Below are 57,671 nucleotides of genomic sequence, written 5' to 3' on the forward strand. Positions count from 1 at the left end.
GGGGTCCGGGTGGCGAAAACGTAAGAAATACTCGTCGAATTGATTGTTTTTTGATCATTTGGCGAGTTTAAAAGTTGCGCTAGGTGGTATGCCGGGGAAATACATGGCTACTTCAGACCATCCCTAGGGCCTTGCAGCTTATATCCCATACCGTGAACAGTATGCAGCAAGGGAATATCAAACGACTTATCGATAATTTTGCGCAGCAGGTAAATATTGGTCCGCAAACTATCGGAGTCCGGGGTGCTGTCGCCCCAAATGGCCTGTTCAAACTCTTTGCGCTTCACCACAGCAGGACTTCTGCGCATCAACAACTCAAGAAAAACCATGTTGGTCGGGTTAAGTTTGAGCAATGAGCCGGCCCGACTGACTTCAAGGGAGTCCAGATCGTAGGTCAAGTCATGGATCTGCAGCACGCGCTTTTTGACGCCCCTGAAACGCCGCGCAACCGCTTCGACCCGGGCAAGCAGCTCGGAAAGTGCGAAAGGTTTGACGATGTAGTCATCGGCACCAACATTAAATCCTGATATGCGATCGCTCAACTCATCACGTGCTGTTAGCATTAGAATCGGTGTTTGATGCTTCGTGTTTTCTCGCAGGTTTTTGCATACAAGCATGCCATCCATGCCTGGCAACATAAGGTCCAGAATAATGGCGTCGTAATTACCGGTGACCGCATGATGCAATCCGCTCAGCCCATCGAGGGCTCCAGTCACTTCACAGCCTTTGAGCGTGAAGTACTCGGTAATGTTAGCGAGAATATTTTTATGGTCTTCTATAACAAGAATACGCATTACGTGATCCTTTTCTTATAACTGCAAGTCGCTGCTAGGTAGCCTAGAGACTCAAGGGCGACTTGAAATGGATGCGCGCGGGGTCTGCTCAAGTGATCCATTCTCATGACACATCTTTCAATGGAGACTAAACATTCTCGCTCGCATTGTCGCCCAATAGCTTGGTCTTCGCGATCTTCCAGAACACAGGTTGCGCCAATTGTCGCCACCCATAAAAGGCCAGCGCGGTAAGCAGGGTGCTGAGCCAGACAATGACCCCCGCCCAAAATGTGTGCGACATGAAGTGCCAGCCCTGAAAAATCCGTGTGGTGCCGTAAATCACTCCCAGTACCAGCGCTGCATACAGGGTCGCTTTCGCATACCGCCATCGATAACGGCGTGCCACAAAGTACAGGGCGAGCATGGTAAAGCCGCCAGAGGCATGCCCTCCGGGCCAGCAACGGCCGGCACCTGCTTCATGGAACAGGTTGAAGTTCTCAAACCATTCCTTCTTTTCCTGGATGCCGCCGTAAAGCGTGGTTTCTACTGGACAGTAGATACTGGTGTGGCTCTTGAAAAAGTGAATCATGCCGGTCGTGATTGCAAAGGCAACAACGACGAACAGAAAATCACGCCGATGTAGGGAAGTGAAACGTAGTAGCGGGGCGATACGCAACACTTCCAGCCTGCGTATCAACCCCCCATCACGCTCAGGCTTGATCAGTGGCCAGACGAACGAGAGTACAGAGCCGATGAGCGCGGCTTCGCCGGTCCAGTCTGGGATAACACGTGGCCAGCGGTGAGTGAGGTTTTCGAAGAAGCGATCATGGGCAAATGGAAACGTGGATTCGGGATAGTACAGCCAGTTGCTGATCACTTCGTCCAGTGGGGTGAGATCAAAAATCATAAAAATTGCCAGACCGATTACCAGTGGCAAACCCAGGTTCCAGGCAAAAAATCTCGTTTTTCCCGATTCCACTCGACACCTCCCTAACAGTCATCGCCAAAAGATTCCGACCAAGCTGGCCGAGATTATGACGTTACCTGAACAAAGTTCAATTTGAGGTGAAATCGTTGTTAAAACGCTCACAATCCAGCGCATCGACTCCGTGTATCAAATAGTTAGCCGGCTGTCTATTGTCGGTGCTTCCGGGTCAGGCCAGGCCCATGTTCTGGATATCAGGCCGCTCGCCGTAAAAAGGTGAGCAACGGCCTCTACATCATTTTGACAACTCATTCACCTCTCCCTGACACCGTAATGCTTAGCCTGTGGGTCTAGCTATTGGAGATCCCCCATGAGCAACCCTGTAAAACTCAAGTTTTCCGAAAAGTACGACGAAGACCACGCCAAACAGTATTTCCTGAAACACCAGGATGGTGTGTCCCGCAAGTTGTCCCATTACCGGGATGAACAGATGGCACGGGACGCACTGCAGAAGGCCGGCGATCCTGGGCTGGTACTGGATTTACCCTGTGGTGCTGGTCGTTTTTGGCCTTTGCTGGCTGAAAAGCCCAATCGAATTATTATTAGTGCGGATAACTCGCCCGACATGATCAAGACCGCCATTGATCATCAGTCCCCGAACGTCGTCAGTCGGGTAAAGCCATTGCATACCTCTGCCTTTGACATTGATCTTCCGGATAACGCCGTCGACTGTATTTTCAGCATGCGCCTGATTCACCACATTGGTGAGCCTGCCCATCGCTTGACGATGTTGCGAGAATTCCACCGCGTTACCCGTGAGACAGTGATCCTGTCGATGTGGGTCGATGGCAACTTCAAGTCCTGGAGGCGCCATCGTCACGAGGAGCGTCGAAAGGCTCAAGGCAAGCAGGGCGACTACCAGAACAGATTTGTCATACCACGCGCCGTGGCTGAGGCAGAGTTCGAACAGGCCGGGTTTGAAATCGAGAGCAAGTCAGATTTTATTCCGCTCTATGCCATGTGGCGCGTTTACGTGTTGCGCAAAATATAAAAATGGCTGATCTCCATATCGTGAACTACGGTGGGTAAGGCGTTCGCGTAAAAAATCTGTCCGCTCAATGAGTTGAGCGAGGCCTTTGGAGTACTCGGTTCTTACCGAGCAAAAGGAATTGACCATAATGAGAGTTCTCTCATCCGCGCCCCTGCGGTATCTGTATCTTCTTTGTACAAGCTGGCTTGTTGTATTTTTGACCACCCGTTGTGTTTTATGGCTGACTCATCTGGACGAAGCGGGCAGCGCAAGCCTGTCTGTATTCGCCATTGGCCTGCTTTATGACCTGGCATTTCTGGTTTATGCGATTTTGCCGTTGGGCATCTATTTGCTGGTTTGTCCGCCCGCACTCTGGCGCACCCGAGGCCATCGCTGGCTGTTGCAGGGGATCATGACGGTCAGTCTGTTCGTCATGCTCTTCGTGGCTATTGCCGAGTGGTTGTTCTGGGACGAATTTGGCGTGCGTTTCAATTTTATCGCCGTGGACTATCTGGTCTATTCCGATGAAGTGTTGAACAACATTCTTGAATCTTACCCGGTCGGCAAGTTGTTAAGCGCCCTGGCTGTGATTGCCCTTGTCCTGAGTATTGCCCTGTTCAAACCGGTCAAATCGGCGCTGCAGGCAGGACTGCCTTCATGGCGTCAACGGCTAGCGACAATCGCTGCGCTGTTGGTCATGGCGGGAATCAGTCTGCAACTGGTGGACCAGCAAACCCCCCGGGGTCAGGGAGGCAATGCTTACCAACATGAACTGGCCAGCAACGGTCCTTACCAGTTCTTCGCAGCCTTCAGAAACAATGAGCTGGATTACCAGCAGTTCTACAGCACCTTGCCTAAAGCGGAATCGGCACAGCTTATGCGCGCCGAGCTGAATGAACCCAATGCTCAATTTACCGGCACCGATCCGCTGGATATTCGACGCGCTATCACCAGCCCCGGCGCGGTGCGCACACCCAATATCGTGCTGGTCACTATAGAAAGCCTGAGCGCTAAATATCTGGGCAGCAACGGCGATACGCGCGGGCTTACTCCGTATTTGGATGAGCTGCGAAAACAGAGCCTGTATTTCAATAATTTCTATGCCACCGGTACCCGTACTGACCGAGGCCTTGAAGCTATTACCCTGTCGATGCCGCCAACTCCGGGACGCTCAATCGTCAAGCGAGTAGGCCGCGAAAGTGGTTTTGCCAGCCTGGGGCAGCAGTTAGCTGCTGTTGGGTACGACGCTGTATTTGTCTATGGCGGTCGCGGTTATTTTGACAACATGAACGCTTTTTTCAGCGGCAATGGCTATCGAGTCGTAGATCAGACCAGCGTTGATGAGTCACAGATTCACTTCAAGAATGCCTGGGGTATGGCAGACGAGGATCTTTACAATCAGGCCATGAATCTGGCCGACAATGACTTTGCAAAAAAACAGCCGTTTCTTCTGCAGTTGATGACCACCTCTAATCATCGTCCTTACACCTATCCCGAAGGCCGAATTGATATTAAATCCGGCAATGGCCGTGACGGCGCAGTGAAGTACACCGATTACGCCATCGGCAAGTTTCTAGAGAAGGCCAGAACCAAACCCTGGTTCGACAACACTATTTTCGTATTTGTCGCGGACCACACGGCGGGCAGCGCTGGCAGAGAGGATTTGCCCATTGAGAATTACCAGATCCCGCTTTTCATCTACGCACCGAAGATGATCGATGCCCGTGAGTCTGCGGATTTGGCCAGTCAGATTGATCTGGCGCCGACATTGCTGGGGTTGCTGAACCTTGATTATCAGTCCACATTTTTCGGCCGCAATCTGTTACAGGAAAACCAATTGCCACCCCGGGTCCTGGTTGGCAACTACCAGCATCTGGGCATGTTCGATGGCAAGGATCTGGCAATTCTCAGTCCACGTCAGGGCCTGAGACGCCATGATCAGGCACTGGGTGAAAGCTTGGAGTCAAAGTCCAGCACTGCCGATCCTTTGGTGGCCCGGACGATCAGCTACTACCAGAACGCCAGTTACGGATTCAAGGAAAACCTGTTGAAGTGGATACCGCCCGTTGCGTCCAAGTGACAGCAGGATGCTGGCAGCTTAGGGATTTGGGATTTCATCTCGGGTTATTTTGGGGCCTGTTTCGGAGCTTTAGAGAACTTGTAAAACAGATTGGGTTCGCTGACTACGTAGAGGTTGCCGTCGCGATCCATGGTCATCCCCTCAGGCTGCGGTGCGCTGCGGCGAAGATCTGAGAAGTCGCCCAGCAATGAGCGAACACTGACGAAGCGGCCCTCTCTGTCCAGTTCGGTAATGGACCGCGACTGGTCACTGAGCACCAGTAAATGCCCTGTGCGCGAGTCATAGTAGCCGTCCGACAAGTCACGGGCGGCTATGCTCTGCGTCACCCAGTCCTGCCTGTCTGTCACCTTGATCTGCAACCTGCCCTGATCGATCGAACGCAAGACCCCGGACACTTCGAACAATTGTCGTGGGTCACGCTCTTTGATCGCAAACAGCCGGTCGCCCTCCGGGTCGTAGGTCACACCCTCGAAACCCTTGTTGCTTGTGGTGGGGTTGATCATCAGCGCGATGTACTGGGCCTCTTCGACCTGGATGGGCCTAACCTCGGTGGGCAACGTGATGATGTCCAGTTGCTGCAGTTCTTCGTCGCTTAGCGCAATACGACCGTTGCCCAGATACGCCACACCTTCGGTGTCATCGAAACCGATCAACGGATAGCGCGCAAGGATGTTGCCGTCTTTGTCCAGGCTGAGCAGTTGCATCGGCCCCTTGTTAGTCACAGCAAGCAGTCGATCATTATCGTAGTCGTAGGTGATGCCGGAGAGGTTATCCAGTGTCGGGTCGATGGGCTTTGCGTCGATTACCACACGGTAGTCCGGCAGCCAGATATTTGCCTCGGGAGCCTGATTGCCATGCAGCCAGATACTTCCATATTGGTAGAGCTGTTGATGGATCTGAAAATGGTTGGATACGGCGCTGCCAAGAGCCAATAGACCCAGCACCCCGATACCCATCAGAACTCGAGTGCGTGATATCGGCCGGCGTTGCGGGATCATGACCTCAGGTACAGGCTGACGGGATGGACGACTGAAACCCGGGTCAATTCGCATTTTGTTTCCAACTGAAGTGATAGACATCGGCATGCGTCTGCGGGCGGCATTTGCCGTTATCGGCGCTGGCATCTACCACGAACCAGTCGGCCCGGGATGTCGGACCCAGCGGGTGGGCTTTTTCCGGGATGAAACAATTGGCCAGTTGCGAATCGGGAACCAGCGCAAAAGTGCCGGGATGCTCGCGCAGCCAGCTGGCGGCCTGCTCGATTGCCAGAGCGTCGGCGAAGCCGAAATGCACAATCGGCTGGCGCGCAAAAAGCCAATGGCCTTCGCGCCAGCTGACCAGCACCAGGTCGGCCCCCTGGGTGACTTCGGCGGCTTGTTCCATCACAAGCTTGTGAGGGTTTTCGCCGTCCAGGACAGGCTCGATGAAGCCGCGAGCAAACCAAAGACAGAACCAGCCAACGACGACAGCGGGAAATACTTTTCGAGCCCAAGCGCGTTCATGGAACCAGCGCCGCAATAGCCACGGCAGCAGAGGCGCGGCAATCAGCACCAGACCTGGCAGGGCCGGGTAGATGTAGAGCTTGCGTTTGCCGCTAGAGAGACTGAAGAACAGCAGCACCAATACCACCCAGCCGAGCAGCACCAGGACTCTGCCGTCGTGCTTGCTCAACTGTCGGCGCCAAGCCGGAATCAACCACGGCAACACCAGTACCAGCGGCAACCAGTATTGAGGGATGACGTTGACGAAGAAGTACCAGAATGGCTCGCGATGATCCCAGGCGGCCGCGTAGCGGTTGGCGGTCTGATGCAGGAGGATCTCGCGGATATAGGCAAAACCTTCCGGACCGCCGTCGCGCACTACCGAGATAACCATCGGTACCAGCCAGAGGCCGCACGCCAGCAAGACCACCAACAGGCCGAGCGCCCAGCGGCCTGCCTGACCGGGCATCGCGACCACACCGTGCCATCCTTTACGGACGGCATAGGCATAGGGAATAAGCATCAACGCCGGGACAAAACCAACTCCTTTACTGATGATGCCCAGACCCATGGCCGCGCAGCCGATATAAAACCAGCGCCAGGCGGGGCCGAGCAGCAAGTGGCGAACAAGTCCGTAGAAGCCCAGGGCGGTCCACAAACACAGAAAGCTATCGATCTGCCCGGTACGGAGGATGCTGTAAGTCTGATAGGTAGCCAGGAACAGAAGGGCGGCGTAGCGTCCGATGCGACGATTCCATAGACGCCTGCCCAGATCGTAAAGCGCCGCGGTGGCCACGCTCCCCGAGAGCAGTCCCGGCAGGTAAAGTGCGATATTCGGGCTGCCCGTCAACCAGATGAAAAATGCTACGGCCCACATGAACAGCGGCGGCTTATCACCGTAGATTTCCGCCGCCCGGTGGGGTACGAACCAGGAGCCGCTCTGGAGCATTTCCAGAGCAACCCCCAGAAAGCGTTCTTCGTCCACGTTCTGCGCCTGGCGCAGGCCAAGTCCGGCCCCAATCAGCACAACGGCGAGCGCGACCAACAACCATCCTTCCAGACGTGGTGAGAGCTTGTTTAGCACCGTTATTCTTCCTTGACTGCTTTAGCCTGCTGGCTGATCAATTGAAGATTGCGCAGGTAAACCACGAACCCGAAGGACTGGCCCGCGATGAAGACCGGGTCCTGCCGATAGATGGCGTAAGCGAGCAGCAGCGCGCTGCCGGCCATGCTCAGATACCAGAAGCCAACCGGGATAAGGCTGCGCTTGTGTATTTCGCTATAGAGCCACTGCAGGACAAAGCGCCCGGTAAACACGGCCTGCCCCGCAAAGCCCACCACCAGCCAGAGCGTTTCGTTATCTAGCTTCATAGATGCAGCTCCCGTGGCTGGCTGTTCAGCCGTGTCCGACGGATCAGCCACCAGACGCCGAACAGATCAAGAATTCCCACCAGCGCACGATCGAGGTTGCCGTACTTGGATATGCCGGCCTGACGATGACGATGGTTGACTGGGTGGACCAGCATGCGGCCGTTCTGGCGCTGGATCAGCGCCGGAATGAAGCGGTGCATATGATCGAAATACGGCAGGCGCAGAAATGCGTCACGTTCGATCAGTTTCAGGCCGCAACCGGTATCGGGCGTCGAGTCCTTGAGCAGGCGGCTGCGTAACCCATTGGCAAATCGCGAGGCCCAGCGTTTGCTCGCGGTATCGCGGCGGTTCACCCGATGCCCGGCAACCAACTGGATGGCATCGGAACCGCCTTGGCGAGCACGCACCAGAGCCAACATGCCGGGGATGTCCGCGGGATCGTTCTGGCCATCGCCATCCAGCGTGGCCAGCCACTGGCCTTGTGCGGCCTGCGCAGCGTTGTAGACCGAAGTGCTCTGACCCAGTGACCGCTCGTGTTGCAGAATCCGCAGCTGCGAGAATCCGCCGTTCTTCAAGTCGCGCAGCACTTGCAGGGTGTCATCGGTGCTGCCGTCGTCCACCACCAGCACCTCGTAACGCTCTTCGGAAACCGCCGCGCGGACCTCCTGGAGTAGTGCGGGCAGATTACCGGCTTCGTTTTTGGCGGGAATTATCACGGAAAGGAAAATAGGCGCAGTCATTAACGTCTCGGTGCTGAAGAGGATGGGCAGATCCGGGGCTGGTAGTGCTCCCGATACCAGTCGACGAAGGCTTGAACGCCGGTGTCGACCGACACCTGCGGTTGGAAGTCAATCCAGCGCGTCAGCGCCGTGACGTCTGCCCAGGTTTGCGGCACGTCCCCGGCCTGCATGGGCAGATAGCGACGTTCGGCACGCAGACCGAGAGCGGCCTCCAGGCAGTCGACGAACTCCAGCAACTTCACCGGCTGGCCCCGGCCGATGTTGAAGATTTGGTGAGCAGGCTCGCTGTCGACCGCTTCGGGTGGGCGCAGGCGCAAGCGCAGAATGCTTTCGACAATGTCGTCGATGTAGGTGAAATCCCGGGCCATCTCGCCATGGTTGTAAATGTCCACGGGCTCCCCGGCGAGCATGGCCCTGGTGAACTTGAACAGCGCCATGTCCGGGCGACCCCACGGGCCATACACCGTGAAAAATCGCAATCCGCTCGCACGCAGACCGTACAGGTGGGAATAGCTGTATGCGCTCAGCTCATTGGCGCGTTTGGTCGCGGCATACAGGGAAAGGGGCCTGTCGACGGCGTCCTCGACCCTGAACGGCATGCATGTATTGGCACCGTAAACGGAGCTGCTTGACGCGTAGATCAGATGGGCCGGCCGATGATGCCGACAGGCCTCAAGGATATTAACGAAGCCGACCAAGTTGGACTGAGCGTAGGCGCCCGGCTCTTCCAGGGAGTAGCGCACACCGGCCTGAGCGGCCAGGTGAATGACTTGCTCGAAGTCATGGCGCTCAAACAGAGTGGACAGCCCCTTGGCGTCAGTGATGTCCAGACGGTGGAAGGTGAAGCTGGGCAGTTCCTTAAGCTGCGCCAGTCGTGCCTGCTTGAGTTCGACGCTGTAGTAGGCATTGAGGTTGTCGATACCGACCACCTCAATGCCTTGTTCACACAGCCGTCTGGCCACGTGAAAGCCAATGAATCCGGCTACTCCTGTTACGAGTACGGTCATGGCAGAACCGCCTGACCACGGCCAATGCCGTAGTAAGTAAACCCGGCTTCACGCAGTTGCAGCGGGTCGAACAAGTTGCGACCGTCAAATACCACGCGATCCCGAAGCTGCTCCCCGAGCTTCTCCAGATTGAGCACCCGGTAATCTTGCCATTCGGTGACCACGACCAATGCATCTGCACCCTCAAGTGCAGCTTCCTTGGTGGGCATCAGTTTGAGGTCATCACGCTCGCCATAGCGAGACTTGATTGCCCCCATCGCTTGGGGGTCGTGGGCCTGGACGGTGGCACCGGCCTCCCAGAGCGCTTCAAGCAGCGCATGACTCGACGCTTCGCGGATATCGTCGGTATTGGGTTTGAACGCCAGCCCCCAAACAGCGAACACTTTGCCCCTTATTGCATCTTGGTAATGCGTACTAACCTTCTCAAAAAGGCGGTGCTTCTGGCGACGGTTTACCTCTTCCACGGCGCTGAGCAGAGACGTCTCCATGCCGTGCTCGTGGGCGGCGCTGATTAGTGCCTGAAGGTCCTTGGGAAAGCATGAGCCGCCGAAGCCACAGCCTGGATAGATAAAGTCATAGCCAATGCGTGGATCGGAGCCGATACCCAGCCGCACCTGCTCGATGTCGGCATCAAACCGTTCGGCCAAGTTGGCCATTTCATTGATGAACGAAATTTTCGTCGCCAGCAGGCAGTTGGCCGCGTACTTGGTCAGTTCCGCGCTGCGTGCGTCCATGACTACAAATTTCTCGCGGTTGCGGCTGAAGGGTTGGTACAGCTCACGCAACCGCTCCAGCGCCGCCTGGCTCGCGCCGCCGATGATAATGCGATCCGGACGCAGGCAATCACTGACGGCTGAGCCCTCCTTGAAAAACTCAGGGTTGCTGATTACCTCGAAGCCTTCATCCCGTCTTGGGCTGGCGGCGATTTCAGCGAACATCTGGTCGACAGTCCCGACCGGCGAGGTGGACTTGTTGATGATGATCCGCGCTCCGTTGGCATGCTGCAGCAGGGAGCGAAGCACCGCGAACACCTGACTCAGGTCCGCCTTGCCATCCGCTTGGGGCGGTGTGCCTACAGCTATGAATACGACCTCTGCAAATCGGCTGGCTTCGACTTCGTCTGTGGTGAATTGCAATCGCTTGCTGTTCAGCCCGTTGCGCAGCAACTCTCCAAGGCCCGGTTCGAAAATCGGGCAAATCCCGTCGCGCAGCGCATCGATACGTTGGCTGTCGACATCCATGCAGCATACGGTGTGGCCCACCTCCGCTAGACAGGCGGCCTGGGTCAAGCCGACATAACCGGTGCCGAAGACTGTGACTTTCATGCGCTGCTCCCTTTGCTCCATGTACCGAAGAGCGATTATTCCAAGTGCCGAACGGCATCAAAAAAGGCTGTGCAAGATAAATGTCATAAATGTGTTAACAAAAGATGACTGCGCCTGTAATAGACGCAGCTTTAAAAGGGTTCAGGAGATGCGCGCGTGGTGACGGATCACTTTTCAGACAGCATGCTGTTATCCAGAGCGGTCCTGCACCCTGAAAACATATCTAGTGCAGGGTCGTACACCACCGTGTTTACCTGTAGTAAACCCAGCATCGAATGAAACAGATTGTCCTGGCTCAAGGGTTTATTGACGCTTTTCCCAAGGCAGTCGGTACTGAGATTGAATGATTGTTTATAGTTGTCCGAAAACCAGGTCAGCATAGGTACGTGCTTCTGCTGATCAGGGGCGAGCATGTAGGGTGTGCCATGGAGGAACAAATTGTACTCACCCAATGATTCGCCGTGATCGGACAGATAAATCATGGCGGTATCCACGTTATCCTGATTTCCTCGCAAGATATCAATCAGGCTAGCCAATACATGGTCGGTATACAGCAGGGTGTTGTCGTAACCGTTGATTATGCTTTCTTTAGTGCAGTTGTCGAGCGCATTACTTTCACAAACCGGAGTAAACTTTTCGAATTCTTTTGGATAACGTTTGAAGTACTCCGGACCGTGACTGCCCATCTGATGTAACACCAGCACGGTATCTTTTTCCAGATGATCAATATAGTTCTGCAGGCCTTTCAGGAGGATTTCGTCTCTACATTCGTTGTTTGCACAGAGTTTCGAGTCGATTGAGTTGCTGACATCGTCCAGAGTAACCCGGTCGCAGGTTCCCTTACAGCCGGACTGATTATCCCGCCAGACGACGTCCAGGCCTGCGCGTTTTAGGATATCCAGCATGCCTTCTTGGGTTTTTGCGGTAGAGGCGTTGTAGTCCTTGCGGGCCATATTGGAAAACATGCAGGGCACTGAGACTGCCGTTTCAGTGCCGCAGGAGTGGACATCCGTAAAGGCAATTAACCCTTGTTCTTTCTGCAATTGCGGTGTGGTGTTGCGGGTGTAGCCCAAAATGCCAAAGTTCTCGGCCCGCGCGCTTTCCCCCACCACCAAGACGGTCAGAGATTTACGAGTCCGTTGAGCCCATTGGCTGCTCAGAACGGCATCCTCGCCGATCTTCTTGAAAGGCTTCTGCGCGGTGACAAACTGTTCACGCAGGTAGCTGGCAGAGGCGCCGATATAGTTGCTGGGTACTACCATCAGTCGTAATTCGTGGTGGTTGCGAAACAGTGAGGACAATCCTTGATAGTTGAAGAGCGCAACACCACCGATCACCAGGCCACAGCCAATACAGATAACGGCTTTACTGATTAACTCCCGATGCCATCGCCGATAGTAGACTGGGGTTAACCATAGCAGCAGCGACGGCGCTAAACCCAGCAGCACAATGTATAAAAACAGCTTAAGAGATAGCAGATCCCACACTTCGGTAGCATTGGTTTCGGCGAAGTTACGCAACATTCCTGTGTCTATCAATACGCCGTAGCGGCTCATAAAGTAAGCCACTCCAGCACTGATCATGAACAAAATGATGAGTACGGGTTTCAATACTTTTTTAAAGGCGAGTAGGCTTAAAGCTATATTGAACAGGCAAAATATTATAATGCCGAACGCCACGAGCAGCAGTAAGCTCGATTCATTGCCGTCGATGATTTTAAAGAGGTGCTGCCACAGGATAGAATTGAATCCAAGCAGCAAGAAAGCGCTGGCGATTAAGGTTACAAATTCCGATCGAACGGCCTTTATTTTTAACATCAAATTACATTCCCTGGATTGAGGCACGTCGTGCGGCGGAGTCAGCAGGACGTCGATAAAGCGAACTCTAGGGGCGGATTGATCAATTTTTCGTGAAAGCCATGCCAAGAAAAGGTCGGTTAGTGGGATGCCCATTCAACGCCAACGTTTAGGACTGCGCCTTCAGTTCACGAATGTCCTCAACTATTTTTTGACATTTCATTCACCAAGTAACCACAGCTCCCCCCTTACCTTGCGATTAAGAGGTGCTGATGCCCTCACAGTTATCTTGGTTTTACCTTTTCTAGTTACGGAGCGATACTGTGGCTCACGCACCATATCCTGTGTTGGTTTCAACGAGTAAAGCGCCGCGTACGCTGCGTTTCAACAGGACTTTCCTTAGCAGGTTAGTGTTATGTGGCTTGTTACTGGCCCTGTCGATCGTCCTTGCCTGGCTATTGACCGCCACTCATGTGACCGATTTGGGCGCGGCTGACACTACCACCCAGTCGAAACTTTATGCTGAATGGGCACGTGGAAACGTAGTGTTGATGATCAGGCATGCTGAACGCTGCGATCGTTCTGGCAATCCATGCCTGGGCAGTCCTGATGGCATCACTCTTAATGGCAGTCAAGCGGCTGCAGCCGTCGGTGTCGGTTTGCAGCATCTGGGCCTGCAGAAGGCCCACCTAATTGCCAGTCCATTAACTCGTACTCGCCAGACCGCAGATTTTATCTCGGGCCAAGTGGTACCTACTGAAAGCTGGGTGGAGGACTGCGACATTAATTTCAAAGATGCCGTTCTGGCCCATAAGAAATCACAGGAAAATCTGGTTCTGATCACCCACAGCGGTTGTATCGATCACTTCGAACGCAAGATGGGTGTGCGCGCAGGGCAACGTGACAGCGCCTACACCCAAGCGTTTTTCGTTCAAGTCGACGGCAAACAAGCGCCCCGTATTATCGGTTCGCTGGACGCGGAGGACTGGGCGAAACTGCCTGGCCTACAGTCACGCTGACTGCTGCGCTCAAGGCGAGGCATCAGTGTGACAAACCATCACAAAGGGCAATGTACATCCAGCAGCACAGAGAACAAGACAAATGAATCGTCAGATAAGCATTACAAGCCGCAAAGCCCGGATGGTCCTCACACTGTTCTTACCGCTAGCGCTGCTCGCCGGCTGCCAGAGCACCAAAGATCAATTGCTCGCTCAAGGGTATCCTCCGGTATTCGCCAGTGGATTTGATGATGGTTGCGTCAGCGGTCGCCAAGCCACAGGCACCGTTGGCGAGTTTCGTAAGAACGTGCCAGCGTATTTGCAGGATCGCCAGTACGCTGCTGGCTGGGATGATGGCTTTCGCCAATGCCAGGTCAGTTCAGGCAGCAACTTCGACCACCCGCTTAACGTTGACAGTAAGGCCGACCGTGACTGGAAACACAGCAAGGATCAGAGCTGGAGCAAAGCCCTCAGCAAGTCCGCAAATAGACCATAGGCCTCTGGATATGACGCACCTGGAGGTTTTTTTGATGAACTCCTTCTCAGACAAATGATTGCCGATCAGGATGTGGTTGTCCGCGGCTGCCTTGATTGTAAGGGCTCGATAGCTGGGCGCCCACCAGCGTCTACGGAGTGCTTGCCAATCTGCATCTTGGTATTAAGTTAACACCCGTCAGTGTGCGGGAAGTGCTCCAGCGACTAGCAACGAAAGCAACATCCTGAACTTCGTCAAAAATTTTCGTTTTAACCTCAGAATTTAGGCAAAACTTTCCCAGTACATTGGCGGATAACTTTCTTCTGTAAGCCGCGACGCGACCCCGTATCTAGGTGGTTCCGAAAATAGCATCCAGTTAGCATATTTTTCATTTATGGCTGACAAATTTTCAACATATGGATTGTGATCATGTGCCAGCTTCGGCGCCATCACGGCCAATCGAACTTCCCATGCGATCCTCCAGGTGAATTAAATGAACAAACTGCCGCAGATAACGCTTGCGTTCTGGATCATGAAAGTATGCGTCCGGGCATCACCCCTTGCGTAACTAAACCGGCTGCCACCTATGCGGCAGCAACTCCTCAATTTCACTCGCCCGCTGCGTCGGCAGACGCGTGAGGACGTCCTTCAAGTAGGCATACGGATCATGCCCATTCAGTCGCGCCGACTGGATGAGGCTCATGATGGCTGCCGCCCGTTTTCCACTTCGCAACGAGCCTGCAAAGAGCCAGTTCTTGCGCCCAAGAGCCCATGGCCGGATCTGGTTCTCACACCAATTGTTGTCTATGGGCACAGCCCCGTTATCAAGATAACGCGACAACGCCGTCCAGCGTTTGAGGCTGTAATCGAGCGCCTTGCTGATGGCCGAGCCGTTGGGCACAAGGTCGCGCTGGGCGATCATCCAGGTGTGTAACGTAGCCATCACCGGAGCTGCTTTTTCTTGCCGTATTCGGCGGCGTAAGTCCGGCTCCAGGTCACGGACTTCATTTTCGATTTCGTACAACAACTGGATATAGCGCAAGCCTTGTTCAGCGATATGGCTCTTGTTGGTCGCGTGCAGCTCGAAGAACTTTCTCCGGGCATGGGCCATGCAGCCGATCTCGGTTACACCGAGTTCGAAGCTGGCCTTGTAGCCACCGAAATCATCACAGACCAGTTGGCCTTTCCAGTCTTGCAGGAAGTTTCGGGCATGCTCTCCGGCGCGGCTGAGGCTGAAGTCGTAGACCACCGCCGCCGTTTCGCAGAACTGGCTGGTGGCATAGGCCCAGACATATGAGCGATGGGTTTTATTCAGACCCGGCATGAGCATTTGTACCGGCGTTTCATCGACATGAACGACCGGGTGTGCGAGTACAACATCGCGCAGTGCATCAACCAATGGCTGCAATTGCACACCGCAGGCCCCCACCCATTGAGCCAGCGTCGAGCGCGGGATCGCCAAGCCGGCACGGCCAAAAATCGATTCCTGGCGGTAAAGGGGCAAATGATCGGCAAACTTGGCGATCATGACATGAGCCAACAACCCAGCGGCCGGGATGCCTTTGTCGATGATCTGTGCCGGTACCGGTGCCTGGATCAGTGTTTCGCAGTCATCGCAGACCCACTTGCCACGCACATGGCGCTCGACGGTAAACACGCCAGGCGTGTAGTCCAGTTTTTCGCTGACGTCTTCGCCGATACGTTTAAGTGCGCAGCCGCATGGGCAGTGAGTGTTGTCCGGTTCGTGATGGATCAGCGTGCGCGGAAACTCCGCTGGTAATGCAGTGCGCTTGGGCTTCTGTTTGGTCTCGGTCGGTGCCGGGGCGAGTTGTAACGTTTGAAGCTCAGCCTCGATCGCCGCGATATCGGTGTCGATCAAGTCATCGAGCAAGCTGGCCTGCTCCGGGTGCATCTGCTCGCTGCGCTTGGCGTACTTGAACCGCTTGAGCTGCGCGATCTCGTGGGTCAGCTTCTCGATGAGGGTTTTGTCGTGATGGATTTTCTTGCCCATCGTCTCGACCGTTTTGCCGAGGGTATCGACTGTCTTGCCCAGCGTATCCACCTCTTGATCGAGGGTGCCGACACGCTGCATTAACTGCGCGGCCAGTGCGCGCAGTTGTTCGGGTGTCAGGTGGTCAAGATCGGGGAGCGAAGTCATGCCGCTGATTGTGCCAGAGCCGGCACTCAGCGGCGATCAGCCTATAGGTGAATGGCGGGTATCAGAGCATCGTGATTGCAGCGTTTGAACCGACCCGCTGCCACGGCAGACCCAGTACCAGAGCCTGAAGTTGTTCAGTATCGAGTTCGGCTTGCGGGCCATGGCGTATGCCCGGCCAATGAAACTTGCCTTGATGCAGCCGACGCGCTGCAAGCCAAACACCCACACCGTCATGGACCAGCACTTTCATGCGAGTGGCGCGGCGATTGGCGAACAGATAAGCGCAGTGCGGCTTCGCCGCACCGAACACGTCAATCACCCGGGCCAATGCAGTCTCGGTGCCGGCACGCATGTCCATAGGCTCGGTGGCGAGCCAGATAGCATCGATGCGAATCATCGCAGCAGGTCTCGCAGAAAGGTCGCACAGGCAGCGGCGTTCTCGGTCGGCCAGTTCACTTTGACGGTGCCACGCGGGTGTGGGATTTCCAGACAGATAGCCGATGCCGCGGCTTGCGAAGTTGCTCCGGCTGGTGGCACGGGCAGCGGAATGAAAGCAGGTTGCAGTGCGGTGGTTTTCTGCGCTTGCACTCGAATCCATTTATGGACGAGGTTCGCGTTGAGACGGTGGCTCAGTGCGACATTGGCAATCGAGGCTCCGGGCTGGGCACATTCGTGAATGACCTGGGCCTTGAAGGATTTGGAGTAGGAGCGGCGTTGTGGCTGCATGAAAAGACCCGCTTAAAAGGCTAGAAAGGGTGTCCACTTAAATTAGGTGGACACCATCGCCTTTGGCGCCGGGGACAGGAAGGGGGGTTGGCCGGACGCATACCGCTGTCCGACATGCAAGGCAACCTCAAGACAACAGTGCAACAGATTGCCGACGCGTCCAACCAACTCGCCTCAGCAGCAGAAGAACTGACTGCAGTGACGGAAGACAGCACACGTGGACTTGTTCGCCAAAATGATGAAATCCAGCAAGCTGCAACTGCCGTCAATCAAATGACCGCCGCGGTCGAGGAGGTAGCGCGAAACGCCGTCAGCACTTCCCAAGTTTCGAGCGAAACCGCAGCAGAAGCCAGCAAAGGACAACGCCAGGTGCAGCAGGCTGTCAGCGCCATGAATACCATGGCCTCGGACATCACCCACTCGACACAGCGAGTTGAAACCCTGGCCGGTCAGATCCGCGACATAACCAAGGTGTTGGACGTAATTCGCAGTATCGCAGAACAGACTAATTTGCTGGCGCTTAACGCGGCTATCGAAGCTGCGCGTGCTGGTGAGCAGGGTCGAGGCTTCGCGGTGGTCGCAGATGAAGTGCGGGCATTGGCTCACCGTACCCAAGCGTCTACTGGCGAGATCGATACGATGATCAAGCTGGTGCGCGCAGGCGCTGACGAAGCTGTTGAGTCGATGATGAAGAGTCAGGAAATGGCCCTTAGTACCCAGACACTGGCTACCGAAGCCGGGCTGGCATTGGAGCGCATCAGCGAAGGTGTCAGCCAGATTAACGAGCGCAACTTGGTCATCGCCAGCGCTGCCGAAGAACAGGCTCAAGTTGCTCGCGAGGTGGATCGAAACCTGGTGAACATCCAAGACCTGTCAACTCAGACCGCCGCAGGCGCGAATCAAACCAATGCCTCTAGCCAAGAGTTGTCACGTCTTGCGATCTCGTTCAACACGTTGGTAGGTAAGTTCAAGCTGTGATCAGTGGTTCTCCGAGCCCGCGAAACGTTGGAGATCTTGGCGTTTCCGCGCTATTTGTGCACAGTTTGGGAGTTTCAAACCCCGGCGCCGATGTCATCGTCGGTTCAAAACACGGATGTGAACTGACCAGCACTGTGGCTCCCCGCTTCGCAGTGACCCTGCGAAGAGCCAGGTCTTGCGTTTTGGAGCCCATGGGCTGATCTGGTTATCAGCCCAATCATCGTCATCGTGTAGCCGAGTGTCCCGGAACCCAGTAATCAATCGTCTCAAGCTTTACATTGAAGCCCTCTTTACCAAGCACTGTAAAAGGGACGTACACCAATTTCTTTTTGTTCACTCGGCGCACACCATGGAAGTGCATCAGCGCTATTTTGATCCAGGTGCGTTCAAATGCCTTCCCATCCCCGCCGCTAGCGATCATCGCGCTCAACTCGTTCTCTAGCCTCTGCGTTCTAGCATGCGCCTTAGCCCGATCGCTTACCGTTAATTCGAGACCCAAATTATGAGTTCGATTCAGGTAGCTCACGAATCCCTGCGCCGCCGCTTTTTGGCCCGGCACCAGTGTCATATATCTCGTGAAAGTTTTTTGTGTTGGAACTGCATCAAAGGTTGCAGATGCAGTTTCAAGCACTCCTTTGGCTGCTCGGAGCGCGAGTCGAATTGATCGGAAAGTCGTGCTGCCTTCACCTTGCTTTGATAGCAGATAAGACCGGTAGCCCAGCAGCATTTTTGACGCGGTGCCGTCAGGCAGCGAATTAATCAACTCATCAATCCTCCGCTTTTCAGAATGCTCTTCTCGTAGCGCGTCATCGGCCACAACCCCATAACGCTCTTCTAGCCAGAGCATGGGCGTTTGCATCCGACGCAAGCCGTCAGCTTGGAAGTGGCCGAGTAGAGAGACATAGGGAGGAATCCCAGTGCTTTGGGTTTTCAGAAATCTGAAGAATGGGAGATAGCTTTTTAGCTTTAGGAAGGCTTTGTGCGCGCCCATATGCTGGTTGAGCCATATGCAAAACTTGTCGAATAAGTTTCGCGTGTGTGCTTGATCTAACAGCTCTCTACACACCCTAGCTCGGCGATGAAAAGCGGCTTTCCAGGCACATGATTCACAATCCTTCTTTCGACCTGCAGGCATTGATTCGCCACAGGAAGCACAACTGATACTTCCTTGCTCTACGCAGGCTTTGCAACGCATATGACCATCAGGTCCACATAGAAGCTTTCGGTGACGTCGGCAGCAGGGACAGGTCGCTGAACTTTTTCTCACACATTTGGGGCAGCATCGGGCACTCGCGTCGATGCTAAGCACACGTGTCAGCCGGGTAGAAAGTGTTCCGCATTTGTCGCATGGTTCAGGCGCCCGAAAGTGGTGAGCGCAACTGTTACATGCCGACCCATCGGGCGTGATCATACCCACGGGCCGTCCGGTCCGATTACAACGTACGCAGGCTACGGATAGCTCACATTGACGGCATTTGGCGCTTTCATTGAACACCGGCAATCTTGCGAAATTACCACAACCTGAACAAAGTAAGCGCTTGAATAGTTTCGGGTAGCAGGTCCCACAAAAACGTCGTCCACCATGAGTCCTTTTGGCTTTGGCCATGGGCCTCTGGCATTCATCACACCGCATCGGTGTCGGCTGGGCGACCGTCATCGTTGTAGCTTCCTAAGCAATCTGTGCCATCTCATCATTACATTCTTGTGGGATCGTGGCGCGTCGTCCTGATGCCGCTCTTTCTCCACAGGCTGTCGACTTCTAAGAGCAGTCTCCAGGTCCGCGAGAGGCCCTGGAGACTCCTCCCAAGGCGATAGCAGTAATGACGGGGCAACAGAATTGTGAGCTGCCGCCTCTACAAACCGTTCCGGCCCTGCTTGTAATATAAGCCAGACACTGGATAGGAGGTGAGCACGTTCTTTCGGAGTCAGGTATTCAAATGGAAGTCCTGTGGCAGGAGCGGTGAAGTCATCAAGATTTATGCCCAAGCAGTTGAAGAACCTTTTTGTACCAGAACTACGTGCTCTTGCGGCCGAGCGCAGTGCTCTCAGCATCCATTTGCTGAGGTGGAACCAGTCGGATATTGAAAGGACATCATGCCCGTAATATTGAGGTTTTCCCGCGAACAATCCGTCAGCGGCGTTTTGAAAGACCAGAGCGTCACAAACAGACGCTTCACTCGATGCCAGTTTGAGTTCAAATCTGCAGCGATGACATCGGGCGAGATCAATCTCTGGCGGCATGATCAAGTGGGGGCATAGCGGAGCGCCACAACATTCGCAACGATCAACCAATGTCGTGTGGTGAATCGTACACGCTGTGTGCCACGCCAGTCGGCTTTCTATTGGGTAGTAGGGAACACTGTCTGAAAAGCATTTTGGGCAGTACTGCAAACCTCCACACCGCCGTCGGCTACGATTTCCCAGGCAGAGGATCCATGGCGCAATCGTCTTGGGAAAACCTTGGGCGCCACTCAACGCGCTATAAATTGGACTAAGAGTAGATTCTTCGAGTTGGCGGGCAGATAGGCCTGATGACATCGCTAAAAGCGTCAGCTCCTCGTTGTTCAACGTCCTGTCGAGGTCGCGACACCATGGCCGCTTGCCAGGCCATAATTCATTGGTAAGCGTAGTTGGATCACATCCCAAAACCAGCGCGCTCCTCACTAACCAGGATGAGATTATCTCATCCTGCAGGAGTGGCGGTACGATAGGCCAAGCGGGCGCTAGAGGACTCGCACTCGGGTGCCATCTGTGCCTGTTGGGCGCATCCATTGGTTTTTCTCGAGCAGGCGCCGATCAATTACTTCAGAGCCTGACTGGATAGCTTCTTTTGCGCACTCTCGTAGCAAATACTCAATGTTGCCAGTTATGCCGTCGGAGATTGCGCATATTAAAGTCGTCAGCTCTGGCGAATATAGCTTCGAAGGATGTTTTAGAGGTAGTGCGGACTCAAAGCTCTTCAAAAAGCCTTGAAACTCTGCGTTCGCTGTCCAGTTAGGGAGCGACACGACTTCAAACCTGCTCGCATACTGGGGGTCAAGTGTCAGCAAGCTCAATGCATTCCGTGTGCCTACGAGAACCAAGGGTATCCGAAGTGTATTTGCGAGCATCTTCAACTCGTTCATCAAATCCATTCGCCTTGCATTCGACCCGTTATTCACCGTGTGGATCTCGTCGATGATGAGCATTCGCGTGCGCGCATCGCGGATCAGGTGCATGGCTTGATGTCGAAGCTTGGCAAGCGGGGCACCAGGGTTATGAGGCGCCCAAAACTGAGTCAGGATAGCGTTGTAGAGCTCTCTTTCATCAGGCTTATGTACTTCAGCGCAGAGGATCGGGCGAATGCTTATACCCTCATCGCTAACGTAAGACTCTCCTGCTATGTCTTTGAAACGAGTTATAACCGTGGTCTTTCCCGAGTTAGACGCGCCTACCACCATTAGATTTGGCATTCTCGGACGCTCCGGTTTTCTCATAAGACCACCGAGAATATCCATGAGCTTGCTGGCTGCCCTATAGTCAACCCAGCGTGGTTCGTCCAAGAATTCGATACGCTGGAGATCTGTCATTTTCATGACATCTCTGAATGCCGGCGCTACATGAGTATAGTCAGTCACCAGACATCTCCGAATGTACCAACGTCATCGATGGACAATAGCCCTGAGGGAGCAGGAATTGCGGGCGAATTTGGTTTTGGAGTAGCTCTAGGCTCAGGCCTGGCTGGCGTCGTCTGTTTCGAGTTGTTCTTACGTTTCTGAACGCTCCTGCGTGCCGATTTCGTACTCGCAGCAGCCTGGATTTCCTGTTGCCTGTTTTCATCCATAAGCCGTTCGATCACCGCCTCGTTTACAGCGTCTAACCCCTCTTTCCTAGCTTTCCTTTTGGCGTTCACGTATTCAGCAACAGTTGCGCCCAGGTAGTGGGCACGAATAATTGGTACTTCGAAATATTCCTTCAGCGATGGGTCATAAAACCAAATTCTATTGATGTCTCGGGGATCCCGACGGAATAAGAATTTGCGGGCCTTTCCAGTCTTCTGATCTTTAGCGCCCACCCATGGACGCAGAGCTTCGGCAAAATACATAGCGTCCATCTCTACCCCATATGGATTTATGGTCCGGCGCGACGCTGGGAGGAAGTCGAGCTGGAACGTCCAGGGGTTTGCGACCCGCGGCGGGAGAGGCAGGATCGCCGTCGATTCGCGATCGCCAAAGAACGCTAAATTCCACTTTCTGATTGGCGCCATACCAATCTCTTGGTGGTATTCATTGTTGTATTTGATGATATTTCTAACAAGTCGGGTTTCATACTCGTCAAATGTGTAGATAGCCTTTTTCTCGGAGTCGTACCCCTGCCGCTCAGTCGTATTGCTAAACGTTGTGCCTTTGTCCAGTTTGTTTATGCCCGAAAACGTGCCCATTAAGCGCTCGATTTTTGCCCCCCAGTGAGGAGTCTTGCGAGGGCGAAACTCACGCTTGATATCATGATTAGAGCAAGACTGAATAAGGTTGTGCGCTTTGAAATCAGAGCCATTGTCGGTGTGCACAGTCACAGGCTTCCCCCAGACAGGCCATTCGGTATCCACGCCATGAAGGGCGAGCCAGTTTTCCTTTGGCAGTATGGAGTGCACCAAGCACATTGCGACTGACACGGCCGAAGGCGCGCTCATCGACAGGAAGTATCCAGTGATCATTCTTGAGTAGACGCAGATAGCAAGGGTCAGCCAAGGTCTGCCTATGGGTCTCCTGTGAACGTCATCCACGATGATCATATCTGCGGGTGTATGGTCGATCTGCACGATCTCGAGTGGATACTCGGTGTGAAGTCCGCCGGGGCGGGGATCATATTTGTTCCCAGCGAGCTCTTTGTATCCTCGTGCTCGTAAGACTTCACTATCCGGTAGTTTCTTGATTCTTGCGCGAACGGTGTCGCTGTTGGGAGGGGCCAGCTTCTTAGCTTTACACAGCCTCTTAATCTCTTTAACCGTAGCCGCCACTGAATAGCGCTGATCGGTTAAGTAAAATGTATCGATCCCTTCTTTCATGACTTCTTCGACATCGTCAGAAATTCGCTGACGCCCCTTTGCCCATCCGCGTTTGAAGGGGATAAGCGCAGTGACTTCGCCATACTCCTTGTACCTGTTCAGCCACCTGTAAACGGTCACAAAGTTGACGCCAGCCTCTTTCGCTCTTTGCTCGACAGCCGCTTTGGTTTGGCCGTTGAGCGTTAGAAGCGGAGATATTATCGAAAAACGCTTTTGGGCCTCGGCCCACTCTTCGGTGCCTATATCCTCTAGGTCGTGATTTATGTAGAGCCCTTTCACCTTTTCAGCGAGTACTGGTTTGAGTTCAGCAATGCGTAAAACCTTCGCCCGCCCACTCTCCACGTTTATCCCCAAGACCGTCTGATAGTCGAGCACTTGGGTGATCCGATAAATTTCCTTTTGGTAGCAAACCATCTCCCCCACCGCGAGGTGGATGAATGAGCGATCTACCTTGATGCCCATCGGGATTTCATCAGTAGCGTCCATTAGAGAGTCACCGACACTTCAAGAAAATCATCAATCTTACTGCTTATGTCACAGTCGAGCTGGCGGTTGGCGATGAGGTGAAAAATGTGCGACGTGCCCAGCGCCTCAGATCCTGTGAAATGCAACGCCACGAGATAGTGGATCGGTGCTGCTCCCATGAACTCGACCGTTTGAATCACTGCGTCCAAATCCTCTTTGGCGTAATCCGCACGCTTGAAGCGTTCAAGGAACTGTATGTTCTTCAGCGACTGCCCTCTGATTCTAGACTCGTCGTAGATATGAAAACTCCACCCTTGTGCCCTGGCATAGCTCCACGCGGCTTTCCACTTAGGCAAGTACTCGCGCCAGCTTTCCCGCCAGTTTTCTTCCGGTTTGACCTCCACCAACATGGGTGGGATTTCCGCTCGGCCTTTGAATCGGACCAAGAAGTCAGGGGTGTACGTGTATGAGCGGCCATTCCGGGCAACGAAGTCTAGAGTCACTGGCTGAGATACCACGGACACGACTTCCCTGCTGAAATCCATTCGCGAAATGAAGTCGCGCTCAAGCGCCGACTCGAATGCAACGCCTTCTCCGCGAAAAGCGTACACGCCTGAGAGGCTGCGATGCGTAGATTTAATACGCCTAGCAACAGAGAATTTAGGCTGTTTGCAGCTATTTGTGTCCATATTTCGGCCGTTTGCGCCTATTAATCGTATTTGGTTGCATATTTGACTCAAAAATAATACGGAGGAATGCGGCCTGCAAGCCAAACTGGTTGCATTAATTACCGAATGTCACAGCGGCTCGAAACCACAGCCGGGAGAAATCACCCTGGCTCATCATGGGGTGCTGTTCCTGGATGAACTGATATTTTGACTTTTTAGGTTTGGTTGTCAAAATCGAATTTAGACCGTCAGATCAGGGCTTACCATGGCATTTCCGTCCATACAATCGTTGCCAATCTTCTCAAATGGGGTCCACTATGATCACTATCCGTATGAGCAGCTGAATGAATACCAAAGGGCAATATTTACCGACGCAACGTCGAGCCGTGGTCGGCTATGTTCATCGGTGAAGCAGATTACGCTTAAAAGTTTTGAGTGCTACCTCCAGATAACCCGTCAGCTGGCAACTCCGCGATCGCAATCGAAATTCCGAAAGGTGGCGGAAGGCTTCCTAGGTTTTTTATATTCAGAAAAACATATTGAAACGACTCCGCTACTTCGCGCCCAACGAGCGAAGTTTTTCATATCAATAATTCCTTTCCTATCAGAGAAATACCCCAGCAAGAAAGAGTATTCATTTCCCTTGACTATCGAAGCAATAAACAAATACATAAGTGTGCTGAATAGCTTAGAGCAATGCCCCAAAAAAATAGAATATTGGCGAGGATGGCCGTTGCTGAATGTTTCTGGAGGAATGCATTTTCTTCCCTTATGGGCGTTTTACCGAAAGCTTGGTGCCGACTTTACAAGGAAACTCTATTCTGAAACTCATATCTTCCTATCAGGAAGGCGTTATCGAGCAATGCCAATGCTATCGAATCTAGGAGATTTTATAGAGACTCAACCATCAGATATCACACCTACACACTTAACTTCAGACGTATTCATGAGCGAATTCTGGGATCGTTTTGTGAAGTATTACGTTACAACAGCATATGATAGCGGAAAAGGACAGAAACTAAGCACCATCGCATCGGCCTGGAACGTACAATTCTCAGCTTTCGTGCGCAACCAACTTATTCCAGCATCCCTACTAAGCGGGGGGTATGCTGGATTACCCGTGTTACCAAAGAGACTTTATACCGACGCGGCTTCAAGAATCAGCACTGGAAATGACGGAACACTCGTTCATTCAAAATTATTGCACGATATTCCACTAGAGATTACCGACCAAGCGGCTATCTACCACATCTTTGACAGCCTAAACTCATCCATGAACGACTTAACAACCTGGGCTAAAGCTGAAGTCGCAGATCTGCATGCCAGACTAAATCGTCGATTGCGAGAAGCACCGAATGGAACACTGCGCTGGATCGGTGGATCTGGAGAAAACGAGGGAGGCCAAATTCAATGGATGAGAGATCGGAATAATCCAGCGTGCTTTGCTAATGCAGCACGAAATATCGAAGAGCACTCCTATTCATATATAATGGAGCGAGCCGTCCAAATTTTTGCTCCGCCATTTGCAGAAACAGCATATGAGCTAGGATTAGCAACAACAAGCTCATTGTACCCACACTGTCTACTACTCGTTAGTCTGTATCCAAAAATCACCGTTGGTTTCTTGGAAAACTTGGAGATATATGATGAGCATGGGAAAAAAATTGGATTCATCCCAACCGACAACGGGTATCAATTAGTTGGATATAAACTTCGTAGAGGGCACCGTGAAGCTGAGCAGGTTATTAGCCTTTGCGAGTACGGTGCATATCTTGTTCAACAAATAATGGACGTCACCGACTACGGCAGACGATACCTACAATCTATTGGAGATGATAATTACAGATATTTATTATTATCCGCAGTTAGAAGCTTCGGCAAATTTCAGCGACCAAAGTTAGCTTCGGTTACCACATCACCCATCCCAATAGAAAGACTGGTATCCGGCTTAAAGAAATACACGAACCTAGATCATGCTGAAGCTACGTACCTCGCACAACGCGCTAATCTCTCCACAATTCGCGCGACCGCTGGAGTAATGATCTATTTAGAATCAAAAAGCGCAAAAAAAATGTCCGAAGCTCTTGGCCATAAATCATTTGATCCATCGTTGTTAGCGCGCTATCTCCCAGCACCCATTTGGGATTTCTTTCAAGATCGATGGATTAGAATTTTTCAAGCAGGAATAATTATCGAAGCGATGGATGGGAGCCCATACAAACTGAAGGCTTCAGGTTTTGACACCTTAGAACAGGTTGAGGAGTTTTTATTAAACCACTCGATACAACTCCCCCCTGAGGAATCAAACACTCGCTTTAGCGAGGTGCGGCCCGACAGCTCTATATTGGTATCACTGAATGAACAAATTTTTGAAGAACTATTAAAGCTTAATGATTCAAGGTACAAATCTAGCAGCCATATACAATCAAGTCTTTGGAAAGATCTGAGCTCTAAAATAATCACTCACGTTGACTCGTGCCTTAGTGATCGACCAGACATTCAGCTTGCACTCTCTAACGCTAAAAACAAACTAGGGATAACCATTTAAATGAACGCGAAAGAAAATATTCACGCGTTGGCCTTTCTGGAAGAAATGTTCCCCTCCCAGAAAACTCGGTTTGAAAGCGAATGGTTGACCTCGGACTTTGATTCCAACGTATGGTGCTTTGATTTCGCGCGCGGGTATAGATTTTGTGTAAATTTCAACGTGGAGCTCGAGGACGGGTCTAAACTTTCCGCCCCCAAAAACAAAAAATTATTGAAATTATTCAAAAACTGGATAACCGTTCAGAATACCCAGAATTTAAATCAAGGTGTAAAACCAGGTAGTATCACCGCGTACGCTAACACGCGAAGAGCGATAAACATCATTGACTACCTTTTGCTGAACAGTTCGCGCCTTAAGCTCGCTAGCCATGGATTAAACCTTCTAACAGAAAACGATGTCGCAGCGTTTTTTTATCAGTTGTCGAGTTCGGAAAAAATTGCTGAAGGGGTCTATAACTGGCGACAAACTGTGGTCGATTTCCTAAGAAGATCCAGTGAATGTAGCGATCAGATTGTCTCACGTTTCGCTGAAAAAAATCCCGATCTCTATTTTTTAATGATTCAAAATGAAACAGCATATGGCCTTTCGCCAAGCGAAACTCTTAAAGTCAAAATATGGCTACATGAGAACGATTATTATAGCCCCATTCTCAGCTCGGGGTACAGGTTAACGGTAAGCATCACCCGACTGGCATCACACATCTATAAAAATACCCTTGTGGGGGGCGCTATAAAAAGTGCTTTACCTGAGCTAAATCTGGCCCCTTATCCAGGGATGACAACTGAGTACAATGTCGTTGGCGTTCGTACGGCAAATGAAGACTCGATGTCAGATCGACAGTTTACCAAATATTATGCAACTTTTATGGCGATAAACAAACTGCCAGAATTAGGAATTGAAATTCCCAGTCATGCTTTTACTAAGCTCAGTTTGAGTGCTTTGAAAGCGCACCTAAATTTAGCGCAAACCATGCGTTTTAAGACATTGAGGCCGAGTATCCTATTACCTGCGCTGCAGAAGGCTATCGATTTTATTTACGAGTACGGAGAAGACATTTTCCAATCTGCTTCTGCTGTCATTGCTGCTCAAGCAAAGTATGGTGAGAGCGTAAACGATCCTGATTCGGATTGGTGGGTTCGCAAAGCTATCACACCTCGTTTAGCTGGGTTAGGAGTCCAATGCTGGAGTCTTAGCACCAAGATGCTGGCTGGCAAAAAACTCTCTAAAGAACTTAGAGAAAACAAAGTTCAGGAGTATTTTAACAGGCTCCGCAGTAACGAGGGGCTGTGGGAACTGTTACGAGTATATTATGGCGCAGCGCAATTGATCATCGGATTACTGATGGCGCGGCGCCAATCGGAACTTAAAAGCCTGATGCCGTTTGAGTGCCTTGATGACTCAAAGCGAAATTTAATATTTTTTAACGCAAAATCCGGATTTTTATCCAATAAACAAATTTTAAAAAGACCCATTCCAAGTATCGGCGTTCACATTATTGAAACATTGGAAAACTTCCAAAGCCTGCTGCTCAAAAATAAACTTATTATTGAGTATACATATTTGTTCGCCCCGCCTGACAGATATGCAAAAGGACTAAAAAAGAGCTTACATTCGCCTGCCTACAATAGAAGTATTGATTTTTTCTGCGACTACATTGAGGCACCTCGAAACAGCGAAGGATCAAGATTTTATTTCCGCCAGCACCAACTGAGGCGCGGCTTTTCGATGATATTTTTTTGGGGCAATTCATTTGGTGGCCTCGACACATTAAGATGGTTCTTGGGCCATGCGGATCTTGAACACCTCTATCATTACATTACTGAAGCCACTCCTGGAGAAGTACTTCGCGGGGTAAAAGCAGCTTATTTGGCAGACTCCTTAGCGGCTGGCGATAAAGAGGTATCCAATGAACTCGCGGCAGCTCTACTTTCACATTTTGGAACATCTGAATTTACCATACTGGATTCTCAAGAAGTAGAAATCTACTTGGAAACACTAATCGAAAACCACTCGCTAACTGTCGAGCCGCATTTTATCAAGATAGACGACGTAACTACCTATAGGCTGGTAACCAAGCTGATAAAATCAATATGAACAAAAAACTTCATTCGACTATCAACCTTTACAATTTACTTCTCGATATTGCCTCTCATCCACACAAATATCAGAAATCAGCGATAGGAGCTTTCTTAAAATCACAAGGCTCATTAGCTCGACACTCAGCTCCGGATAAAAACATCTATCCTTGCTCTTTAAATACGTTGAAGACCCGTGCTGATTGCTTTCTTGCAGGAGGCTTTGAGGCTATGGATCATGCAAGAATTTCGGCACTAAAAGCGTGTTCCCCAGTAGTGGTTCTGATTTCTGCTCAAGACAAACCTAGAACGTTAAAAGACGACGTCATTGCTCTTAAAAAAGAAATACAGTTTCTCAACGAAGAAATTCTTTGCTACACCATCGCATTAGAAACAAGCATGGAACAGGCAAGAACGTACGCCAAGAAGACAAACAATATAGTAAATATTCAACTCTGCGAGAAACAACAATCGGAAATTTATGCACTATTGAAATACCCCAGAGTAACGACCAATGACTAAACTTTATCGTTTGACATCAGCACACTTTCAGCTACCTTTAGCGCTACTTTCCGATCAAACATATATTTTCAACCCAGCTTCGTACATCCCGATGCTTCGCTATCCTAACGGCACATGGTGTCACTACTCTAATTGCTACATGCATTCTCTTTATAGAAAAGGATTGTCTCGCAATAACAAAGGCGGAACATTAAAAACCTATGCGGGCAACATAAGCCATTTACTGCGCTTTTGTTCGGATAACGCGATTGATGTTGCGCAAATGACCGACAGCCTCTTTATACTATTCATGCAGACGTTGCTTAACGACAAGAAATCACTGTCTACAACACACACACTTCGGTCGACAACTTCAATACTTACGATAGGGAAAAACTGTATCGACTTACTGGTCTATATCGGAAAAATCACCGGTAGAGATGAGTTTGTCGGTAAAGATGGAGTGATCAAAGCTGAAAAAAGAAAAGCTGAAATCGATATTGGGAACGGAAGAAAGCGCATCACCAAATACTATTGGCATCACCGTTCATTTCCTGAGCCATCTCCTGACAAAAAAAGATTCCCGATTACTGACGCTCATTCTAATGCCATTATCGAAGCAGCCGCTGGTACTGAGGACCTTTTTCTCAGAAAGCGTAGATTCGTGATGCTTAAACTACTTGCCCATACTGGTTGCCGACGTTCTGAATTGGTTTCGATAACGACGCATGATGTATATGCAGCGCTTCATGAGCCAACCATCGGCTTAAAATTGATGACGGCGAAAAAGCGCGGAAACTCAATCCATCATCGATACTTGCCCATCTCAATTCCGGATTTGAAATTCATCGCCTCTTATATTGAATTTAACCGACTCCCAAAAATTAGATCTCTGGGAGTTGAGGACGATGGCATGCTGTTTATCAGTGCACGCACTGGAAAGGGCCTTATGCCAAATACGATCACACAGGAGATCTCGGAGTTGGCGGGACTAGCTGGCATCAATGAGCGCTTATCTCCACACATGTACAGACATCGCTTCATCACTCAATATTTCATAAAATTGATTATTCAGCATGACTTTAATAATTCTGATGAGTTCAGGAACTTACTAATCAACACTGAATCCTTCAAACGTGAGGTGCAACAATGGACAGGTCACACAAACATTAATTCTTTAGACAACTACATACATCTTGCTTTCTCGGATATATCCAACAGAAAAGAAGTTGTGGAGGCGGCAATCCGCAGCGAGCACCTTTCATCGTTACTACAAACTGTCAAAATGGCCCAAGCAGAAATAAAAGCGGGATTTACCTCATCATCAGTTAATGAGCTGTTGAATACGATATCCGAATATCTAAATGAGCTTCAGCACTCGGCCTAACAAGCGTTATTTGGAATTATCAGTTTTCTACTAGCACACCAAAATCAAAAGTAAATGAGATCAGGGTTGATATTGTCGAGTGGCCGTTCACGTACTTTGCACAGCGATTAGCTGATCCGAATTGCTTGCCCCCTCCTTAACCATTGGCTTAAAATTCGAAGGTCGCATGCCGACCCTGAGGTTGGAGAGAATTGTCAGGCCTCCATATCTTCTGAAGATATGCATTTAGGTGAATGTTTGCTTGCACCAGCCAGGCCCCCAACTGGCTCAAAATCTCGGTCAAAGCTTGCTGCGCGTTCCAAGAATCTGCTCTGTTTGAGAGACCGCTTTTCCAGAACCGAGCGGGCTATCCGCCTGTATTCGACAATCTGCTTAAGCTTTAAACGTATCTTCTTTGGTCTTCTCATGATGATCCTGGGGGTATCGATGTAGGCGTTTATGGAACGACTTGCTATAGACGATGCGAATTGCAATCGGTATGCCTATCATGCACCACAGCAGCCTTAGAGACATTCCCTGAGCGGTTTATCAGCCTTGAGGAGCCTTATGCCTAGCCCAAATCTTTCTGAACTACTTGCTCAAGTAACAGAGATCGTTCAACACGCAGGCGCTCTCCTCGCGGCCGAGTGGAGTCTTCCAGAGGGTCCTCGAGGCATTGGTGACAAGGCCGCGATCGATGTCGAAATAGAATGTTTTTTGCGACCAGAACTTCTCAGCGTGTTCGACTGCGATTTTTGGGGCGAAGAGACCGGGCATGTTCTGACAGGACAGTCGTGGTGTTGGGTTGTAGACCCTAACGATGGCACCAGTGATTTTTTGAATGGCATGAAGGGATCAGCGATATCAGTGGGGCTACTGCATAACACCATTCCCGTGATGGGGGTCGTATACGCACCAGTGACTTCTGAGGGGCGCCCCGACTGCATCGGTTGGGCTGAGGGCACCCCCCATTTGATTCGCAACGGTCGAGCTGTGTCTGTACGCCTCGAAAATAAACAGCTTTCGAATCAAAGCACGATCATGGTGAGTGCAGCTGCGGTGACAAAGGCAGAACTCAATCGTGAACTGTGTGCTCCAGGACATTTCCATGCAATGCCATCGATCGCGTACAGACTGGCAAGAGTGGCTGTGGGTGACGGAATTTGCGGCATCTCTCTCTACGCTGTTTCAGCGCATGATGTTGTGGCTGGTCATGCGCTGTTGAGAGGTGCCGGAGGCGTCTTATTGGATGAAAATGGGTCCGAGATTCGCTATGCGACAGAGGCACAGATGACGGCTGTTTCGCAACGCTGCTTTGGTGGATCACCTTCAGCATGTCGCGAGTTGAAAGCTCGTGAATGGAATCTGGTGCTCGGGGGTTCAAACGCTATTGATTAGAAGCCTGACTATTGACCACCAGAATCGGTCAAAACCATGCTCTACGCGAGTAATTGAACTCCATCGGGTCACCCGATCGCGCCACACAGGACGGGGCGCTCTCCGAGCGGTATATGTCCAGTTATACCTGGACTAAGCGACGAGCTTCAGACGAGGAAAGATGGCCACAACATCGTCTGGGATGGTGGAAAGTATGGCCGTCACTTTCTCTTGTGGGAGACTGGTGGCCAGCATGGCTTCGAGTCTTTCAACTCGTTGGCGTATTGAGGCTGCACGATCCCACTGAATTGCGTATTTCTTTGCGACTTTCTGTTCGATGAGCACCAAGTTGCGACTACTGTCGTAGGTGTATCGCATCGCCACTTTCACAGGACAGTCGTTTTCATCGATCTCGAGAAAGGTGATCTCAAATATCACACCATTCGATGTCTTACGGGATGCTGATTCGACGTAAGCGTCTTCGAACAGGTTGTCGATGAGGTCGCTAGGCTGAACGCCTCGGCTGATATGGAGAGTCGTCAGTTCGTCAACGAGTAATTTGATAGATTCGAGGCTCATCTCAGCATTTTCCTCAGTTCAGCGATGACTACTTCCACGTGCGAGATCGACTCGGAAAGCGAGCTATTATCACGCTCAGCAACCTTGCCGTACTTCTTAGCAAGCTTGGTATTGATAAAGCTCACCAGTATACCGTCGTTGGGCGTATTCGGCTTTGCCATCGGAACGTGAGCTGCGAATTTCCGATAAAGAGTAGAGCTTTTATCGTCGACCCCTAAGTCGCTGAGCAGCGTGGCAACTTCATCTTGGGCCTTTTTTGTAAGAATCTCTCGAAGCTGCTTCCGCGCGATCTCTGGTCGCTTTTCCATGAGTGTCGGGTCGATGACCTGGGCGGCTTTCTTCATCTCGGCGTTTCGGATGACGTTCGTCAACTGTGCAAGCACGTCAGCGTCGTAACCCTCTATGCCCGGCAATTCTTTGACTTTCTGGGCCGCAAAAGCATCGATTTCAGCTCGCTTGTCAGAGAAAATCTTGTTGAAGTCCAAGTCTTCCAAATAGGAGTCCTGATCGCTCACAAACGCTTCGGAGGATCCAACACCCGCCAGGGACTCCTCTCTTCGAACGTATTCCTCGTCAGTGATTGTGTATTCCTTGGTGCGTTGATGTTTTGCTCGATCAACCTCCTTCTGAAACGAGCTCCACATCGCATCCAGACCGGTTTCCTCGTGGTAGATCACAACGGCGTTGTTATCAATCTCGAACGCAGTGATTTCCTCTGGGGGGATTGCGCGTAGCACCCGGCCGACGATTTGAGCGAAAGCATTCAGGCTTCGATAGGGCCGAAAAAGCGCAAGAACCGTAAGGTACCTGTGGTCATAGCCTTCCATCAGCATGTTCACTGAGATGACCACGTCGCACTGATTGTTATCGATCGTTCTAAAAGCTGCATCGATGTCCGGCTGTTCCATGTAGCTATGAACAATCGCCGCTCTTAAATTTTTGGCCTCGTACCAAGTACGTAAATCCTCGGCGTGGGCAATACTGCAGCCCACAGCAAGGATTTTGTGAGGCACTTCAGGTGATGATTTCTTCAGCTCCGTGAGGTTGTGAATGCTCTGGTCAATCACGTCCAATGAGCACTCTTTGGACAATGCAACGCTACGCTGGACCCACTCAGGGTCTTTGAAACCCAGCACTTCCTCCTTTGATAACCTAACGCCTGGCTGGTCAGCCAACGTGAAATAGAGCTCATGAGCATTGACCGTTTCTTTCCTGAGCCATTTGACGTAGCGGTCCCTCATCACCTCAGACAGTGGCGTTTTGTGAATCAGCTTTCCGGGCACTTCCTGGTTGTCACCACGAAATGGGGTTCCAGTTACAAAAAGTTTTTTAGCCTTGGCGAAGTAGCCAAGTGTCTTTTGCCAAGTGTCAGCCGGCGCGTGATGCCCTTCATCGACGATGATCAGGTCGAAGAAGTCGGGCGGGACTCGCCTGGTCAGGCACGTAGCGCGGTCGCTGTGAATTTGCTGAATATTGGAGTAAACGATATGGCTTTGCTCCAGGCTGCGCTGAAGCGTCAGCGAGCTGAATTCGCAGGTGACGGGCAGGTCATTTCCACTGAAGATCACATCAAAGTTAATCCAGAAATTGTCTTCCAAGAGGTCTTGGGTCTTCCGAATGCTCTGCTTGGTCACAAGACCAGGGGTGATGATCAAGACACGCCCTTTCGCCATTCCAAACGGCACGATGGAAATCAGCCCTGATTTGCCCGTGCCCGTAGGCAGCACGATCAGCGCATCCTGTTCAGGATTGCTTGCAAAATGCTCTTGGGCCTTCATGTAGGCTTCGATTTGAGGCGTCCGCAGCTTACTGTTGCCTAAAATGTTAACGGCAGTGTCGGTAAAGTAATTCATGAAAAACTCTCTGGCGTTTTTCGAGAATCCACGACAAAAACGCCGCTCGAACGAGCAGCATGCGCTTGCGCAGATTGCGATAGAAAAAGAACTGTCGACAGCAACGAAGCTGTGGCGGGCATCGAAAATCCTTATTTCTGAATCAACTGGATCAACAAAGGCGGTTTAGAGGGCTGAACACGCTTTTAATCATAATAGCCGAATGATATTGCTCAAGGTGCCTTGAATTTTCGAGCCTGCTCATGCCGACACTGCCGAAGACAGTTCATAGCCACGATACTCTTACTTTGAAGTCTCGCTTAGAAACATCAATTCGATCCGGACGTAATTTGGACCCCGGCTTTAGTAAGCAGCTCGTACAGGGTCGCAATTTTTGTTCGTGTGCCACGCGAGGCACAGTAAGTAAATATGACCCGCTGCTTGGCCCGGGTGAAAGCCACAAAAAATCCTGCTGTCGCCTCAATTTCATCCTGGGAAAAACTCCACCACGCGCCGTCATCCAGTCCGACAAAAATGACGGTGTGATACTCAAGGCCCTTGCTCTTGTGGATCGTCATCAATGGAACTGCGTGGACGCCTTCGTACATGTCGAGGGCGTAGGACCAGTCCGTACTGTGGAGCGAGGTGGACAGAAGATGTTCCGCGGTCGCGTCTAGCACTTTGTCTAGCCAGGTTCCCTGGTCATAGGCGGGGTTGGAGCGTATTACATGCTCTGGACCCACGAAATTTAGGATGTCGTCAACAAGTGCGCGTGAGGCCGCCTTGCTTTTTGGGGGATGCGAGTAACGTGCAGCAAGTTCGGTTGTATAGGTATCCAACTCACGAGCGAGCCTACTCTGCCTGATTGCGTCATCGACATCGATCCCTCTCATTGAAGCGAGCCAATTCTGGCAGCTCGACCAATAACCACCAGCTCGCGGAGTCATTGCGAGGCGGAGAACGGTGACCAGCAACTTTGAGATTTCCTCGGCCATCAGCTCTTGCAGCATTACTTTGCCGACCATTCCAGCTTCGTTACGCAGCGCCAGATTTTCGCTCGCGAAAGCAGGTTCTAAAAGTTCGGCATACTCTCCCGCCTTTTGTCGAACCAGGATGACGAAATCTCGAGGAGCCAGTTTCAGATCGGCAATGTATGTCGCTACTGATCGTGCCAACTGACGCGCTTCAATTTTCGGACTTGCGAAATCGAGAATTGAGCAACTTTCCCCGTCAATTGTGCCATCAGTCTGAGATACCGGCTGTACAGCTCGTGCGTCTAAGGCCTGGGCCAACACGTGCTGGATACGTACTAGCTCCGGCGAAGATCGGTAGTTGTTGAAGAGCGAAGTCCGGACACCTTCGAAATCGGCATCGAAGGCAGAAAAAGGATCATCCATCGCCATTGCCCAACGCATGATCTGCTGCTTGTTATCTCCGACAGCAGTCACGATGGTTTCTGTGCCTCGAAAAATCGTGCTGACCAGATCGTACTGAACCCTTGTGGTGTCCTGGAATTCGTCCATGAACAAATGCGAATAAGTGAGGCGCAGGGCATCCCGCGCCATCGGATTGACTCGCAACAGCAATTCAGCGAGACGGCCAATCATCGCGAAGGACAGCACACTTTTGCCGCCGTCGTGGAGCGACATTTTCCAGAACGCATCTGCCGCCCATTCTGCGACAGTTGGGGCTGGCCATCCGTCAACAGGCAGCGGTAAGCCGGCCAGGTGCCGGCGCTCAAATATTTTTGGCCCAATCTCACGCACGTCATTTTTCGTTCCAACTATCGAAGGCGGCGTTGGAAGGTCATGGAGAAACTCGCGAAAATCTCGTTCATTGTGAGTCGCGATCTCGTAGTCGGGTCTTGGCCGCCAGCGGTCAGGCAATGCCTGACCGAAGCGGTCGACCAATCCTTTTGCAAACGCATCAAACGTCATGGAGTCGAAGCGGCTCGCGTGGGTGTGGTGGCAGCGCTGACGTACGCGTGCTGCCAGATTTGACGCAGCATCGCGCTTGAAACTAATAGCTAGAATGCGCCGAGGAGATGGGGCCGCATCAGTTTGAAGGAGAAAGGCGGCGCGCTGCGCGAGCAGTTCTGTCTTGCCAGCACCCGGACCCGCAATAACGGACCGATTTTTTCGCGAACGAGCCACCTTCAGCGCATTCGCCTCTAGAGCTTTCACTCCTACGGGCTTCCAGTCCTCGGGACGTATTCGGCGTGACGAAACGGCCATGATTAGTCTCGCCTTAAGGAGTTGGCAATATGTCGAACAACTTCGGCTAGAACTGCTGGCATTTCTGCGATCAGACTCGCCTTGCTAATGCGTGTCAATGCCGCCAGATGTGTAGCTGGCTTGCTGTGGGTGAGAAAGTGGTACCGATAATTCGGAAACAATGGTGGGTAATTCTCATAGGGTCCCGTATATATCGAAAGTCCCGGACCTGACGTCCCCAGCACAACCTCCGCAGCCTTGTCAGCGGCCATACGTGGACCACCCCCTTTAGGGATCACGGCCGCATAGTCATCGGGGAAAGCATCTAGCATCGCCAGATCAAGGTCGAGCGGAGCCGAAAAGTAAACCCCGTATTCCTTCAGCCTATTGATCCAGCTCAACTGAGTGGAGTGATCTGATGAATTGTTCCAACCATGCATCCCGAGCAATGCTGCGTCGGTCAAAACGCCGGTGGTGGTTTGTAGCAATTTGGCCTTGGGTGCGCCGAATTCAATAAGCTTCTCAATCGCTGTTTTCACTCGCCCCCAACCACCACCATCGCGGCCGAGATCCAAGTCCAAGAGAGTTGCGTAAGGAATACCTAGACTCTTAAGTAAGCGCCAGAAATATTGGACGTGTCGTCCGCCGAGAGGGACGATCGCGACGAAAGCTGGGTCGATGAGAAGATCAAGTGCCTCGGCGAGATGAGGGAGGACGATCCTTTCCGAGTCACCCTCAACGAGCAGGACAAACCGCGCGAAGTAAAGCTCGGGATAGGCCAAGATGGCACCACGTACGAACTTGCTGGCTTCAACATCATCAGCCGGCAGCTCAATTCGCTTCACAGTAGATACGCGCGTCTTTGCGCTACAGCGACAGTAACGGACCTCGCTTGGCTCGACGCGGCTAAGGACTGCTGGCGAATGGCTCGTAATTATGGCCTGCGCCCCGCTGGCCTCAGTCAACGATCTAACCTGGCGGATGATTCGAGCAAGGAAGTAGGGTGAAAGATGGTTTTCAGGTTCCTCAAGAGCAAACAGTGTGAGCGCGGGAGTATGGAGTGCATCCTCTCTAAATCCGGCCACAGAACCTTCAACAACCTCGCGCTCTAGGTCAAAAACGGCGGCGGCCAATGCAAAATAAAATAGCGACTGCTGTCCGTCGCTGAGGGCTTCAATACCTCTTTCTCGCCCGTCAGGTCCCTGCTCAAATATGACCGCGATCTTATTGATCACTTCCTCAAACCGTCGGCTCACCAGACTGAGCCTAGGCTTGGTATTGGAAACGTCGTCATGCAGGTCTGCCCAGCGTGTTTGCAGAGCCTCGGTGATTGCGGTGATCGCAGACTCGCCTTCAAACGCAGCGGTCAGACTCTCAGTCGCCTCTTGCACTTTGTCTTCGGTTTCGGAGGACCATTCAATAGCCCTTAGGAGTCGGGCGGCCAGGGTACCGGCAGTTGCACGGATTTGGCCGGCGGCATCCCGGCTAGCTGGGGTGTAATAAAGTTGTATAAGACCCCGATCGGTTACAGCCACTGGTTGGCATTTGTCCTCTGCGGGCTCCTTATCCAGGCTATCGATCCAATAGAGATTCTGTGATACCTCTCCCTCAAGCGTACCATCGTCGTCCCATTGTGCTTCAAGCCGCATTCGGCAAACGGGCGCTTGGGCCGCTCTCGTAATCAGCATGTGCCGAAATGAAGGGGCGATGGTTTCTGGGGTTGCAGACCCGTCCAGCAACTCTGGAAAGGCAATAAGCGCCTCTATGTAGAGTTCTTTGGAATCGCGGCTCTCAGGATCCTCTCCGGGGGCGAGGTGGAAGTCCGAGAATGATACGGTGCGCTGCGCCCGCGTGACCCCAAACATCTTCGACATAGCCTGAAGAAGCGCAGTTTTACCCGCAGCGTTAGGACCAACGATTGTGGTGACCTCATCTGAGATTGGGATTGCAATCTCATTCGGGCCGAAACAGCGAAAGCCAGATACCGTGATCGACTCGATGCGCATAGGTTCCTTCCTCAATGCGGTAACGGGCACACATGCTCGTTACAATCCGGCGAGGTTAGCGCAGTATCCCTTCGCGCACAGCCCTCTAACCTCGAATTTTTGGGCCACTCTGGCCAATTAGGTACTCAGGCCATGGCTAACAGCTACGGGATAGCAGCAAGCTGATTTCAGCCCGCCAAACACCAGTGCAAGCATCCCCCTCGATCCATCGGCGAGCCTTGCGAAAATCGGTTCAGTGCTTCTTCGGAGAAGGGTCGATCTAGAGTTAGGGCTCTAACGACTGATGTATGGCAGCAGCGTGTGTGGTTGGCAATCCAGTTGGTATGCGATGCGGTAGAGCTTCTCGATCGTAAGGTTGACTTCGCCTCTCTCGATCCTACCGACATAACTGCGATCCATCATACATACGTGCGCTAAAGCATCTTGAGATAGGCCTACCGATATCCTTCGCTCACGGATGTTCTGCCCGAGATCCTTTGCCAACTGCTGCATAACCGCCTCGACTTACTCAAGGCGAAACTATCCGTCGTTTGCGGACTAGGTAGCGACGGATTATAATCCGCATTTGTATAGCTATTTGCATTCCTAGGTGCCTGCATGAAACCGGCTACATTTAAGTTAAACAGGCACATCTTCGAGTTACTCCAGGAAGGGAAACTCCAACGATTCACCACTCTCGACCTTCGTGATGCCTACGCTCAGAAAATAGCCCCATCAGATATCGGTCTCGGTGAGCTCTGGAAATATGTATATGAGCAGGTCCGTCGCTTGAAGCATGTCGGCTGGATTCGGCAGGACGAAGTGCGTCGAAAACGAGGACAGGTCTTTCACGTGCTAGACAAGCCAGAGCTTCTCTCAGTTGAACTCGTCGACTGCAATTTCATGAGTTGTTCCCCTCTGCTAGGGCAAAACCCTACCGCGGGTATTCTTAAACCGGTTGAAGCGCCTACCCAACGGCTTGAGACGCTAGCCAAAGAAATTCGGTTGGATTTGCTCACATCGATGGGCGAGGCTGAGCGGTATAAACAGCTCTTGAATGAAATGCCAGAACTGAAAGTCTGGGTTGAAGATAATTACGTTGAGGCCCGCGATCGAAGCTCTCGGCTTCTTGGTCACCTAAAGGCTGTCGAGAAGACCTTAAAGTCGCTAGCCGCATGAGTATTTCTCTGCGCGCCTGGCAGGCTGCATGCGTTGATGCTGCTTTGTCTCGTTATAAGCATTCTCCGCATTTCTTTTGCCAAGCAACCCCTGGTGCGGGAAAAAGTAGAATGGCGGCGGAGATCGCCCGTCAACTATTGCTCACCGGTGAGATTGATCTTGTGCTCTGTTTTGCCCCGTCCTGCCAAGTAGCAGAGGGATTGAGGAAAACATTTTCAGGCGTGTTAAACCGCCAGTTTGATGGCCTATTAGGCTCTGTTGGTGTCGCTACCACTTATCAAGGCATGCATCATCAAGGTGAGGAATTCTGGAGGTTGCTTGATAAATATCGAGTCTTCGCAGTCTTCGATGAGATCCACCACTGTGCGGGCCATGACCCCCTTTTAAGCAATTCTTGGGGGCAGATCATTTTACAGAGGATTCAAGACAGAGCTGCCTATACCCTTGCGTTGTCAGGCACACCTTGGCGGTCGGATGAGAGAGCCATCGCATTGGCAAGGTACTCAAATCCGGAGGGCCGCTTGATCTGTGACTTTCGCTACGGCATCGAAGAGGCGATATCAGACAAGGTATGCCGTCCCCCCCGTATCGTGCTGATCGATAACAATGCGATAAGGCTGACAGAGCAAGTGGGTAACAGCTCAACGGACGTTGTATATCCCAGTATTGCTCAACTCCTCACTGAGTCTCCCGTTAATTTTGAGGACTTACTCTCTAACGATGAGATCGTTCAGCAGACCATCGAATTGGGCAGTGAACGGCTAAATGAGATCCGGAAGGTCACCCCAAATGCCGCAGGCTTGGTGGTAGCGACTAACGTCCGGCATGCCAATCAGATTGCCTCTATTTTGAGGGCCCGCGGTGAAAGTTGTCTGGTCGTCACAAACCAGACTCCTGGGGCTCAAGGGCTTATTGATAAGTTTCGCAATAGCAATGATCGCTGGATCGTGGCCGTGGGAATGATTAGCGAGGGCACCGATATTCCAAGACTGCAGGTTTGCTGCTACCTCAGTAGGATTCGCACAGAACTACATTACCGGCAGGTGCTGGGTCGGGTGTTGAGACGCATGGGAGATATTGATGAGCATGCATGGCTATATGCGCTTGCAGAGCCCCTTTTGCAACAATTCTCCCAGCGGATTGCCGAGGATCTTCCAGAGGATCTGGCCGTTCTAGATTATGTTCAAGGCGCCAGCTCGCGTCTTGCATGGACAAAAAATAGTGAGCTCGACGCACCCTTCGATGGCTCAACTGAAATTTCGATACACCGGCGAGTTCCTCAAGTAGAGGGTGAAATATCGTTCGTAGGGGATGTAGAGAGAAAAGGCCTCTACGAACTGGATATCTCGTCAAGCTTTCGAACAGAGATTCTTGCTTATTATTGAATTCGGTACTTCACGATGATTGCTAGATCCTTCAGATCAGCCAGAGCTGCCTGGACCGGAACCCATAGCTGCCAGTCATTTGTGTCTACAGAGTCAGGGGCAATTCAATCAGAGGGCAGTTCAGCGGCACGCTCTGGGGCTCTGTAAATATTCTATAGGGAGGGATGGTGGTGCCATCGTACGTGTTTGTCGGTTCGTGAAGATACCTACGATGAGGAAGTATACCCGGCCTTCGAATGACTGACTGATGGCTTGCCGATTGCCTTCCTGACCGGCAGCTGTTGGCCGTTTGTTTTCTGTCGCGAAGGACGGCAACTGACCGTGAAGCGGTCAGTCATGACAGATAAAAAGCGACTAAGTGAAGTCGTTCGCTATGGGGATATGTAATTTCGAATAAGAGGCTCGTAGATACTCAATATGGAATTCGAGCGAGTTCTGATGCTGGTACGATACAACGTGCTCCGCCAAAAAATTAAACTCCTAAGAGTTGCGTTCACAAGTACAGGGGGAAAGGGGGAAAGGGGGAAAGGGGGAAAGCTTACACATAAGTAATATTCGCGGCAGCTTTCTGAAAGGCTTCAGTGGTTATGCTCTATTCAGAAGTTAGTGAGAACCAGGAGATAATCATGAAAACACTCAAAGCACTTTTTGCCGTCACTATTTTGACCTTGTCGTCATTGGCCATGGCTGAAGGCGGAGGTGACCGCGTTTACGGTCGGATGATGCAAGAAAACCAACAGGCGATGGAGCAATATGCCTTGAAAAATGGTAAGGCCATCCCTGAGATTGTTCATTATGAATATGGTATGAACCTCGATATTCAGAAGGTGGTCAGTGTCACGCAAGCCAACAAAACCTGTGGTGTTGCGCCTTCGCGCATGACCTATGAAGACACGGCGGGCAGGCTTAATACCGTTGAGTACAAGATTATGGGTACCAACTGCCCACACGGAAGCTAACCCCTAAAGGTCATATCTACGTCAGTCAGATCATTCATTAGGCTTTTTAAGCATGCTTACTGGTCGCTGACATAGAAGTAATTTTCAGGTCACGCTGGAGTTATCTTTTGTATGAAATTATGTCTGCCGGCACTTAGAGGAAATCTCTACGTGCCGGTGGCTTTTTTATAATGATAAAAATATTTCATAAAGAAACTCTGCCAAGCTAAAGCCTGGAGTGTTAAATGAACAATAAAAGCTTTTATGGTCTTTCTCTCATTGCCCTTGGCATGAGCATGGGGCAAGTTGCAGTGGCCGTTGAGCAAAAGCCTGAGGGGTTCATTGAAGGGAGCACCTTTAGTCTTCTCAATCGTAATCTCTATTTCAATCGTGACTATCGAAAGGGCCAGTCAAGTCCTACAGGCAATGGCTACGCTGAAGAATGGGCTCATGGGATTATTGGACGTTTTGAGTCGGGCTTTACCCAAGGCACCGTCGGGTTCGGCATTGATGCATTTGCAATGGTAGGACTCAAGCTTGATTCGGGTGATGGACGCTCGGGGGCTAGAAGCTCAGTGGATGTCATGCCCTATAACAGCAAAGGCCAACCTGAAGACTCTTACTCAAAAGTAGGCGGAGTCGCGAAGGCTCGCTTTATGGATACGGTGGTCAAAGTAGGTGACGTCTTTCCATCCACGCCTGTCGTGGCATATGGCGATTCTCGACTGCTGCCAGAGAGCTTTAGGGGGGCAACGGTTACCAATACAAGCATTAAAGACCTGACTATTCAGGGGGGCCGGCTGCATGCGATGAGCCAACCCAATTCGAGCAGCATGCGTGACGGCTTTTCGACTTTCTATGCCGGTGCTGTTGATGCTCCGTGGATTGCTTACCTAGGGGGCGATTACACCGTTAATGAGCATGTTGGTGTGAGTCTTTACTCCAGCCAATTTAAGGACGTTTGGAATCAGTATTACGCTGGCACTTCCTTTAGTTATCCGCTCTCAGACAACGTCGCGTTGATCGGTGGATTTAATTACTACCGCGCGGTCGACGAGGGTAAAAAACTCCTAGGCAGCTTTGATAACAATATCTGGAGCGGCAAAACCGGGGTCAAATTCGGCGTCCACACGGTGACCGTTGGCTATCAGCGCAGCAACGGCAATGACGACTTCGATTACCTGCGCCAATCGGACTCGATTTTTCTGGATAACTCCATCCAGTACAGCGACTTCAACTCACCGAAAGAGCAATCCTTGCAGCTACGCTACGACCTGGATATGCAAGCTTTCGGCATTCCGGGCCTAAGCTTCATGACTCGCTACGCGAAGGGGTGGGACGCTGATTATTCCAACGCGAACAGCGTGTACATGCGTCGCGGAGCAGATGGAGCGCCCTTGCAAGACCAAAAGCGTTGGGAGCGAGACATTGAGGCTAAGTACATCATCCAGTCAGGCTCTCTGAAGGACATGTCTCTGCGTGTTCGCCAAGCAACCACGCGTGCTACCGATTTCGAATCTGATTTGGATGAGGTCCGACTGATTGTCGAGTACCCACTGCAACTGCTTTAACCAGCGCAAACCTGCGGCACCAATTGTTCGATTACCAGATACACCCCGTCTCCTTGTTTCTCCTTTGGTTTGGGAGGCGGCTTAGGCGCCCTAGTGGCGCCTTTTTTTATGTGGATTGACATAAGGGCGGGACGTTCTGTTGTCAGTACTTGTGTTTGCCCCGCTTGGGAAATCTGCTAGCTAGGTTCTTTTGATCTGCTGATGGGTAATTGCACTGACTTGACCACCCGTTTGCATTTGACCTGACCAGCCATTTGCATCGGATTCGACCAGTACGTTTCTTGGCCATGGCCGGCAGAGAGCGACCAATTGCTGCCTTCGAGATTTTCACACAAGTCTTTGGACCGTCAAACTCGGTTGCCGCAGCCCGGCAGCACAAACCAGCGGTCGTTTGCGGCTCACTCGGGCACTTGGTAGCTAATGCCATTGGGGCCGGCCCCGACTTTATGGCTGGCCACCACTGTGCGACTGGCAGTATCGATCACAGAGAAGGTGCCGGCCTCGATATTGCTAACAAATACATAAGCGCCGTCGCTGCTGATGGCCACGCCGTGAGCGCCCTTACCGGTGGTCAGGGTGGCGACAACGCTCAAGGTCTGCGGGTCAATCACCGAGATGCGGTCATCCGGCTCACTGCTGCTGCCCTGATTGGCTACGTAGACCTGGCGACCATCTGCCGTGGCATACATCTGAATCGGCGTTCTGCCGACGGCAACTTTACCTATCAAGCGTTGTTTTTTCGTATCGATGATTCCGAGCTTGTTCTCCGCGCTCAGCGACACATAGGCCTGCTGTCCATCTGGGGCGAAGCCGACTTGCACGGGGCCGTTACCAACGGCAATTTGCGTGGCTTCTTTCAGCGTTGCGGTATCGATTACTGATACGCTGCCACTGCGCATATTGGCGACATACAGCATCTTGCCATCCGGGCTCAGGCGTAAACCATGGGGGAAACTACCGGTCTTGACAGTGCCGAGCTGAGTGCGTGCTTGTAGGTCAAACACCCGCACCAGATTAGCGGAAGAGTCGCTAACGAAAGCCCGCTGTCCGCTCAGGTCAGTCACCACGTGGGCAGGATGTTGCCCCGCCGGCAGGCTAAAGGCCGGTTTATCTAGCGTGGCAGTGCTGAACACCAACAACTCACCCGCCTTCATGGCTCCTGTTTGATGTTCAGCATGCGTAGGCATGCCCACCACCAGTAGCAAGCGTCCATCGGCGCTGATTTGTAAATTATGCGGTGCAATATTCAGGGCCAGCGTTTTGACCACACCCGTGTCGAGCCTGACTTGGCTGATCGAACTGTCGCGCTCATTGGCCGTGTACACGGTGCCAACTGGTGCTGCCAGCGCTACGTTTAAAGCCAGAGCGAGACTGGACGCCAAAAGCAGTTTGAACTTGAGCATGAGCGCTGATCCTTTTAGCAAAACAGTGACTATTGCGACTGTTGTTCGGCGAGCAATCGCCTGCCTACCATGCTGCGCCGTTGCAACCAGTCGCTCATTGATCATGATCAACTACTCGGCATTGAGCACTACGGAAAAAGTAGTTATTGCTTACGGTAAGACGAAGCGAAACAGCTCAGCCGACTTGCCGGGAAACGTCAGTCTGAGCCCAGCTTTGCTGCCTGCTGCGGCTTGGTAAGAGCCTTCGGCCAACATCGCGTTGTCGCCGGAGGGTTCCAGCGGCAAGACCTGCTTGGCACTGCCGTTTAAGAGCGTGACTTCGCCCAACGCACCGTTGCTGGTGATCGGGTTATAGGTAGCATCATGGCGCAAGCATTTTGGTTTGCTCGTCAGAAACGGACACATCGATCACGGTCCAGTCAGCTACCAGGCAATACGCTTTGCCCGGAAAATGCGCCTCAACAAACGACACCGCTTCGGCATCTCAGAACACTGCCGATCAAGCTGTTTCCTTTACCAACGAGTAAATCGATCAAGCCCGACATTTCCATACATTCCTCCGGGTTTGCCTAAGAAGAAATATGCCTTCGTTCTTACAACCTATCCGCATCGAGAAGGACTTATTAGCCTCCGGCGTCGATCTCTATCAGCTGTGTTTTGGCGCATTGCCGATAGAGTTCGATCCCGGATTGATTATAAGGCCCGTCCTCTGTCCAATCAGAAAGCCAGACCGCTGGATGATATTGCGCATGCAACCAGGAGCCGTGCAGCAGTGGCGGACACGATTACTTCATAGTCCGCTTCCTTGCGAGAGTTTAGATTCAACAGCGAGGCGCCGGCGGCGCATCAAGCGGTAAGCTGCCGGAATAACAAACAGGGACAGTAAGGGCGCGGTAACCATGCCACCGACCATGGGCGCGGCAATGCGGCTCATTACTTCGCTACCGGTACCGCTACCCAATAGGATCGGCAACAGGCCAGCAATGATGACGGCTACGGTCATGGCCTTGGGTCGAACACGCTGCACGGCTCCTTCGCTAATCGCTGCGATTAGTCCACGCTCAGTACTGTCGCCGGCCTCTACACGCTCGGCCCAGGCGTTTTTTAAGTAGAGCAGCATGATCACACCGAATTCGGCAGAAACACCCGCCAGAGCAATGAAACCGACGCCAGTAGCCACCGACAGGTTGAATCCCAGCAGGTAGAGGAACCACGCCCCACCGGTAAGGGCGAACGGCAAGGTGGCCATGATCAGCAAAGCCTCGTCGAATCGGGCAAACGTCAGGTACAGCAGTACGAAAATGATCAGCAGCGTGGCGGGCACCACCAGTTTGAGCCGTGCGTTGGCTCGTTCAAGAAACTCGAACTGTCCCGAGTAACTCAGGCTCATGCCTGGCTGCAGCTTGACCTGCTCACTCACAACCCGACGCAGATCGGCAACCACGGAAGCAATGTCCCGGCCACGCACGTCGATATACACCCATCCGGAAGGTCGGGCATTTTCGCTCTTGAGCATCGGCGGGCCTTCACTGACTTTGACCTTCGCCACGGTACCAAGAGTGATCTGACTCCCCAAAGGGGTGTAGATTGGCAATTGCTCCAGGGCGCCGAGCGAGTCACGCCACTCACGGGGATAACGTACGTTGATAGGGAAGCGTGCGAGCCCTTCAATGGTCTCGCCAACGTTCTCACCGCCAATAGCACCGGCCACGATCGACTGCACATCAGCGATATTCAATCCGTAGCGGGCAGCGGCTTTGCGGTCGATATCCACATCGACGTAACGCCCACCGGTTAATCGTTCGGCCAGTGCCGAACTGACACCGGGCACGTCCTTGGCCGCGCGCTGGACGGCCTGCGTGGCTGCATCGATCTCCATCAAGTTGCTGCCGGCAATTTTTACTCCGATCGGACTCTTGATCCCGGTGGCGAGCATGTCGATGCGGTTGCGGATCGGTGGTATCCAGATATTAGTCAGGCCAGGGACCCGTACCACTCGATCCAGCTCTTCCACCAATTTTTCCTGGGTCATACCAGGACGCCATTGCTCGCGAGGTTTGAACTGGATAGTGGTCTCGAACATCTCCAGCGGCGCGGGGTCGGTGGCAGTTTCAGCGCGGCCGGCCTTACCGAAGACGTGTTCAACTTCGGGTACTGTCTTGATCAGACGGTCAGTCTGTTGCAGCAACTGCGCTGCTTTCTGCGCCGACAATCCCGGCAGAGCCGAAGGCATATAGAGTAAATCGCCCTCGTCCAGCGCAGGGAGGAATTCGCCACCCAAACGGGAGATCGGCCACAACGCGCTAAGGAAGACCAATAAAGCGATCAACAGGGTGACTTTGGGCCGATGTAACACCGCATCCAGGGCCGGTTGATAGATCCTGATCAACCAGCGGTTCAGAGGATTCCGGTCCTCTTTGGGGATCCGTCCACGAATCCAGTAGCCCATCAGCACCGGCACCAGGGTTACCGATAGTCCTGCCGCCGCAGCCATGGCATAGGTCTTGGTGAAGGCCAATGGACCAAATAGACGACCCTCTTGGGCCTCTAGGGTGAACACTGGAATGAATGACAGGGTGATGATCAGCAGGCAGAAGAACAGCGCCGGTCCCACCTCCGCCGCCGCTTCGGTTATCACATGCCAGTGACGTTCGCCCTTCAACTCTTCCCCTGGATGGGCCACATGCCAGGCCTCAATCTTTTTGTGGGCGTTCTCGATCATTACCACGGCGGCATCGACCATGGCGCCGATGGCGATGGCGATCCCGCCCAAGGACATGATGTTGGCGTTGATCCCTTGGTAACGCATAACGATGAAGGCAATCAGCACCCCCACCGGTAAGGAGATGATTGCCACCAGGGATGAACGCAGATGCCAGAGGAATACTGCACAGACCAACGCGACGACGATGAACTCCTCGAGTAGCTTGTAGCTGAGGTTTTCGACGGCGCGATCGATCAGTTTGCTGCGGTCATAGGTGGTGACGATTTCCACCCCCGCCGGCAAACTGCTTTTCAGGTCGTCCAGTTTGGCCTTGACCGCCGCAATGGTCTCACGAGCGTTCTTGCCGCTACGCAGAATAACCACGCCGCCGACAGTCTCACCCTCGCCGTCGAGCTCGGTGATACCACGACGCATCTCCGGGCCCAACTGGATCGTTGCCACGTCGCCGAGGGTCACCGGCACCCCGCCGGCACCGAGCTTGAGCGGAATCGAACGAAAGTCATTGAGCGTCTTCAGGTAACCGGAAGCGCGCACCATAAACTCGGTCTCCGCCATCTCCAGTAACGCACCACCGGTTTCCTGATTGGCCTTGCCGATAGCCTCAGTCACCGCTGCTTGAGTGATGCCTAGGTTGGCCAGTTTCAGTGGGTCGAGCTGCACCTGATACTGCTTGACCATGCCGCCCACGGTGGCCACTTCCGCAACATTCGGTAGGGTCTTGAGTTCGAACTTGAGGAACCAGTCCTGCAAGGCGCGCAGTTGCGCCAAGTCGTGTCCGCCACTGCGATCCACCAGTGCGTACTGATAGATCCAGCCCACGCCTGTGGCGTCGGGTCCCAAGGACGGTTTGGCGGAAGCCGGTAGGCGGCTTTGGACCTGACTCAAGTATTCCAGCACCCGCGAGCGGGCCCAATATAAGTCCGTGCCGTCTTCGAACAACACGTACACGAAGCTGTCGCCGAAAAAGGAATAGCCGCGTACGGTCTTAGCCCCCGGCACCGAGAGCATGGTGGTGGCCAACGGATAGGTCACCTGGTTCTCAACTATCTGCGGCACTTGTCCCGGATAAGGGGTGCGGATAATCACCTGAACATCGGAAAGGTCTGGCAATGCATCGATGGGTGTGCTCTGAACCGACCAGACGCCCCAAACCGTGACGAAGATCGTCGCCAGCAGCACCAGAAAGCGGTTTGCCACTGACCAGCGAATCAGGGCGGCGATCATGGCTGGCCCCCTAGTTTTTCCAGGTGTTCAACGCGCAAACCATCATCGGTTTGGCTAACCGAGACCCTAACCTTCTCGCCAGTCTTGAGACCTTGAATGAGAGCAGGGTCAGCCAATGGGAGGGTCATGGTCATACCCGGCATGCCCAGCGTCTTGAACGGACCAAGGGCAATTGTTACGTCTTGGTTGTTGATCTCGACGATCTTCCCATCCGCCTCATGAAAGCTGGAGGCTGCTGCGCTGGGTGGTGACATTTCCAGCGTGCTCGCAACAATGCCCTTGAGACTGGCCTCAGAGTCGAGCAGAAACTGTCCAGAGCTGACTACCTGCTGACCTTCTTCCAACCCCTTTAAAACCACCGTCTTGCCTTCGTTTTCCTGCCCGAGTTGCACTTCTATGGGGCGGTAGCGACCAGCGTCTTCGGCGAGCATCACCAAGACTCGTCGGCCGGTGCGAATGATTGCCTCGCTCGGCACCCACAGCACACTTTGTTCGGTCGAACGATTCAGGTGCACTTGGGCCGTCATACCCGGCCTGAGTCGCCCATCCAGGTTGGGCAGTTCGACCCGCACACGCACAGTTCGGCTGTCGGGATTGGTTTCGGGCAAAATCGCACTGACCGTGCCCTTAAGCACTGTGCCCGGAAAGGCTGGCAGACGTGCTTCGACCGCTTGCCCCATGATGATCGATCCAGTCTCCGACTCTGGAACGGCCACTGCCAGCCAGACGCTGCTCAAGCCATTGACTCGAGCCAGAGTCTCGCCGGCCGCCACGGTCATACCCGAACGTACATTCAACTCTTGCAGCACACCGCTTATGGGGCTGGTGAGCGTCAGGACCGGCTGGGTCTTGCCGCTTCGCTCCACTTGAGCAATCAACGTCGCTGGCATCCCGGTCAAGCGCAAGCGTTGGCGCGCTGCCGCCAGCAAGTCGGCATCGCCACTGCGTTTGAGTGCGAGAAACTCTTCCTGAGCAGCGGCCCACTCCGGGACCAGGATATCGGCTAAAGCCGCATGGGCTTTGAGCACATCGCCTGGAGCACGGGCATACACCCGCTCCACAAAGCCAGCAGTACGCGATTGAATCACCGCAACATCCCGCTCGTCGAATGCCAGCACACCGACCACGTCCAGGCTGGAAGCAAGCACGCCGCGAGTGACTGTGGCCAGTCGTAAGCCGAGATTCTGGGTCAGGCTGGGGTCAATACTGATGGCAGCACTGTCCGCTGCAGCATCAGCGTAGCGGGGCTTCAACTCCATATCCATAAAGGGAGATTTGCCTGGTTTATCGAATTTCTGTTGCGGCTGCATCGGGTCGTACCAATACAGTACTTTGCGTTCGTCTTGCGTTTTAGGGGCCTGTTCGGAGGTGGTCTCAGGCATTGCACTCATGCGCTGCTGAGCGAACCAATAACCGCCGGCAGCGCCCAAGGCAATCGAGAGGCCTGTCAGCAAAGCCCCTTTCCAGATTCGAGTGCTCATTGATTGGCGTCCCCATAAGCAAAATACAGGCGAGCACTGGTGAGGGCGCGCTGTTCTTCGAAGTCGATCTGTTTGAGGCGGGTCTCGATGAGTTCCCGTCGGGCCGCGATGACCGCCGCCAAGTCGCTTTTACCGGCGCGGTAGCTGGCCATGGTCAGCGCCACCTTTTCCTTGGCCAGGGGTAGCAGACTGTCCTGGCTGCGGCGCATGGCACGGTTTAGACGCTCGTACTCGGCCAAATCGTCCTCCAGTTGCTGGGAATGTTCACGCAAGAGAGCCTCGCGCTCGGCCTCCAACTGATTCAGTTCGGCGTGTTTGGCGGCGATTTTCGGGTTCTGTCGGGAGTCGGGGAACAGTGGCAGGTCGAAAGTAAATTGCACGCTGACCATATCGCCGAACTGGCGGCCGCGGCGCTGGTAGTCGAGTTCCCAACTCCAGTCGGACTGCTTTTCCGACTCGGCTTCACGGACCTTGGCCTGCGCTTCGCGGGTCATTGGAGTGAAAGCCGCCAGCGCGGGATGATGTTGCAGCTTATGGGAATAACCTGAGGTATCGATGGGCCACTCGGGCAAGCTGCCGACGGGCTGGTCATTGGCCGCTGGGCCAATCCAGCGTTTGAGGGCCGCTCGGGCTTGCGCACGCAGGCGAATTAACTCGTCCTGTTGTTCCGCCAACTGAGCCGCCTCCTGTTTTGGCGTGACCGCATCGGCAGGCTGAGCACGGCCACCGGCGATCTGCGCCCGGACGGTATCAGCCAACAGACGGTTCTCCCGGTAAAAATCCTGAAACAGCGCCTCTTTACGTTCGACGGAGTAGCTGCTGATCCAGGCTAATGCCGTGGCCTGACGAACGTTCAAGCGCTCGACACGGCTTTCGGCCGCGGCTCGATCTACCGACGCCTCGGCAACTTCAACGCGCGCCCTACGCTTGTCACGGTTGGGTACCTCCTGCATGACGCCGACCATCTGCATGGTCATGAAGTCCTGCTCGAGGCGCCAGCGGTCAGGGCCGCCGATGGGATAGTTTTGTACGCCCAGCAGGAGCTTCGGGTCGGGTAGTTCACCGGCTGGAATGGCGGCGCTGCTGGCCGCTTGCAGTTTGGCCGCTTGGGCGGTCAGTGATGGTGCATTGTTTTCAGCCAAGCGTAAGGCTTCGTCGAGTGTCAGGGGCGCAGCAAGACTTGGCAACGCCAGCACGCTTGCCGCCAGGGCCGCCACGAGGGGCCAACCGGTGCAGTAGCACTTGGAATTCATGTTCACGATTCCTGTGATGATCCACTGCGCGCCTCTCTAAACATGCGCACAGATATGCCATCCCGCGCCAGAGCAGGATGAGGCTCAGTGTGGTACAGGAATCAAGCGCGAGGCGGTCGCCACACCCCGGACGGGGTCTGAGTAGGCAGGGAGTCGCTGAAGATTGTCAGCATCTGAGGACTGGACAAACGGGTGGCAGGTTTCCCAAACGACACCTGTAGCAGACTGGCGCTCCTGCATTCCTGACCAGGTTTGCAGGGTTTGCCATGGTCGGAGGAGCTGCTCATCTCGACGCAGCAGTCCTGGTTCATATCAGCCATCATGGTCATGCCCGTCGTTTTCATCGGGCAAGGTTCTATCGGTGACTGAATACCCGCCATCCCGCTGAGGGGAAGCGCCAAGCTGATCAGGAAAATGAGGCAACACCGCAGATAGCGTTTCATGCGAAGGAGTTTAGTCGCAGGTAAAGGGATAAACCATTACGAATCTGTCAGGAGGAACCAGCCAGATAGCCCAGCAGGTCAACATGAGTCTCCTTGCCTAGAAACAAGGACTCGCTAAACAGCGAAGCCTGACTCCCTGAGCATGGAAGTAGTTAAAGCTCACAGAATACCGTTCGGATCACGTTTGATTGGTTTTACTATTAGTGTGGCCTCGGTAGCTGCCGTAGCTGCCGTAGCTGCAAAGTAAGGGAGCCCACTAGCCTTTGTTTACACGGCCATGCTCAAAGGGTTCGATGAGCTGTCCAAGGTAATTTTTGGGGTAATCCTTTCCATGCAATCCGACCTCGGCTTGGCCTAGTTTCCCCAGACTGTCATAGAACGTGCCAAATATTCGGTCCCACACCATCAGAAACTCACCATAGTTGACCTGGGCGTCTTCAAAGTCGCGTTTGTGATGCCAGCGATGAATTTCGGCAACACCGATAATGTGGCGCAACCATCCCACCCGGTAGTCCAGGTTCGAATGCTGGAAGGCCAAGTGCACTGTTAGAACTCCAAACCAAGTGGCCACAACTGCGGAGGGTGCGCCTGATGCGAACAGGATCACCAGCCCCGGACTCGCCATAAGCACCGCGTGCAACGGATGTCGTCGCTCCCCGTTCATCCAATACAACCGCTCGGCGCTGTGATGTGGCATGTGAAAACGCCACAGCCAATGCACTCGGTGACTGATCCGGTGCATGACATATAGGCTCAGATCGAGTACGGCGATGACTAGTAGCAACTGCAGCCACAGCGGGCTCTCGATCGGAAAGAGACGAACCGAAGCTGGCACCGCATCACCAAGCTTGACCAGGACTCCAGCTGTGAATTGAATGACAGAAAGGTTCACCAACATGTGCAGCAGGTCTGTCGCGGTGTCGTGATGATCCTCAAGCCAAGCTTCTCGGAAAGGTTGGATGCGCTCCAAACCAGCAATGATCAAAAGTCCCACTGCAGCAACTAGGGGAGTCGTGGGCCAATACGGTACGCCGGTATACAGCGTCCAGATCATGAAGGCAGCAGAGCCGCCAAACACGAGTGGATAGCTCACCCACCGTAAGGCGAATCGTAGAAAGGAAGGCATTGCTCAGCTCCTAGATATGGAACCATCACAATATGTTAAGAGGTGAGCTTTCGGCTTGAACGAAAGAGCTAAGTCTCCTGGAGATGAACTTCAGCCAAAGCGGATGACGGATCGATACCCAGTAGCGCCCGGAATGTCCGGGAGAAATGAGCCGAGTCTGAAAAACCCGCCTGATGAGCCGCGTCGGTCAGCCGTGCACCTTTAGCCAAATGCTGCAGGGCTTGCGTGAGACGTAACCATCTCACGTAACTGCGAAGCGGCAGCCCCGTATGTTCCACGAACCAATGAGAAAACCGCGTGGGGGATAGATGCACCACAGCGGCCAACTCTTCGCGTCCCATTTGGCCTCTGCTCAGCGCCTCAATTACCTTGATCAAGCGAGGATCTGGGGGCGGGAGATCGGGCAGTCGCAGCGCCTGGCGCACCCCGGTCCTAACCTGGAGATCAGTGTGTCCTGGCTCGTGCAGTGCGTCGACTATCGGCGCTACGTCCGCCGGAGTGATCCAGATCACCCTCGCTTCTTCCGCACCCCGCAGAGCGTGGGCTTCCTCGGAAAGCGCATCCACATAGATCGACAGAACGTGACCGGCGCTCATCTGGTGTTTCAAACCGGCCGGAATGAAGATGGCGCCCCCTGTTTGAATACCCATCGGGGTTTGAACTGATACAGTTGAGTCGAGGCCAACTGAGATCTGATGTGCTTGATGGAGGTGCCATTCCTGGTGACCGGCACGGCCATAAAAGACACCGATACCAGGGCCAACCCATGCATGACCTGCCCAGCGCACGATCTCTGCTGTAACCCAGCTCTTCATTCTCTAGCTCGGCCTACTTCCACTTTTGTCCGTGCCGACTGCACACGTATAGTCATTCGGCATCTGACTGCGGCATCGTATTGATGCAGGGCCATGATGGGCTATTCCTACCCGGACATTTGAGCGTTTTGCCGATGCCGGATCGACCGGTTTAGTATCGTTCGGGTTATGAACGTTTGTAATTAGTTTGCCGGGTACTCAGCGATCACTTGGTCGGTACCTGCTTTGCTCAGACCGATGACCTGATACGCATGCTGCTTCCCACCAACCTCCATACCAGGCGAGCCTGCCGGCATCCCCGGCACAGCAATCCCGATAAGGTCGTCACGTTTGCTCAAGGCAACTATTTGCTCAGCTGGTACGTGGCCTTCAACAAATTTTCCGTTGATCACCGCGGTGTGGCATGACGAGAGACGCGGCACAACACCCAGGTCCTGCTTGATAGCGCTCATGTTGGTTTCTACATGATCAACGACGGTGAAGCCGTTAGCTTCAAGGTGCTTGATCCACTTCTTGCAGCATCCACAGTTAGCGTCACGATGGACGTCGATCGTCAGCGACTCAGCTGCATGACCAGCTGAACTGATAAACAGAGCCGCGAATGCAGCGAGGCGAAGTGCCCGACCGGGACGAAGAAAGTTATTTCGCATGGGTATGCTCCTTCCCATCAGCGTGGGTATGAGTTTTTGGCTGAGTGGCCGGAGTTGCAGGGGCGCCATGTGAAGCCTCCACAACCTGAGGATGGGCGTGTTCGGTACTTTCATCCTGAGAAGGCGCTGCGGCCGCCTCATGGGCATGAGCGCTGTTTCTCTCGCCATGATGGTCGCCTTCGGCTATCTCTTGGGCTGCACCCGCATCATGATGCTCCGCGACAGCGCCTTTTTGGCCTTCATGCTGGCCTTCATGGTTATGCATTTTGCTCTCGCCGCCACCGTGTTGATGACCACCGCTGCTGGTTGCTAGAGCTTTGTATTGCTCTGCATCCAATGAAGGCAGTTGCTGGAGAAAAGCGACCATTCCCCATATGTAGGGATCGGCCATGCTTTTACCCCAAGCGGGCATGCCTGTGGATTTGATTCCATGCTTGATGATCCAGAAAGCTGCGGCAGGGTTTCCATCAACGCCCAGTTTTGAAAGATTCGGAGGTGCAGGGTAAAGGCTATTACTTAACTCGGTTCCTGCAATACCCGGAGCGAGATGGCAACCGATGCACATAGAGTTGTAGTTGCCAGCACCTGCGCGAATGAGAGCTTCTTCGCTCAGGTCGGGGACTTTAATGTCGCGAGAGCGCACTTCGATCGAGCGATCCCGAGCGGTGGAAAGTAGCGCGTAAACGGGATCGGAATGTGGTTCATCCGCCCCAACATTGATCACACCAAAATAAACCACGCCGGCACCTGTTATTGCGGTAACCACCCCGGCAGCAGTCAATGTTTTCAATGTTCTTTTCATGTCAGGCCCTCAAAACCACATTCGAATACCGGCGACAAACCGGGCCTCGTTGGCATCCTCTCCTTCATCGCTGGCCAGATCTGCCGTATTGCCGTAGGAGCGGCTCCAGCTAACCCCAATGTAAGGGGCAAATTGGCGAACAATCTCATAACGCAATCGGAGCCCTACTTCGGTGTTTGCCAATCCAGACCCAATGCCGCGCTGAGGATCATTTTTTCCGTAAAAATTGGCTTCGGCCGTCGGCTGCAAGATCAGGCGATTGGTCAGCAGAATGTCGTAGTCGCCTTCCAATCGAGCAGCGGTTTGACCGTTCTCACCGATGTAGGCGGTCGCTTCGGCTTCAAAGTTATAGAGGGCCATGCCCTGAATACCGAGCGCTCCCCAAGTTTGTGGCGACCCGGGTTTGAAGTCTTGTCGTACGCCGGTGACGACATCCCACCATGGACCGATGGAGTGCCCCCAAAGTGCTGAGAGTTCAGCGTTTTCCGTTACGCCATTGGTACGTTCGCCTTCCGAGCGCAACCACAGTCGGTCAACGTCACCGCCGATCCATCCTTTTGCATCCCAGGCCAATGCACTACCGTTGTCAGCATCCTGGTACTCAAACTTATCCAGCAGCATGAAGGAGTTGAGTTTTTTGTCGTGGACACCATGACCAGCAACATCTGGAAAGGCGGCTGCACGGTCAGCATCGGTAAGTACGGGAACTGGGGCTCGACTGGTGGTAGTCGCCCCTCCATCCATACTTTCCATTCCGTCCATTTTCCCGTCATCCATACTCATCTTGCTGTGATCCATAGCCCCCATCTTGCTATGGTCCATAGCTCCCATTGAGCCGTGGTCCATCTTGGAGTGATCCATCTCTTCAGCGGCGTGAGCCAGGACAAAGAAAGCAGGACTGGTAGAGACTGCCAGTGCTATCAACGTTGGGCGTAAAAACTTACTGGTCATGATCTCAATCTGCCTTTTTGGTTTTTTGGTCATGATCCATCGACTCATGGCTCATCTTGCTGTGGTCCATTGACCCGTGATCGGGCTTTGACTCGTTTGTCGCAGTTGCAGGCTTGCTCGTTTCTTTCGCAGGAGTAGCAGGCGAATGATCACTGCTATCTTCGACTGCCAGCGCCACGGACGAGAGTCCACCCATCAAGCCGATGGCAAAGAGGCAACCGACTAGCGATTTACGATTTAGGTATGTGCTCACAGATCGTCTCCTTTACTCATCAACCCGTACTTCACGGAACATGCCCATTTCCATATGGAAAAGCAGGTGGCAGTGATAGGCCCAGCGACCTAAAGCATCGGCGGTGACTCGATAGCTGCGCTTGGTACCTGGTGGCATGTCGATTGTGTGCTTGCGCACCATGAACTTGCCGTTCTCATCTTCAAGGTCGCTCCACATGCCGTGAAGGTGGATGGGATGGGTCATCATGGTGTCGTTCACCAGGGTGATGCGAAGACGCTCCCCATACTTCAGACGAAGCGGCTCGGCGTCAGAAAATTTGATTCCGTTGAAGGACCACGAAAACTTCTCCATGTGACCGGTCAGATGAAGCTCAATGGTGCGATTGGGCTCGCGGCCGTCAGGGTCTTGGAACGTGCTTTTCAGATCAGAGTAGGTGAGCACTCGACGACCATTGTTCCGTAAACCGATGCCTGGATCGTTTAGCTTTGGCGTTGGGCTCATGGCTTGCATGTCAACCAAGGGGTTATTGGTTTCGGAGGCTGGATGAGTTTGCATTTCGCCACCCATACCGCCCATCCCTGCCATCTTGCTGTGATCCATGCCGGCCATGTTGGACATGTCGCCTTTGTCCATTCCCGCCATCTTGCTGTGGTCCATGCCGGCCATGTTGGACATACCGCCTTTGTCCATTCCCGCCATCTTGCTGTGGTCCATACCGGCCATGTTAGTCATGTCACCGCTGTCCATGCCGGTCATCCCGGTCATATCACTTTGGTCCATTCCCGTCATCTTGCTGTGGTCCATGCCAGCCATGCCTGACATGTCACCTTGTTTCATATCGCCGCCGCCCATACCAGCCATGCTGCCATGGTCCATGCCCGCCATACCGCCCATACCCATGTCATCCATGGTCAAAAGCGGCCGAGGATCGATCGCAGGTACCTGTGCCTTTAATCCTTCGCGAACTGCCAAGG

Annotated in this window: 50 protein-coding genes and 2 pseudogenes (1 of these 52 running past the window's edge); 16 read left to right on the forward strand and 36 right to left on the reverse strand. The window is 52.9% G+C overall.

The window, feature by feature from the left end:
• Positions 1-107: 107 nt before the first annotated feature.
• Complete coding sequence (locus FIV39_RS06640) at positions 108-794, reverse strand: response regulator transcription factor (RefSeq protein ID WP_090401490.1); 687 nt, start codon at positions 792-794, stop codon at positions 108-110.
• Between the two features lie 127 nt (positions 795-921).
• Entirely contained in the window at positions 922-1,680 is a 759-nt protein-coding gene (locus tag FIV39_RS06645; protein ID WP_390620692.1) for a phosphatase PAP2 family protein, read from the reverse strand.
• Positions 1,681-2,068: 388 nt separating this feature from the next.
• Here FIV39_RS06645 and FIV39_RS06650 point away from each other — a divergent pair, with 388 nt between their 5' ends.
• Together FIV39_RS06650 and FIV39_RS06655 are read left to right on the forward strand one after the other, a co-directional pair.
• Positions 2,069-2,749, forward strand: a complete 681-nt coding sequence (locus tag FIV39_RS06650; RefSeq protein WP_033897491.1) for a class I SAM-dependent methyltransferase — start codon at positions 2,069-2,071, stop codon at positions 2,747-2,749.
• Positions 2,750-2,876: 127 nt separating this feature from the next.
• Positions 2,877-4,808: an LTA synthase family protein gene (locus FIV39_RS06655; protein ID WP_033897490.1), complete on the forward strand. Its 1,932-nt coding sequence runs from the start codon at positions 2,877-2,879 to the stop codon at positions 4,806-4,808.
• Between the two features lie 44 nt (positions 4,809-4,852).
• Here FIV39_RS06655 and FIV39_RS06660 read toward each other — a convergent pair whose 3' ends face one another.
• The 7 genes from FIV39_RS06660 to FIV39_RS06690 all read right to left on the reverse strand — a co-directional run bounded on the left by FIV39_RS06660 (position 4,853) and on the right by FIV39_RS06690 (position 12,549).
• Entirely contained in the window at positions 4,853-5,764 is a 912-nt protein-coding gene (locus tag FIV39_RS06660; RefSeq protein WP_033897489.1) for an SdiA-regulated domain-containing protein, read from the reverse strand.
• Between the two features lie 85 nt (positions 5,765-5,849).
• The gene (locus FIV39_RS06665; RefSeq protein WP_033897488.1) at positions 5,850-7,379 is read right to left on the reverse strand and encodes an ArnT family glycosyltransferase; all 1,530 of its coding nucleotides are present in this window, start codon (positions 7,377-7,379) and stop codon (positions 5,850-5,852) included.
• Positions 7,376-7,660 (reverse strand): lipid-A-disaccharide synthase N-terminal domain-containing protein, encoded by a 285-nt coding sequence (locus tag FIV39_RS06670; RefSeq protein WP_033897487.1) that lies wholly within the window; start codon positions 7,658-7,660, stop codon positions 7,376-7,378. The genes FIV39_RS06665 and FIV39_RS06670 overlap by 4 nt, the downstream gene beginning before the upstream one ends.
• Positions 7,657-8,400: a glycosyltransferase family 2 protein gene (locus FIV39_RS06675; RefSeq protein WP_033897486.1), complete on the reverse strand. Its 744-nt coding sequence runs from the start codon at positions 8,398-8,400 to the stop codon at positions 7,657-7,659. Before FIV39_RS06675 ends, FIV39_RS06670 begins: the two co-directional genes overlap by 4 nt.
• Entirely contained in the window at positions 8,400-9,407 is a 1,008-nt protein-coding gene (locus FIV39_RS06680) for an NAD-dependent epimerase (RefSeq protein WP_033897485.1), read from the reverse strand. Before FIV39_RS06680 ends, FIV39_RS06675 begins: the two co-directional genes overlap by 1 nt.
• Positions 9,404-10,732, reverse strand: a complete 1,329-nt coding sequence (locus FIV39_RS06685) for a UDP-glucose dehydrogenase family protein (protein ID WP_033897483.1) — start codon at positions 10,730-10,732, stop codon at positions 9,404-9,406. The genes FIV39_RS06680 and FIV39_RS06685 overlap by 4 nt, the downstream gene beginning before the upstream one ends.
• Before the next feature lie 167 nt (positions 10,733-10,899).
• A complete protein-coding gene (locus FIV39_RS06690) occupies positions 10,900-12,549 on the reverse strand; it encodes a phosphoethanolamine transferase (RefSeq protein WP_033897482.1) in 1,650 nt (549 codons plus the stop codon).
• A gap of 302 nt (positions 12,550-12,851) precedes the next feature.
• Here FIV39_RS06690 and pmrG point away from each other — a divergent pair, with 302 nt between their 5' ends.
• Positions 12,852-13,547 (forward strand): lipopolysaccharide core heptose(II)-phosphate phosphatase PmrG, encoded by a 696-nt coding sequence (pmrG, locus tag FIV39_RS06695; RefSeq protein ID WP_241495485.1) that lies wholly within the window; start codon positions 12,852-12,854, stop codon positions 13,545-13,547.
• Between the two features lie 121 nt (positions 13,548-13,668).
• Entirely contained in the window at positions 13,669-14,022 is a 354-nt protein-coding gene (locus tag FIV39_RS06700) for a hypothetical protein (protein WP_033897480.1), read from the forward strand.
• A 547-nt stretch (positions 14,023-14,569) separates the two neighbouring features.
• Here FIV39_RS06700 and tnpC read toward each other — a convergent pair.
• From tnpC to tnpA, 3 genes are all read right to left on the reverse strand, one after another.
• Positions 14,570-16,159, reverse strand: coding sequence for an IS66 family transposase (gene tnpC, locus FIV39_RS06705; RefSeq protein ID WP_033901900.1), 1,590 nt, complete (start codon positions 16,157-16,159; stop codon positions 14,570-14,572).
• A 61-nt stretch (positions 16,160-16,220) separates the two neighbouring features.
• A complete protein-coding gene (tnpB, locus tag FIV39_RS33280) occupies positions 16,221-16,556 on the reverse strand; it encodes an IS66 family insertion sequence element accessory protein TnpB (protein WP_033901901.1) in 336 nt (111 codons plus the stop codon).
• Positions 16,553-16,885 carry an IS66-like element accessory protein TnpA gene (gene tnpA, locus FIV39_RS06715; RefSeq protein WP_033901902.1) on the reverse strand — a complete coding sequence of 111 codons (333 nt, stop codon included), beginning with the start codon at positions 16,883-16,885 and terminating at the stop codon, positions 16,553-16,555. The genes tnpB and tnpA overlap by 4 nt, the downstream gene beginning before the upstream one ends.
• A gap of 105 nt (positions 16,886-16,990) precedes the next feature.
• On the opposite strand from tnpA, the pseudogene FIV39_RS06720 reads away from it, so the two are divergent.
• Positions 16,991-17,863: pseudogene (locus FIV39_RS06720) on the forward strand (methyl-accepting chemotaxis protein); the annotation flags it as partial.
• 223 nt (positions 17,864-18,086) lie between these two features.
• Here the strand turns inward: FIV39_RS06720 and FIV39_RS06725 are convergent.
• The 5 genes from FIV39_RS06725 to FIV39_RS06745 all read right to left on the reverse strand — a co-directional run bounded on the left by FIV39_RS06725 (position 18,087) and on the right by FIV39_RS06745 (position 24,061).
• Complete coding sequence (locus FIV39_RS06725; RefSeq protein ID WP_051422193.1) at positions 18,087-18,854, reverse strand: hypothetical protein; 768 nt, start codon at positions 18,852-18,854, stop codon at positions 18,087-18,089.
• Positions 18,855-19,516: 662 nt separating this feature from the next.
• A complete protein-coding gene (locus FIV39_RS33860; protein WP_082461822.1) occupies positions 19,517-20,635 on the reverse strand; it encodes a TniQ family protein in 1,119 nt (372 codons plus the stop codon).
• Positions 20,587-21,480, reverse strand: coding sequence for a TniB family NTP-binding protein (locus FIV39_RS06735; RefSeq protein ID WP_033901979.1), 894 nt, complete (start codon positions 21,478-21,480; stop codon positions 20,587-20,589). The genes FIV39_RS33860 and FIV39_RS06735 overlap by 49 nt, the downstream gene beginning before the upstream one ends.
• Positions 21,477-23,393, reverse strand: a complete 1,917-nt coding sequence (locus FIV39_RS06740) for a Mu transposase C-terminal domain-containing protein (RefSeq protein ID WP_090401489.1) — start codon at positions 23,391-23,393, stop codon at positions 21,477-21,479. The genes FIV39_RS06735 and FIV39_RS06740 overlap by 4 nt, the downstream gene beginning before the upstream one ends.
• A complete protein-coding gene (locus tag FIV39_RS06745) occupies positions 23,393-24,061 on the reverse strand; it encodes a TnsA endonuclease N-terminal domain-containing protein (protein ID WP_051422189.1) in 669 nt (222 codons plus the stop codon). The genes FIV39_RS06740 and FIV39_RS06745 overlap by 1 nt, the downstream gene beginning before the upstream one ends.
• A 115-nt stretch (positions 24,062-24,176) precedes the next feature.
• On the opposite strand from FIV39_RS06745, the pseudogene FIV39_RS33865 reads away from it, so the two are divergent.
• The 6 genes and pseudogenes from FIV39_RS33865 to FIV39_RS06780 all read left to right on the forward strand — a co-directional run.
• A pseudogene (locus FIV39_RS33865) lies at positions 24,177-24,242 on the forward strand (ATP-binding protein); the annotation flags it as partial.
• A gap of 63 nt (positions 24,243-24,305) precedes the next feature.
• Positions 24,306-26,588, forward strand: coding sequence for a hypothetical protein (locus tag FIV39_RS06755; RefSeq protein ID WP_143513850.1), 2,283 nt, complete (start codon positions 24,306-24,308; stop codon positions 26,586-26,588).
• Positions 26,589-28,682: a hypothetical protein gene (locus FIV39_RS06760; protein ID WP_090401488.1), complete on the forward strand. Its 2,094-nt coding sequence runs from the start codon at positions 26,589-26,591 to the stop codon at positions 28,680-28,682. It begins immediately after the preceding gene.
• Positions 28,679-29,185, forward strand: coding sequence for a hypothetical protein (locus FIV39_RS06765; RefSeq protein ID WP_143513849.1), 507 nt, complete (start codon positions 28,679-28,681; stop codon positions 29,183-29,185). The genes FIV39_RS06760 and FIV39_RS06765 overlap by 4 nt, the downstream gene beginning before the upstream one ends.
• Entirely contained in the window at positions 29,178-30,551 is a 1,374-nt protein-coding gene (locus FIV39_RS06770; protein WP_244176249.1) for a tyrosine-type recombinase/integrase, read from the forward strand. Before FIV39_RS06765 ends, FIV39_RS06770 begins: the two co-directional genes overlap by 8 nt.
• 546 nt (positions 30,552-31,097) lie before the next feature.
• A complete protein-coding gene (locus FIV39_RS06780) occupies positions 31,098-31,928 on the forward strand; it encodes an inositol monophosphatase family protein (protein WP_090401485.1) in 831 nt (276 codons plus the stop codon).
• A gap of 132 nt (positions 31,929-32,060) precedes the next feature.
• Here the strand turns inward: FIV39_RS06780 and FIV39_RS06785 are convergent, their stop codons facing one another.
• Together FIV39_RS06785 and FIV39_RS06790 are read right to left on the reverse strand one after the other, a co-directional pair.
• Positions 32,061-32,486 (reverse strand): hypothetical protein, encoded by a 426-nt coding sequence (locus FIV39_RS06785; RefSeq protein WP_090401484.1) that lies wholly within the window; start codon positions 32,484-32,486, stop codon positions 32,061-32,063.
• Entirely contained in the window at positions 32,483-34,339 is a 1,857-nt protein-coding gene (locus tag FIV39_RS06790) for a DEAD/DEAH box helicase (RefSeq protein ID WP_090401483.1), read from the reverse strand. The genes FIV39_RS06785 and FIV39_RS06790 overlap by 4 nt, the downstream gene beginning before the upstream one ends.
• Between FIV39_RS06790 and FIV39_RS32950 the strand changes: the two genes are divergently transcribed.
• Positions 34,338-34,508, forward strand: a complete 171-nt coding sequence (locus tag FIV39_RS32950; protein WP_159440118.1) for a hypothetical protein — start codon at positions 34,338-34,340, stop codon at positions 34,506-34,508. The two genes, FIV39_RS06790 and FIV39_RS32950, sit on opposite strands and share 2 nt — an antisense overlap.
• Positions 34,509-34,647: 139 nt before the next feature.
• Here FIV39_RS32950 and FIV39_RS06795 read toward each other — a convergent pair whose 3' ends face one another.
• From FIV39_RS06795 to FIV39_RS06805, 3 genes are all read right to left on the reverse strand, one after another.
• On the reverse strand, positions 34,648-36,501 hold the full coding sequence (locus tag FIV39_RS06795; protein ID WP_315899135.1) for an ATP-dependent helicase: 1,854 nt from the start codon (positions 36,499-36,501) through the stop codon (positions 34,648-34,650).
• A gap of 53 nt (positions 36,502-36,554) precedes the next feature.
• Positions 36,555-38,537, reverse strand: a complete 1,983-nt coding sequence (locus tag FIV39_RS06800; protein ID WP_090401481.1) for an ATP-dependent nuclease — start codon at positions 38,535-38,537, stop codon at positions 36,555-36,557.
• 273 nt (positions 38,538-38,810) lie between these two features.
• Complete coding sequence (locus tag FIV39_RS06805) at positions 38,811-39,029, reverse strand: helix-turn-helix domain-containing protein (RefSeq protein WP_017846214.1); 219 nt, start codon at positions 39,027-39,029, stop codon at positions 38,811-38,813.
• A gap of 105 nt (positions 39,030-39,134) precedes the next feature.
• Here FIV39_RS06805 and FIV39_RS06810 point away from each other — a divergent pair, with 105 nt between their 5' ends.
• From FIV39_RS06810 to FIV39_RS06825, 4 genes are all read left to right on the forward strand, one after another.
• A complete protein-coding gene (locus FIV39_RS06810; RefSeq protein ID WP_090401480.1) occupies positions 39,135-39,695 on the forward strand; it encodes a hypothetical protein in 561 nt (186 codons plus the stop codon).
• Positions 39,692-41,080, forward strand: coding sequence for a DEAD/DEAH box helicase (locus FIV39_RS06815; RefSeq protein ID WP_090401479.1), 1,389 nt, complete (start codon positions 39,692-39,694; stop codon positions 41,078-41,080). The genes FIV39_RS06810 and FIV39_RS06815 overlap by 4 nt, the downstream gene beginning before the upstream one ends.
• Positions 41,081-41,706: 626 nt before the next feature.
• Positions 41,707-42,039, forward strand: a complete 333-nt coding sequence (locus FIV39_RS06820; RefSeq protein WP_090409838.1) for a DUF2790 domain-containing protein — start codon at positions 41,707-41,709, stop codon at positions 42,037-42,039.
• A 224-nt stretch (positions 42,040-42,263) separates the two neighbouring features.
• Positions 42,264-43,589 carry an OprD family porin gene (locus FIV39_RS06825; protein ID WP_090401478.1) on the forward strand — a complete coding sequence of 442 codons (1,326 nt, stop codon included), beginning with the start codon at positions 42,264-42,266 and terminating at the stop codon, positions 43,587-43,589.
• A 398-nt stretch (positions 43,590-43,987) separates the two neighbouring features.
• Here the strand turns inward: FIV39_RS06825 and FIV39_RS06830 are convergent, their stop codons facing one another.
• The 14 genes from FIV39_RS06830 to FIV39_RS06890 all read right to left on the reverse strand — a co-directional run.
• Complete coding sequence (locus FIV39_RS06830) at positions 43,988-44,992, reverse strand: YVTN family beta-propeller repeat protein (protein ID WP_090401477.1); 1,005 nt, start codon at positions 44,990-44,992, stop codon at positions 43,988-43,990.
• A gap of 150 nt (positions 44,993-45,142) precedes the next feature.
• Positions 45,143-45,397, reverse strand: coding sequence for a hypothetical protein (locus tag FIV39_RS06835; RefSeq protein WP_090401476.1), 255 nt, complete (start codon positions 45,395-45,397; stop codon positions 45,143-45,145).
• Entirely contained in the window at positions 45,354-45,464 is a 111-nt protein-coding gene (locus FIV39_RS33870) for a DUF6957 family protein (RefSeq protein ID WP_390620690.1), read from the reverse strand. The genes FIV39_RS06835 and FIV39_RS33870 overlap by 44 nt, the downstream gene beginning before the upstream one ends.
• Positions 45,465-45,782: 318 nt before the next feature.
• The gene (locus FIV39_RS06840) at positions 45,783-48,941 is read right to left on the reverse strand and encodes an efflux RND transporter permease subunit (RefSeq protein WP_090401475.1); all 3,159 of its coding nucleotides are present in this window, start codon (positions 48,939-48,941) and stop codon (positions 45,783-45,785) included.
• On the reverse strand, positions 48,938-50,422 hold the full coding sequence (locus FIV39_RS06845) for an efflux RND transporter periplasmic adaptor subunit (RefSeq protein WP_090401474.1): 1,485 nt from the start codon (positions 50,420-50,422) through the stop codon (positions 48,938-48,940). The genes FIV39_RS06840 and FIV39_RS06845 overlap by 4 nt, the downstream gene beginning before the upstream one ends.
• Positions 50,419-51,675: a TolC family protein gene (locus tag FIV39_RS06850; protein WP_090401473.1), complete on the reverse strand. Its 1,257-nt coding sequence runs from the start codon at positions 51,673-51,675 to the stop codon at positions 50,419-50,421. The genes FIV39_RS06845 and FIV39_RS06850 overlap by 4 nt, the downstream gene beginning before the upstream one ends.
• A gap of 101 nt (positions 51,676-51,776) precedes the next feature.
• Positions 51,777-52,118, reverse strand: a complete 342-nt coding sequence (locus FIV39_RS33285; RefSeq protein WP_090401472.1) for a hypothetical protein — start codon at positions 52,116-52,118, stop codon at positions 51,777-51,779.
• A 256-nt stretch (positions 52,119-52,374) separates the two neighbouring features.
• On the reverse strand, positions 52,375-53,244 hold the full coding sequence (locus FIV39_RS06860) for a sterol desaturase family protein (RefSeq protein WP_050683301.1): 870 nt from the start codon (positions 53,242-53,244) through the stop codon (positions 52,375-52,377).
• A 68-nt stretch (positions 53,245-53,312) separates the two neighbouring features.
• Positions 53,313-54,059, reverse strand: a complete 747-nt coding sequence (locus tag FIV39_RS06865) for a helix-turn-helix transcriptional regulator (protein ID WP_167361098.1) — start codon at positions 54,057-54,059, stop codon at positions 53,313-53,315.
• Positions 54,060-54,241: 182 nt separating this feature from the next.
• Positions 54,242-54,709, reverse strand: coding sequence for a DUF411 domain-containing protein (locus tag FIV39_RS06870; RefSeq protein ID WP_090401471.1), 468 nt, complete (start codon positions 54,707-54,709; stop codon positions 54,242-54,244).
• Positions 54,699-55,511, reverse strand: coding sequence for a c-type cytochrome (locus tag FIV39_RS06875; protein ID WP_090401470.1), 813 nt, complete (start codon positions 55,509-55,511; stop codon positions 54,699-54,701). The genes FIV39_RS06870 and FIV39_RS06875 overlap by 11 nt, the downstream gene beginning before the upstream one ends.
• Positions 55,512-55,520: 9 nt before the next feature.
• A complete protein-coding gene (locus tag FIV39_RS06880; RefSeq protein WP_090401469.1) occupies positions 55,521-56,495 on the reverse strand; it encodes a copper resistance protein B in 975 nt (324 codons plus the stop codon).
• Positions 56,467-56,715 carry a hypothetical protein gene (locus FIV39_RS06885; protein ID WP_186353595.1) on the reverse strand — a complete coding sequence of 83 codons (249 nt, stop codon included), beginning with the start codon at positions 56,713-56,715 and terminating at the stop codon, positions 56,467-56,469. Before FIV39_RS06885 ends, FIV39_RS06880 begins: the two co-directional genes overlap by 29 nt.
• A gap of 12 nt (positions 56,716-56,727) precedes the next feature.
• Positions 56,728-57,671, reverse strand: the final stretch of a protein-coding gene (locus FIV39_RS06890) for a copper resistance system multicopper oxidase (protein ID WP_090401468.1). 1,033 nt of this gene lie beyond the right edge of the window; the window shows 944 of its 1,977 coding nt (coding positions 1,034-1,977); the start codon falls outside the window, past its right edge — the gene reads right to left on this strand; the stop codon is at positions 56,728-56,730.

It is taken from the genome of Pseudomonas grimontii (genome assembly GCF_007858185.1).
GTDB classification, from domain to species: domain Bacteria; phylum Pseudomonadota; class Gammaproteobacteria; order Pseudomonadales; family Pseudomonadaceae; genus Aquipseudomonas; species Aquipseudomonas grimontii.

Coding starts and splice junctions, on each gene's coding strand:
- FIV39_RS06645 (WP_390620692.1), bottom strand. CDS start 1,680: ATGATTTTTGATCTCACCCCACTGGACGAAGTGATCAGCAACTGGCTG.
- FIV39_RS06870 (WP_090401471.1), bottom strand. CDS start 54,709: ATGCGAAATAACTTTCTTCGTCCCGGTCGGGCACTTCGCCTCGCTGCA.
- FIV39_RS06690 (WP_033897482.1), bottom strand. CDS start 12,549: ATGTTAAAAATAAAGGCCGTTCGATCGGAATTTGTAACCTTAATCGCC.
- tnpC (WP_033901900.1), bottom strand. CDS start 16,159: ATGACTTCGCTCCCCGATCTTGACCACCTGACACCCGAACAACTGCGC.
- FIV39_RS06835 (WP_090401476.1), bottom strand. CDS start 45,397: ATGTGTCCGTTTCTGACGAGCAAACCAAAATGCTTGCGCCATGATGCT.
- FIV39_RS33285 (WP_090401472.1), bottom strand. CDS start 52,118: ATGAAACGCTATCTGCGGTGTTGCCTCATTTTCCTGATCAGCTTGGCG.
- FIV39_RS06660 (WP_033897489.1), bottom strand. CDS start 5,764: ATGGGTATCGGGGTGCTGGGTCTATTGGCTCTTGGCAGCGCCGTATCC.
- FIV39_RS06810 (WP_090401480.1), top strand. CDS start 39,135: ATGAAACCGGCTACATTTAAGTTAAACAGGCACATCTTCGAGTTACTC.
- FIV39_RS06755 (WP_143513850.1), top strand. CDS start 24,306: ATGGCATTTCCGTCCATACAATCGTTGCCAATCTTCTCAAATGGGGTC.
- FIV39_RS06880 (WP_090401469.1), bottom strand. CDS start 56,495: ATGACCAAAAAACCAAAAAGGCAGATTGAGATCATGACCAGTAAGTTT.
- FIV39_RS06650 (WP_033897491.1), top strand. CDS start 2,069: ATGAGCAACCCTGTAAAACTCAAGTTTTCCGAAAAGTACGACGAAGAC.
- FIV39_RS33860 (WP_082461822.1), bottom strand. CDS start 20,635: ATGGATGCGCCCAACAGGCACAGATGGCACCCGAGTGCGAGTCCTCTA.
- FIV39_RS06770 (WP_244176249.1), top strand. CDS start 29,178: ATGACTAAACTTTATCGTTTGACATCAGCACACTTTCAGCTACCTTTA.
- FIV39_RS06760 (WP_090401488.1), top strand. CDS start 26,589: ATGAACGCGAAAGAAAATATTCACGCGTTGGCCTTTCTGGAAGAAATG.
- FIV39_RS06860 (WP_050683301.1), bottom strand. CDS start 53,244: ATGCCTTCCTTTCTACGATTCGCCTTACGGTGGGTGAGCTATCCACTC.
- FIV39_RS06815 (WP_090401479.1), top strand. CDS start 39,692: ATGAGTATTTCTCTGCGCGCCTGGCAGGCTGCATGCGTTGATGCTGCT.
- FIV39_RS06745 (WP_051422189.1), bottom strand. CDS start 24,061: ATGGACACAAATAGCTGCAAACAGCCTAAATTCTCTGTTGCTAGGCGT.
- FIV39_RS06740 (WP_090401489.1), bottom strand. CDS start 23,393: ATGGACGCTACTGATGAAATCCCGATGGGCATCAAGGTAGATCGCTCA.
- FIV39_RS06670 (WP_033897487.1), bottom strand. CDS start 7,660: ATGAAGCTAGATAACGAAACGCTCTGGCTGGTGGTGGGCTTTGCGGGG.
- FIV39_RS06655 (WP_033897490.1), top strand. CDS start 2,877: ATGAGAGTTCTCTCATCCGCGCCCCTGCGGTATCTGTATCTTCTTTGT.
- FIV39_RS06825 (WP_090401478.1), top strand. CDS start 42,264: ATGAACAATAAAAGCTTTTATGGTCTTTCTCTCATTGCCCTTGGCATG.
- FIV39_RS06820 (WP_090409838.1), top strand. CDS start 41,707: ATGAAAACACTCAAAGCACTTTTTGCCGTCACTATTTTGACCTTGTCG.
- FIV39_RS06800 (WP_090401481.1), bottom strand. CDS start 38,537: ATGCGCATCGAGTCGATCACGGTATCTGGCTTTCGCTGTTTCGGCCCG.
- FIV39_RS06680 (WP_033897485.1), bottom strand. CDS start 9,407: ATGACCGTACTCGTAACAGGAGTAGCCGGATTCATTGGCTTTCACGTG.
- tnpB (WP_033901901.1), bottom strand. CDS start 16,556: ATGATTCGCATCGATGCTATCTGGCTCGCCACCGAGCCTATGGACATG.
- FIV39_RS06865 (WP_167361098.1), bottom strand. CDS start 54,059: ATGAAGAGCTGGGTTACAGCAGAGATCGTGCGCTGGGCAGGTCATGCA.
- FIV39_RS06780 (WP_090401485.1), top strand. CDS start 31,098: ATGCCTAGCCCAAATCTTTCTGAACTACTTGCTCAAGTAACAGAGATC.
- FIV39_RS06785 (WP_090401484.1), bottom strand. CDS start 32,486: ATGAGCCTCGAATCTATCAAATTACTCGTTGACGAACTGACGACTCTC.
- tnpA (WP_033901902.1), bottom strand. CDS start 16,885: ATGCAGCCACAACGCCGCTCCTACTCCAAATCCTTCAAGGCCCAGGTC.
- FIV39_RS06685 (WP_033897483.1), bottom strand. CDS start 10,732: ATGAAAGTCACAGTCTTCGGCACCGGTTATGTCGGCTTGACCCAGGCC.
- FIV39_RS06875 (WP_090401470.1), bottom strand. CDS start 55,511: ATGAAAAGAACATTGAAAACATTGACTGCTGCCGGGGTGGTTACCGCA.
- FIV39_RS06765 (WP_143513849.1), top strand. CDS start 28,679: ATGAACAAAAAACTTCATTCGACTATCAACCTTTACAATTTACTTCTC.
- FIV39_RS06845 (WP_090401474.1), bottom strand. CDS start 50,422: ATGAGCACTCGAATCTGGAAAGGGGCTTTGCTGACAGGCCTCTCGATT.
- FIV39_RS06640 (WP_090401490.1), bottom strand. CDS start 794: ATGCGTATTCTTGTTATAGAAGACCATAAAAATATTCTCGCTAACATT.
- FIV39_RS32950 (WP_159440118.1), top strand. CDS start 34,338: ATGAAAAACTCTCTGGCGTTTTTCGAGAATCCACGACAAAAACGCCGC.
- FIV39_RS06830 (WP_090401477.1), bottom strand. CDS start 44,992: ATGCTCAAGTTCAAACTGCTTTTGGCGTCCAGTCTCGCTCTGGCTTTA.
- FIV39_RS06675 (WP_033897486.1), bottom strand. CDS start 8,400: ATGACTGCGCCTATTTTCCTTTCCGTGATAATTCCCGCCAAAAACGAA.
- FIV39_RS06700 (WP_033897480.1), top strand. CDS start 13,669: ATGGTCCTCACACTGTTCTTACCGCTAGCGCTGCTCGCCGGCTGCCAG.
- FIV39_RS06805 (WP_017846214.1), bottom strand. CDS start 39,029: ATGCAGCAGTTGGCAAAGGATCTCGGGCAGAACATCCGTGAGCGAAGG.
- FIV39_RS06725 (WP_051422193.1), bottom strand. CDS start 18,854: ATGGGCGCGCACAAAGCCTTCCTAAAGCTAAAAAGCTATCTCCCATTC.
- FIV39_RS06790 (WP_090401483.1), bottom strand. CDS start 34,339: ATGAATTACTTTACCGACACTGCCGTTAACATTTTAGGCAACAGTAAG.
- FIV39_RS06850 (WP_090401473.1), bottom strand. CDS start 51,675: ATGAATTCCAAGTGCTACTGCACCGGTTGGCCCCTCGTGGCGGCCCTG.
- FIV39_RS06840 (WP_090401475.1), bottom strand. CDS start 48,941: ATGATCGCCGCCCTGATTCGCTGGTCAGTGGCAAACCGCTTTCTGGTG.